General features: G+C 69.6%; 57 protein-coding genes (1 of these 57 cut by a window edge). 38 read left to right on the top strand and 19 right to left on the bottom strand.

What is annotated here, in order from left to right; all coding sequences use genetic code 11:
• The 7 genes from FFS15_RS16090 to FFS15_RS16060 all read left to right on the top strand — a co-directional run.
• Positions 1-263: the 3' portion of a hypothetical protein gene (locus tag FFS15_RS16090; protein ID WP_137846061.1), read on the top strand. The gene continues 106 nt to the left of window position 1, outside the view; only the last 263 of its 369 coding nucleotides appear in the window; its start codon lies beyond the left edge, outside the window; it ends in the stop codon at positions 261-263.
• A gap of 74 nt (positions 264-337) precedes the next feature.
• Complete coding sequence (locus FFS15_RS16085; protein ID WP_137846060.1) at positions 338-781, top strand: hypothetical protein; 444 nt, start codon at positions 338-340, stop codon at positions 779-781.
• Entirely contained in the window at positions 778-1,752 is a 975-nt protein-coding gene (locus tag FFS15_RS16080; RefSeq protein WP_137846059.1) for a bifunctional riboflavin kinase/FAD synthetase, read from the top strand. Before FFS15_RS16085 ends, FFS15_RS16080 begins: the two co-directional genes overlap by 4 nt.
• A gap of 53 nt (positions 1,753-1,805) precedes the next feature.
• Complete coding sequence (locus tag FFS15_RS16075; RefSeq protein ID WP_137846058.1) at positions 1,806-2,183, top strand: hypothetical protein; 378 nt, start codon at positions 1,806-1,808, stop codon at positions 2,181-2,183.
• Positions 2,180-3,187, top strand: coding sequence for a deoxyribose-phosphate aldolase (gene deoC / locus FFS15_RS16070; protein WP_137846057.1), 1,008 nt, complete (start codon positions 2,180-2,182; stop codon positions 3,185-3,187). Before FFS15_RS16075 ends, deoC begins: the two co-directional genes overlap by 4 nt.
• A gap of 7 nt (positions 3,188-3,194) precedes the next feature.
• Positions 3,195-4,634, top strand: coding sequence for an aldehyde dehydrogenase family protein (locus FFS15_RS16065; RefSeq protein WP_137846056.1), 1,440 nt, complete (start codon positions 3,195-3,197; stop codon positions 4,632-4,634).
• Entirely contained in the window at positions 4,631-5,494 is an 864-nt protein-coding gene (locus tag FFS15_RS16060) for an aldehyde dehydrogenase family protein (RefSeq protein ID WP_137846055.1), read from the top strand. Before FFS15_RS16065 ends, FFS15_RS16060 begins: the two co-directional genes overlap by 4 nt.
• A gap of 8 nt (positions 5,495-5,502) precedes the next feature.
• On the opposite strand, the gene FFS15_RS16055 is transcribed toward FFS15_RS16060, so the two are convergent.
• The gene (locus tag FFS15_RS16055) at positions 5,503-6,219 is read right to left on the bottom strand and encodes an NRDE family protein (RefSeq protein ID WP_137846054.1); all 717 of its coding nucleotides are present in this window, start codon (positions 6,217-6,219) and stop codon (positions 5,503-5,505) included.
• Positions 6,220-6,266: 47 nt separating this feature from the next.
• Between FFS15_RS16055 and coaBC the strand changes: the two genes are divergently transcribed.
• From coaBC to FFS15_RS16030, 5 genes are all read left to right on the top strand, one after another.
• Positions 6,267-7,484 carry a bifunctional phosphopantothenoylcysteine decarboxylase/phosphopantothenate--cysteine ligase CoaBC gene (gene coaBC / locus FFS15_RS16050; RefSeq protein WP_137846070.1) on the top strand — a complete coding sequence of 406 codons (1,218 nt, stop codon included), beginning with the start codon at positions 6,267-6,269 and terminating at the stop codon, positions 7,482-7,484.
• A 112-nt stretch (positions 7,485-7,596) separates the two neighbouring features.
• Positions 7,597-8,493 carry a glycerophosphodiester phosphodiesterase family protein gene (locus tag FFS15_RS16045; protein WP_137846053.1) on the top strand — a complete coding sequence of 299 codons (897 nt, stop codon included), beginning with the start codon at positions 7,597-7,599 and terminating at the stop codon, positions 8,491-8,493.
• 83 nt (positions 8,494-8,576) lie between these two features.
• Positions 8,577-9,227 (top strand): hypothetical protein, encoded by a 651-nt coding sequence (locus FFS15_RS16040; protein ID WP_137846052.1) that lies wholly within the window; start codon positions 8,577-8,579, stop codon positions 9,225-9,227.
• Positions 9,228-9,429: 202 nt separating this feature from the next.
• A complete protein-coding gene (locus FFS15_RS16035) occupies positions 9,430-11,586 on the top strand; it encodes a DEAD/DEAH box helicase (RefSeq protein WP_137846051.1) in 2,157 nt (718 codons plus the stop codon).
• A gap of 118 nt (positions 11,587-11,704) precedes the next feature.
• The gene (locus FFS15_RS16030) at positions 11,705-12,733 is read left to right on the top strand and encodes an ATP-dependent 6-phosphofructokinase (RefSeq protein WP_137846050.1); all 1,029 of its coding nucleotides are present in this window, start codon (positions 11,705-11,707) and stop codon (positions 12,731-12,733) included.
• A gap of 95 nt (positions 12,734-12,828) precedes the next feature.
• Here the strand turns inward: FFS15_RS16030 and FFS15_RS16025 are convergent, their stop codons facing one another.
• Positions 12,829-13,722 carry a DUF559 domain-containing protein gene (locus tag FFS15_RS16025; RefSeq protein WP_137846049.1) on the bottom strand — a complete coding sequence of 298 codons (894 nt, stop codon included), beginning with the start codon at positions 13,720-13,722 and terminating at the stop codon, positions 12,829-12,831.
• Positions 13,723-13,959: 237 nt separating this feature from the next.
• Positions 13,960-16,083, bottom strand: coding sequence for a S9 family peptidase (locus FFS15_RS16020; RefSeq protein ID WP_137846048.1), 2,124 nt, complete (start codon positions 16,081-16,083; stop codon positions 13,960-13,962).
• 209 nt (positions 16,084-16,292) lie between these two features.
• Between FFS15_RS16020 and FFS15_RS16015 the strand changes: the two genes are divergently transcribed.
• Together FFS15_RS16015 and FFS15_RS16010 are read left to right on the top strand one after the other, a co-directional pair.
• Positions 16,293-17,549, top strand: a complete 1,257-nt coding sequence (locus FFS15_RS16015) for an inorganic phosphate transporter (protein ID WP_137846047.1) — start codon at positions 16,293-16,295, stop codon at positions 17,547-17,549.
• Entirely contained in the window at positions 17,546-17,878 is a 333-nt protein-coding gene (locus FFS15_RS16010) for a peptidase (protein WP_137846046.1), read from the top strand. Before FFS15_RS16015 ends, FFS15_RS16010 begins: the two co-directional genes overlap by 4 nt.
• A 16-nt stretch (positions 17,879-17,894) precedes the next feature.
• Here the strand turns inward: FFS15_RS16010 and FFS15_RS16005 are convergent, their stop codons facing one another.
• Positions 17,895-18,368 carry a PD40 domain-containing protein gene (locus FFS15_RS16005; protein WP_171013237.1) on the bottom strand — a complete coding sequence of 158 codons (474 nt, stop codon included), beginning with the start codon at positions 18,366-18,368 and terminating at the stop codon, positions 17,895-17,897.
• A gap of 87 nt (positions 18,369-18,455) precedes the next feature.
• On the opposite strand from FFS15_RS16005, the gene FFS15_RS16000 reads away from it, so the two are divergent.
• The 3 genes from FFS15_RS16000 (at position 18,456) to FFS15_RS18915 (ending at position 21,599) form a co-directional block, all read left to right on the top strand.
• A complete protein-coding gene (locus FFS15_RS16000) occupies positions 18,456-19,385 on the top strand; it encodes a phosphodiesterase (protein ID WP_137846044.1) in 930 nt (309 codons plus the stop codon).
• Between the two features lie 126 nt (positions 19,386-19,511).
• Entirely contained in the window at positions 19,512-20,984 is a 1,473-nt protein-coding gene (locus tag FFS15_RS15995; protein ID WP_137846043.1) for an aspartate ammonia-lyase, read from the top strand.
• A gap of 75 nt (positions 20,985-21,059) precedes the next feature.
• Positions 21,060-21,599 (top strand): DUF4190 domain-containing protein, encoded by a 540-nt coding sequence (locus FFS15_RS18915; protein WP_249354128.1) that lies wholly within the window; start codon positions 21,060-21,062, stop codon positions 21,597-21,599.
• A gap of 86 nt (positions 21,600-21,685) precedes the next feature.
• On the opposite strand, the gene FFS15_RS15985 is transcribed toward FFS15_RS18915, so the two are convergent.
• Positions 21,686-22,552, bottom strand: a complete 867-nt coding sequence (locus FFS15_RS15985; protein WP_137846042.1) for a fumarylacetoacetate hydrolase family protein — start codon at positions 22,550-22,552, stop codon at positions 21,686-21,688.
• A 65-nt stretch (positions 22,553-22,617) separates the two neighbouring features.
• Between FFS15_RS15985 and FFS15_RS15980 the strand changes: the two genes are divergently transcribed.
• From FFS15_RS15980 to FFS15_RS15970, 3 genes are all read left to right on the top strand, one after another.
• The gene (locus tag FFS15_RS15980; protein ID WP_137846041.1) at positions 22,618-23,832 is read left to right on the top strand and encodes a PrsW family intramembrane metalloprotease; all 1,215 of its coding nucleotides are present in this window, start codon (positions 22,618-22,620) and stop codon (positions 23,830-23,832) included.
• 103 nt (positions 23,833-23,935) lie between these two features.
• Positions 23,936-24,118 carry a hypothetical protein gene (locus FFS15_RS15975; protein WP_137846040.1) on the top strand — a complete coding sequence of 61 codons (183 nt, stop codon included), beginning with the start codon at positions 23,936-23,938 and terminating at the stop codon, positions 24,116-24,118.
• A gap of 209 nt (positions 24,119-24,327) precedes the next feature.
• Positions 24,328-24,696: an FKBP-type peptidyl-prolyl cis-trans isomerase gene (locus FFS15_RS15970; protein WP_137846039.1), complete on the top strand. Its 369-nt coding sequence runs from the start codon at positions 24,328-24,330 to the stop codon at positions 24,694-24,696.
• A 67-nt stretch (positions 24,697-24,763) separates the two neighbouring features.
• Here FFS15_RS15970 and FFS15_RS15965 read toward each other — a convergent pair whose 3' ends face one another.
• Positions 24,764-25,411 (bottom strand): NAD(P)-binding oxidoreductase, encoded by a 648-nt coding sequence (locus tag FFS15_RS15965; RefSeq protein ID WP_137846038.1) that lies wholly within the window; start codon positions 25,409-25,411, stop codon positions 24,764-24,766.
• A 99-nt stretch (positions 25,412-25,510) separates the two neighbouring features.
• Between FFS15_RS15965 and FFS15_RS15960 the strand changes: the two genes are divergently transcribed.
• Both FFS15_RS15960 and FFS15_RS15955 read left to right on the top strand, forming a co-directional pair.
• Positions 25,511-26,461 carry an AraC family transcriptional regulator gene (locus tag FFS15_RS15960; RefSeq protein WP_137846037.1) on the top strand — a complete coding sequence of 317 codons (951 nt, stop codon included), beginning with the start codon at positions 25,511-25,513 and terminating at the stop codon, positions 26,459-26,461.
• 119 nt (positions 26,462-26,580) lie between these two features.
• Positions 26,581-27,144, top strand: coding sequence for a YceI family protein (locus FFS15_RS15955; protein WP_137846036.1), 564 nt, complete (start codon positions 26,581-26,583; stop codon positions 27,142-27,144).
• A gap of 51 nt (positions 27,145-27,195) precedes the next feature.
• On the opposite strand, the gene FFS15_RS15950 is transcribed toward FFS15_RS15955, so the two are convergent.
• The gene (locus tag FFS15_RS15950; protein ID WP_283205757.1) at positions 27,196-28,074 is read right to left on the bottom strand and encodes a DMT family transporter; all 879 of its coding nucleotides are present in this window, start codon (positions 28,072-28,074) and stop codon (positions 27,196-27,198) included.
• Between the two features lie 331 nt (positions 28,075-28,405).
• Here FFS15_RS15950 and rpsO point away from each other — a divergent pair, with 331 nt between their 5' ends.
• Entirely contained in the window at positions 28,406-28,675 is a 270-nt protein-coding gene (rpsO, locus tag FFS15_RS15945; protein WP_056121136.1) for a 30S ribosomal protein S15, read from the top strand.
• Positions 28,676-28,763: 88 nt separating this feature from the next.
• On the opposite strand, the gene FFS15_RS15940 is transcribed toward rpsO, so the two are convergent.
• Positions 28,764-29,786, bottom strand: a complete 1,023-nt coding sequence (locus FFS15_RS15940) for a 2-oxoglutarate and iron-dependent oxygenase domain-containing protein (RefSeq protein WP_137846034.1) — start codon at positions 29,784-29,786, stop codon at positions 28,764-28,766.
• Between the two features lie 113 nt (positions 29,787-29,899).
• On the opposite strand from FFS15_RS15940, the gene FFS15_RS15935 reads away from it, so the two are divergent.
• Complete coding sequence (locus FFS15_RS15935; RefSeq protein ID WP_137846033.1) at positions 29,900-30,754, top strand: SDR family oxidoreductase; 855 nt, start codon at positions 29,900-29,902, stop codon at positions 30,752-30,754.
• Positions 30,755-30,764: 10 nt separating this feature from the next.
• Here FFS15_RS15935 and FFS15_RS15930 read toward each other — a convergent pair whose 3' ends face one another.
• Positions 30,765-31,973 (bottom strand): acyltransferase family protein, encoded by a 1,209-nt coding sequence (locus FFS15_RS15930; RefSeq protein WP_137846032.1) that lies wholly within the window; start codon positions 31,971-31,973, stop codon positions 30,765-30,767.
• Between the two features lie 79 nt (positions 31,974-32,052).
• Here FFS15_RS15930 and FFS15_RS15925 point away from each other — a divergent pair, with 79 nt between their 5' ends.
• Positions 32,053-33,510 carry a carboxylesterase family protein gene (locus tag FFS15_RS15925; RefSeq protein WP_137846031.1) on the top strand — a complete coding sequence of 486 codons (1,458 nt, stop codon included), beginning with the start codon at positions 32,053-32,055 and terminating at the stop codon, positions 33,508-33,510.
• A 6-nt stretch (positions 33,511-33,516) separates the two neighbouring features.
• Here FFS15_RS15925 and FFS15_RS15920 read toward each other — a convergent pair whose 3' ends face one another.
• Positions 33,517-33,987, bottom strand: coding sequence for a hypothetical protein (locus FFS15_RS15920; protein WP_137846030.1), 471 nt, complete (start codon positions 33,985-33,987; stop codon positions 33,517-33,519).
• 165 nt (positions 33,988-34,152) lie between these two features.
• On the opposite strand from FFS15_RS15920, the gene FFS15_RS15915 reads away from it, so the two are divergent.
• The 3 genes from FFS15_RS15915 to FFS15_RS15905 all read left to right on the top strand — a co-directional run bounded on the left by FFS15_RS15915 (position 34,153) and on the right by FFS15_RS15905 (position 37,236).
• On the top strand, positions 34,153-35,349 hold the full coding sequence (locus FFS15_RS15915) for an LLM class flavin-dependent oxidoreductase (protein ID WP_137846069.1): 1,197 nt from the start codon (positions 34,153-34,155) through the stop codon (positions 35,347-35,349).
• A gap of 1 nt (position 35,350) precedes the next feature.
• Positions 35,351-36,004, top strand: coding sequence for an FMN reductase (locus FFS15_RS15910; RefSeq protein ID WP_137846029.1), 654 nt, complete (start codon positions 35,351-35,353; stop codon positions 36,002-36,004).
• An 80-nt stretch (positions 36,005-36,084) separates the two neighbouring features.
• Positions 36,085-37,236: a N(5)-(carboxyethyl)ornithine synthase gene (locus tag FFS15_RS15905; protein WP_137846028.1), complete on the top strand. Its 1,152-nt coding sequence runs from the start codon at positions 36,085-36,087 to the stop codon at positions 37,234-37,236.
• Here FFS15_RS15905 and FFS15_RS18980 read toward each other — a convergent pair.
• Complete coding sequence (locus FFS15_RS18980) at positions 37,233-38,765, bottom strand: DNA/RNA non-specific endonuclease (RefSeq protein WP_349290467.1); 1,533 nt, start codon at positions 38,763-38,765, stop codon at positions 37,233-37,235. The genes FFS15_RS15905 and FFS15_RS18980 overlap by 4 nt on opposite strands.
• A gap of 139 nt (positions 38,766-38,904) precedes the next feature.
• Between FFS15_RS18980 and FFS15_RS15890 the strand changes: the two genes are divergently transcribed.
• Complete coding sequence (locus FFS15_RS15890) at positions 38,905-40,878, top strand: GDSL-type esterase/lipase family protein (protein ID WP_137846027.1); 1,974 nt, start codon at positions 38,905-38,907, stop codon at positions 40,876-40,878.
• A gap of 4 nt (positions 40,879-40,882) precedes the next feature.
• Here FFS15_RS15890 and FFS15_RS15885 read toward each other — a convergent pair whose 3' ends face one another.
• Together FFS15_RS15885 and FFS15_RS15880 are read right to left on the bottom strand one after the other, a co-directional pair.
• Positions 40,883-41,566 carry a response regulator gene (locus FFS15_RS15885; RefSeq protein ID WP_137846026.1) on the bottom strand — a complete coding sequence of 228 codons (684 nt, stop codon included), beginning with the start codon at positions 41,564-41,566 and terminating at the stop codon, positions 40,883-40,885.
• On the bottom strand, positions 41,563-42,825 hold the full coding sequence (locus tag FFS15_RS15880) for an ATP-binding protein (protein ID WP_137846025.1): 1,263 nt from the start codon (positions 42,823-42,825) through the stop codon (positions 41,563-41,565). Before FFS15_RS15880 ends, FFS15_RS15885 begins: the two co-directional genes overlap by 4 nt.
• 150 nt (positions 42,826-42,975) lie before the next feature.
• Here FFS15_RS15880 and FFS15_RS15875 point away from each other — a divergent pair, with 150 nt between their 5' ends.
• Positions 42,976-44,427, top strand: a complete 1,452-nt coding sequence (locus FFS15_RS15875; RefSeq protein WP_137846024.1) for a cation:dicarboxylase symporter family transporter — start codon at positions 42,976-42,978, stop codon at positions 44,425-44,427.
• A gap of 47 nt (positions 44,428-44,474) precedes the next feature.
• On the opposite strand, the gene FFS15_RS15870 is transcribed toward FFS15_RS15875, so the two are convergent.
• The gene (locus FFS15_RS15870; protein ID WP_055967939.1) at positions 44,475-44,657 is read right to left on the bottom strand and encodes a DUF5302 domain-containing protein; all 183 of its coding nucleotides are present in this window, start codon (positions 44,655-44,657) and stop codon (positions 44,475-44,477) included.
• A 313-nt stretch (positions 44,658-44,970) separates the two neighbouring features.
• On the opposite strand from FFS15_RS15870, the gene FFS15_RS15865 reads away from it, so the two are divergent.
• The 3 genes from FFS15_RS15865 to FFS15_RS15855 all read left to right on the top strand — a co-directional run bounded on the left by FFS15_RS15865 (position 44,971) and on the right by FFS15_RS15855 (position 49,281).
• Entirely contained in the window at positions 44,971-47,262 is a 2,292-nt protein-coding gene (locus FFS15_RS15865; RefSeq protein WP_137846023.1) for a polyribonucleotide nucleotidyltransferase, read from the top strand.
• Positions 47,263-47,552: 290 nt separating this feature from the next.
• Complete coding sequence (locus FFS15_RS15860) at positions 47,553-48,593, top strand: aldo/keto reductase (protein ID WP_137846022.1); 1,041 nt, start codon at positions 47,553-47,555, stop codon at positions 48,591-48,593.
• Positions 48,594-48,678: 85 nt separating this feature from the next.
• Positions 48,679-49,281 carry a histidine phosphatase family protein gene (locus tag FFS15_RS15855; RefSeq protein WP_137846021.1) on the top strand — a complete coding sequence of 201 codons (603 nt, stop codon included), beginning with the start codon at positions 48,679-48,681 and terminating at the stop codon, positions 49,279-49,281.
• Here the strand turns inward: FFS15_RS15855 and FFS15_RS15850 are convergent.
• Positions 49,269-49,802: a GNAT family N-acetyltransferase gene (locus FFS15_RS15850; protein WP_137846020.1), complete on the bottom strand. Its 534-nt coding sequence runs from the start codon at positions 49,800-49,802 to the stop codon at positions 49,269-49,271. The genes FFS15_RS15855 and FFS15_RS15850 overlap by 13 nt on opposite strands.
• Between FFS15_RS15850 and FFS15_RS15845 the strand changes: the two genes are divergently transcribed.
• Together FFS15_RS15845 and FFS15_RS15840 are read left to right on the top strand one after the other, a co-directional pair.
• The gene (locus tag FFS15_RS15845) at positions 49,801-50,619 is read left to right on the top strand and encodes a dihydrodipicolinate reductase C-terminal domain-containing protein (RefSeq protein ID WP_137846019.1); all 819 of its coding nucleotides are present in this window, start codon (positions 49,801-49,803) and stop codon (positions 50,617-50,619) included. The genes FFS15_RS15850 and FFS15_RS15845 overlap by 2 nt on opposite strands.
• The gene (locus FFS15_RS15840; protein WP_137846018.1) at positions 50,616-51,062 is read left to right on the top strand and encodes a hypothetical protein; all 447 of its coding nucleotides are present in this window, start codon (positions 50,616-50,618) and stop codon (positions 51,060-51,062) included. Before FFS15_RS15845 ends, FFS15_RS15840 begins: the two co-directional genes overlap by 4 nt.
• Here the strand turns inward: FFS15_RS15840 and FFS15_RS15835 are convergent.
• The 4 genes from FFS15_RS15835 to FFS15_RS15820 form a co-directional block, all read right to left on the bottom strand.
• Positions 51,059-51,997: a TIGR01777 family oxidoreductase gene (locus tag FFS15_RS15835; protein ID WP_249354126.1), complete on the bottom strand. Its 939-nt coding sequence runs from the start codon at positions 51,995-51,997 to the stop codon at positions 51,059-51,061. The two genes, FFS15_RS15840 and FFS15_RS15835, sit on opposite strands and share 4 nt — an antisense overlap.
• A complete protein-coding gene (locus FFS15_RS15830) occupies positions 51,990-52,415 on the bottom strand; it encodes an OsmC family protein (protein ID WP_137846017.1) in 426 nt (141 codons plus the stop codon). The genes FFS15_RS15835 and FFS15_RS15830 overlap by 8 nt, the downstream gene beginning before the upstream one ends.
• Positions 52,416-52,523: 108 nt before the next feature.
• Positions 52,524-53,063 carry a DUF4395 domain-containing protein gene (locus tag FFS15_RS15825; protein WP_137846016.1) on the bottom strand — a complete coding sequence of 180 codons (540 nt, stop codon included), beginning with the start codon at positions 53,061-53,063 and terminating at the stop codon, positions 52,524-52,526.
• The gene (locus tag FFS15_RS15820; protein WP_137846015.1) at positions 53,056-53,493 is read right to left on the bottom strand and encodes a thioredoxin family protein; all 438 of its coding nucleotides are present in this window, start codon (positions 53,491-53,493) and stop codon (positions 53,056-53,058) included. Before FFS15_RS15820 ends, FFS15_RS15825 begins: the two co-directional genes overlap by 8 nt.
• Before the next feature lie 107 nt (positions 53,494-53,600).
• On the opposite strand from FFS15_RS15820, the gene FFS15_RS15815 reads away from it, so the two are divergent.
• The 3 genes from FFS15_RS15815 to FFS15_RS15805 all read left to right on the top strand — a co-directional run.
• On the top strand, positions 53,601-54,410 hold the full coding sequence (locus FFS15_RS15815; protein WP_137846014.1) for a thymidylate synthase: 810 nt from the start codon (positions 53,601-53,603) through the stop codon (positions 54,408-54,410).
• A complete protein-coding gene (locus tag FFS15_RS15810) occupies positions 54,407-54,913 on the top strand; it encodes a dihydrofolate reductase (protein WP_137846013.1) in 507 nt (168 codons plus the stop codon). Before FFS15_RS15815 ends, FFS15_RS15810 begins: the two co-directional genes overlap by 4 nt.
• Positions 54,914-54,923: 10 nt before the next feature.
• A partial coding sequence (locus FFS15_RS15805) for an SDR family oxidoreductase (RefSeq protein ID WP_137846012.1) occupies positions 54,924-55,639 on the top strand: 716 nt, incomplete at its 3' end.

Raw genomic sequence — 55,639 nt, 5'->3', positions numbered from 1 at the left:
GCGGGATGGCGCTGATCGAACTGCTGCTGATCGCCCAGATCGTCGTGGCGATCATCGCGCCGCTCGCGGGCAATGCTCCGACCGGCAGTGCGCTGGAGTTCTGGGTGTATCTGATCTCGGCGGCGCTCCTGCCGATCGCCGCCGTCGGCTGGGCGCTCGTCGAACGGAGCCGCTGGAGCACCGTGATCATGGGGATCGCGGCACTCGCGGTCGCCGTCATGGTGTGGCGCATGCACGCGATCTGGACGATCCAGATCGCGTGACGGCACGTGCTGCGGCGCTGCTCGGGCCGCGGGCGGCGCCGCGGGCGCGGCATCCGATCTAAGCTTGACGGGTCATGTCGTCGCCCGCCCGCCCCCGCATGACCGGCATCGGTCGCGTCCTCGTCATCGTGTACGCGATCATGGCGCTCGCCGCCACCGGTCGCTCGTTCGTCCAGATCGTCCAGGACTACGACGAGGCGCCGCTCGCGTATACGCTCTCGGCCCTCGCTGCCGTCGTGTACATCGTCGCGACCCTCGCCCTGGTCTTCGCCGGGTCGCGCACCTGGTACCGGGTGGCGTGGATCGCGATCGTCTTCGAACTCGTCGGCGTGCTCGTCATCGGCACGCTCACCTTCGTGCTGCCCGACCTCTTCGCCCACGCCACGGTGTGGTCGTGGTTCGGTATGGGATATCTCTTCGTGCCGCTCGTGCTGCCGTTCTTCGGCATCTGGTGGCTGCGCACGCACCGCCCGGCCGACCAGGTCGTGGAGGCGTCGGCGCCGGCGGTGGCGTCGTGATCGTCTTCCGCTCGCCCGACGAGGTTCCCGACGGTTTCGGCCCGTCGATCGTCGCCATCGGCAAGTTCGACGGCGTGCACACCGGCCACCGCGCGGTCATCGACCGCGCCCGGGTCGATGCGGTCGAGTCCGACGCCCGCGTGGTCGCCGTGACCTTCGATCGCAACCCCCTGGCACTGCTGCGACCGGATCTCTGCCCCGAGAGCCTCATCGGCGTCGGGCAGAAGCTGCAGCTGCTGGCCGAGACCGGCGTCGATGCGACGCTGCTGCTCACCTTCGATCGCGCCCTGGCGGATCTGCCGGCACGCGAGTTCGTCGAGCACGTCCTCGTCGGCGCCCTCGACGTGCGCATCTTGCTCGTCGGCCGCGACTTCCGCTTCGGTCGTGGGGGAGCAGGCGACCCCGAACTGCTGCGCGAACTCGGGCGCGAATTCGGATTCGACGTCGACGTCGTCGACGACGTGCGCTCGATGGATGCCGGACGCCGCGTCTCCTCGACGTGGGTGCGCGAGGCACTGGCCGCCGGCGACGTCGAAACCGCATCGCGCATCCTCGGCCGACCCCACGCGGTGCGGGGCGAGGTCGTACACGGGCTCAAGCGCGGTCGCGAGCTGGGCTTCCCGACGGCGAACCTCTCGGCCGACCTCGAGGGCTTCGTGCCGGCTGAAGGCGTCTATGCGGGCTGGCTCGTCGACGAGGGCTCGCAGGACGCCGGTCGCCACGGCGACCCCCGGCGCAGCATCCGCTATCCCGCCGCCATCAGCATCGGCACCAACCCGACGTTCGACGATGTCGAGCATCGTCAGGTCGAGGCCTACGTGCTGGATGAGACCGACCTCGACCTGTACGGCCACATCGTCGAGGTGCAGTTCACCGCGCGGATCCGCGAGATGACGGCGTTCGCCGGCATCGAGGCGCTCGTCGTGCAGATCGCCGACGATGTCGAGCGCGTGCGCGCGGCGCTGACCTGAATCGCGCCCTCGCACCGTAGACCCGTACACCCCCGCGCGCCTACGATCGAGGCGTGCAGGCCCTCGACCTCGTCATCGCCGCCGTGGCGGCCGCGTCCAACTCCGTCAACCTGTGGGGCGCGCTCGGATGCGCCGTCGCCTACTCGGCTTCTCTTCTGGCGACCCTCGACGCCTTCGCCGACCTGATCCTGGCGAGAGGTGACTCGCCCGCGGGCGGACTGACGGCCGGGGTAGGCTTGAAGTTCGCATCGAAGCTCGCGGCCGCCGCGATCGCAGTGATCGCCGCCGGGATCGTGCTGGCGCTCGACGACAACTGGTTCGCGTTCGCCTCACTCACGATCGCCTTCGTGGTAGTGGTCGGAATCGGCGTCCTCGTGCTGATGCGTCACTCCGGCGTGTTCCGCGCGCATATGACAAAGGGAGAACAATGAGCCGAACCGATGTGCAGACGCTCCCCGAGCGCGCCGTCGAACTCCTCGGCGGCGAGCCCGACGACACGACGCTGCGTCGCTATCTGCACGGACTCCCCGGCGTCGACGCCGTGGGGCTCGAGCAGCGCGCGGCCTCGCTCGGCACGCGATCGATCAAGACGACGTCCAAGGCATGGGCGCTCGACAAGATCATCGACCTCATCGACCTCACGACGCTCGAGGGTGCCGACACCCCCGGCAAGGTGCGCTCGCTCGTCGCGAAGGCGCTGAATCCGGATGCCTCCGACCCGTCGTGCCCGCGCGTGGCCGCGGTGTGCGTCTACGGCGACATGGTGCCCTACGCCGTGGAGGCGCTCGGCAGCGCCCACGGCGACCCCGATGACGGCGGCGTGAGCGTGGCCGCCGTGGCGACCGCGTTCCCGAGCGGGCGCGCCTCGCTCGAGATCAAGCTGGCCGACACGGCGGAGGCGGTGGCGCACGGCGCCGACGAGATCGACATGGTGATCGACCGCGGGGCGTTCCTCGCGGGTCGCTACGGGCTCGTCTTCGACCAGATCGCGCGCGTCAAGCAGGCGTGCCGTCGGGAAGACGGCACGTACGCCTCTCTCAAGGTGATCCTCGAGACGGGCGAACTCACGACCTACGACAACGTCAAGCGCGCGTCGTGGCTGTCGATCCTCGCCGGCGGCGACTTCATCAAGACCTCCACGGGCAAGGTGCAGCCGGCGGCGACGCTGCCGGTCACCCTCCTCATGCTCGAGGTCGTGCGCGACTGGCACCGGGCCACCGGCGAGAAGGTCGGCGTGAAGCCCGCGGGCGGCATCCGCACCTCGAAGGACGCCATCAAGTACCTCGTCACGGTCGCGGAGACGGTGGGCGAGGAGTGGCTGCAGCCGCACCTGTTCCGCTACGGCGCGTCGAGCCTGCTCAACGACGTGCTGCTGCAGCGCCAGAAGCTGAAGACCGGCCACTACACCGGCACCGACTACGTCACGATCGACTAGGACCGACATGAGTTTCCTCGAGTACGCCCCCGCACCCGAATCGCGGGCGATCCTGAACCTGCGCGACGAGTACGGGCTCTTCATCGACGGTGAGTTCCGTGCCGGCAGCGGTGAAAGCTTCGCCACGATCTCGCCGGCCGACGAGAAGCACATCGCCACGATCGCCGCCGCGAGCGAGGCCGATGTCGACGCCGCCGTCGCCGCAGCCCGCCGCGCGTACGACAAGACCTGGTCGAAGATGTCGGGGCGCGACCGCGGCAAATACCTGTTTCGCATCGCGCGCCTCGTGCAGGAGCGCGCTCGCGAGCTCGCCGTCGCCGAGAGCCTCGACAACGGCAAGCCCATCAAGGAGAGCCGCGACGTCGACGTGCCCCTGGTGGCCGCCTGGTTCTTCTACTACGCCGGCTGGGCCGACAAGCTCGACTACGCCGGCCTCGGTGCCGACCCGCGCTCGCTCGGGGTCGCCGGCCAGGTGATCCCGTGGAACTTCCCGCTGCTCATGCTCGCGTGGAAGATCGCGCCCGCGCTGGCGGCCGGCAACACGGTCGTCATCAAGCCCGCCGAGACGACGCCGCTGTCGGCGCTCATCTTCGCCGAGATCCTGCAGCAGGCCGACCTCCCGCCGGGCGTCGTGAACATCATCACGGGAGCCGGGGCGACCGGGTCGGCGCTCGTGCGGCATCCCGATGTCAACAAGGTGGCCTTCACCGGCTCGACCGGCGTCGGCCGTGAGATCGCGAAGGCGGTCGCGGGGTCGGGCAAGAGCCTCACCCTCGAGCTCGGCGGCAAGGCCGCCAACATCGTGTTCGAGGACGCGCCGATCGACCAGGCCATCGAGGGCATCGTCAACGGCATCTTCTTCAACCAGGGGCACGTCTGCTGCGCCGGCAGCCGTCTGCTCGTGCAGGAGTCGATCCACGACGAGGTCGTCGAGCGCCTGAAGTCCCGCCTGTCGACGCTTCGCCTGGGCGACCCGCTCGACAAGAACACCGACATCGGCGCGATCAACTCGCGCGCGCAGCTCGACCGCATCCGCGAACTCAGCCAGATCGGCGAGGACGAGGGCGCCGAGCGCTGGAGCGCGCCGTGCGTGATCCCCGAGAACGGGTTCTGGTTCGCCCCGACGATCTTCACGAACGTGCAGGCGAGCCATCGCATCGCTCGCGACGAGATCTTCGGGCCGGTGCTCTCGGTGCTCACCTTCCGCACGCCCGGTGAGGCCATCGAGAAGGCCAACAACACGCCCTACGGCCTGTCGGCGGGCATCTGGACAGACAAGGGATCGCGCATCCTCGCGGTCGCCGATCGACTGCGCGCCGGCGTCATCTGGGCGAACACCTTCAACCGCTTCGACCCGGCGAGCCCGTTCGGCGGCTACAAGGAGTCGGGCTACGGCCGTGAGGGCGGCAGGCACGGCCTGGCCGCGTACTTGAAGGGGGCAGCATGAGCAAGCGACTGAGCGTGCCGAAGACGTACAAGCTCTTCATCGGCGGCAAGTTCCCCCGCACCGAGTCGGGGCGCACCTACGAGGTGCTCTCGGCCAAGGGCGATTTCCTCGCCAATGCGGCCCTCGCCTCCCGCAAGGACGCCCGCGACGCCGTCACCGCGGCTCGTGGCGCCGTCAAGGGCTGGGCGGGAGCGACCGCGTACAACCGCGGCCAGGTGCTGTACCGCGTCGCCGAGATCCTCGAGGGCCGTCGCGCCCAGTTCGTCGACGAGATCGTGCAGCAGACGGGTGTGTCGGCATCCGTCGCCGGCGCCGAGGTCGACGAGGCGATCGATCGCTGGGTCTGGTACGCGGGCTGGTGCGACAAGTTCGGCCAGGTCGCCGGCAACGGCAACCCCGTCGCGGGTCCGTACTTCAACATCTCGGTGCCCGAGCCCACCGGCGTCGTCGGCGTCATCGCGCCGCAGGACACCGCGCTCGTGGGTCTCGTGTCGGCGATCGCGCCCGCGCTCGTGACCGGCAACGCGGTCGTCGTCGTCGCCTCGGAGCGCTTCCCGCTGTCTGCGATCAGCCTCGCCGAGGTCCTGGCGACCAGCGACGTTCCCGGAGGAGTCGTCAACGTCCTCACCGGTTCGCCCGCCGAGCTCGCACCCTGGATCGCCTCGCACCCCGACGTGCACGCCCTCGACCTCGTCGGTGCCGGCGAACTGGACTGGATCGACCTGCAGATCGCGGCGGCCGAGACGCTCACGCGCGTGTTGCTGCCGGAGGAGGGGACGGATGCCGCGGCCCCCAGCCTCGCGCGCATCGCGGCGTTCACCGAGACGAAGACGATCTGGCACACGAAGAGCCTCGTGTAGCCAACTGGTCAGGCGAGTTCGAGCCCGCCCCACTCGCCGGGTTCGGTGAGCTCGCCGTAGCTGAGTTCGACTCCGGATGCCGAGATCGATGCCACGCACGCCAGGAGCGACAGGGTCGGATAGCCGTGCGGGCGGTTGTCGCGGATGATCGCGCGGTCGTCGGTGCTCTCGAGCGCCGCCGAGCGCTCGAGCACCTCGACCCACGGCATCCACCACCGTTCGCCGTCTGCCGGCGGCGCGTCGCGGAAGTCGCCGAGCCATCGCGCGATGCGTGGCGTCGCAGGATCGTCGACGTCGTCGTGCGCGATCATGTGGGTACCCGGCTCGAGGTCGACCGAGCGCAGCGCGTCGCCGTCCCACGTGAGCACGCGGGCGGCCGTGCCCTGCACCTCGAGCAGGTTGAAGCCGTGCGTGGAAGGGGACCCTGCGGGGGAGTGGCCGGCGACCGAGTCGAGCACGAGGCCGCCGCGTGAGACCAGCTCCGACTCCGGTCGTTCTGACACGTCGGCGCGATTGAGGAGCACGGCGAACCTGCCGGCCCCGGGATCCGCCGCGAGCCACGCGCCACCTGCGCGCACGTCGCGCACACCCACCACTCCGTCATGCGCCTCGGGCCACCAGCGACCGAGCGGATTCCACGGTCGTGCGGGGTCTTCGTCGCGGATCGCGAGGACGAGCGTCGGCTCTTCCGGCGTTGCGGGGACGCGGATCACGACGGTGCACATCGATGCGCTCTCCTTCCTGCGGGGTCGGGTCGTGCCAAGATCGGATGGTGTTCGTCGTGGTGGGAGTCTCGGGCGGGATCGCCGCCTACAAGTCGGTGCATCTGGTGCGCCTCCTCGTCAAGGCCGGTCACGACGTCCATGTCGTCCCGACCGCGGATGCCGTGCGCTTCGTCGGCCTGCCGACGTGGGAGGCGATCAGCCGCAATCCGGTGACGACCTCGGTCCACGACGACGTCGCCCGCGTGCGACACGTCTCACTCGGCCAGTCCGCGGACCTCGTCATCGTGGCGCCGGCAACCGCCAACACCCTCGCGAAGATGGCCACCGGCCTCGCCGACGATCTCCTCGGGACGACCCTACTCGCCACCACGGCACCGGTCGTGGTGGCACCCGCGATGCACACCGAGATGTGGCGGCATCCCGCGACGGTGCACAACGTGGCCGTCTTGCGCGAGCGCGGCGTCGTGATGGTCGGACCCGCCGACGGTGAGCTCACCGGCGGCGACAGCGGCCCGGGCCGGATGTCGGAGCCCGAAGAGATCCTCGCCGCAGCGCTCGACGCCGCAGTGCCCCGCGCCGACCTCGCGGGGGTGCGCGCGGTCGTGAGCGCAGGCGGTACCCGCGAGCCCATCGATCCGGTGCGCTTCATCGGCAATCGCTCGAGCGGCCGGCAGGGCGTCGCCGTGGCCCTCGCGGCCGCCGATCGCGGAGCCGACGTCGTGCTCGTCACCGCTCACCTCGACGACGGCGTGCTGGCGACGGCATCCGCTCACCCCCGCGTTCGGGTCGTGCGCGCCGGAACCGCGGCAGATCTCGCAGCCGTCATGACCGAGCAGGCAGACGGTGCCGACGTCGTGGTGATGGCAGCGGCCGTCGCCGACTACCGCGTCGCCGACGTGTCTTCGATCAAGCTCGCGAAGGATGCCGCGCACGGGCCCGGGCTCACGCTCGAGCTCATCGAGAACGACGACATCCTCGCGGGCCTCGTGCGCGAGCGGCGCGCCGGCCAGATCATCGTCGGCTTCGCCGCCGAGACGCCGACCGGCGCCGAGACGCTGCTCGATCGCGGTCGGCGCAAGGCGGCGCGCAAGGGCGCGGACCTGCTTGCGGTGAACGAGGTCGGGTGGGCGCAGGGCTTCGAGAGCGAGGAGAACGCGGTCCTCCTCCTCGACGCGGGCGGTGACGTCGTCGCATCGCCGCAGGGGAGCAAGCGCGAGGTCGCCGATGCCCTGTGGGACGCGGTTCGTTCGCTCCGCGGCGCCTGACGGCCTGAGCGAAAACTGAGTGAATCTCAGGTAACGAAAAGGTAACGAAGCATGTAGGGTGAGTGCACCGCGTCGACGTGGACGCGGTGCAAGACCCCGGAGGACATGCCCGATGCCCCATACCGCGGACTCCGATCGCGCGCGCGACCGGATCCACGCGCTCCTTGTCGTGTGCGTGCTCGCCGTCGCGAGCCTCGTCATCGCCTTCCTCGGCGCGACCCCGGCGCGTGTCAGCGCCACCGAACTCCTCGGCGAGACGCGTACACCGGGTGAAGCGGCGTTCATCGCCAGTCATCGCGGTGGCGGCGCGAGCGCGCCCGAGAACACTCTTCCGGCGATCGAGGCGGCGCTCGCGGAGGGCTTCGACTACGTCGAGGTCGACGTCGCCCTCACCGCCGACGGGCACGCGGTGCTCATGCACGACGCCACCGTCGATCGCACCACCGACGGTCACGGCCCGCTCTCGTCGCTGACGCTCGCCGAAGTGCGCACCCTCGACGCCGGGTCGTGGTTCGCCCCCGCCTACGCCGGCACCCCGGTGCCGACCCTCGTCGAGTTCCTCGATCTGCTGGCCGGCACCAAGCATCGCGCGCTCATCGAGCTCAAAGGCGAATGGGATGCCGCGGCCGTCGGCGTCGCGGTCGGACACCTCGCCGGACGCGACCTCGATCGCCGCGTCGCCATCGCGAGCTTCGACGCGCGGACGCTGGCACGGGTTGCGGCGGCGTCCGAAGTGGTCTCGCGGATGCTCATCCTCAAGCATCTGCCCGACGACGTCGTCAGCGCCGCGGCAGAGGCGGGCGTGCGCGGCATCCTGGTCGATCGGAAGGCTGTGCTCAAGCGACCTGAGGTCGTGCAGGCCGTGCACGACGCGGGGGTGCGCATCGTGGTCTACACCCTGAACAGCGACACCCAGTGGGACGAGGTGACAGCCCTCGGCGTCGACGGGATCGTGACCGATGATCCCGAGACGCTGTCCGCCTGGCAGAACTCGGCGTCGGGTCGCTGAGGCACGCGCCCACGCGCGGCGCGTCCGGGGTGGACGGCCGGGTCGTCCGGCGTAGGGTCGGACGCGAGATCCTCGGAGGTGCCATGTCGAATCGTCTTCCGTCGACGCTCGCGCGCGCGATGGCGTGCGTGGCCGTGCTGGTCGGCGTCGCGCTCACGGCATCCTGTGCCCCCGAGCCCGACCCGGCCGCCACGGCGTCCGGGACTCCATCGGCGAGTCCGACCGCATCGCCTGCAAGCAGTCCGTCGCCCACCCCGATCGCCACGGATCTCCCCGATGCCGGCTTCGAACTGCCCCCTGCGTGCGAGAGCATCTACTCCGCCGCGATGTTCGATCAGCTCGAGACTGAGAACGCGCCGCTGAACGATCCCGGCGTGACGATGCTGTCGACGCAGAACGTCGACCTCATCGAGATCCTCGAATCGGGCGCGCCGACCATCCGCTGCTCGTGGGGGATGCCGAGCGAGTACGGCCTGGCCACCAACGTGACCGTCGTCGACGCGGCGCAGGCAGAGGCGGTCCGGGCGGCGCTCGCGAGTGCCGGAGTCGGCTGCGAGCAGCTGGCCGGGGGCACCGTGTGCGCCTTCGAGCAGCGCGGGATCACGCAGGACGACGAGGAGTACGCCAGCGGCGAGACGCACTACCTGCAGGACGGCGGCTGGGTCTCGACTGCGTGGATCAACTTCCACCCCGAGGGCTATACGGAAGACATCGCGGCGACGCTCTGGGGCTGAACGCTGCTGTTCGGCTAGACTTGCCCGAGGGAGACCCCCGCCGTCGATGTCGCAGCTCGCTGAAGCGAGTGCCCGCGGCCGTCGGCGAAGGCATCCCGTCCCGCGTTCGCGACGGCGCACGCGCCGCCCGCGGGAGCACGCAGATCCATCGGTCTCGACCGGTACCCGCCGGTCTTCACCGGCACACACGCTCAGGAGGAGCATGCCGCCCACGGCGCCCGCCCAGACGTCCTCGCGACGCCGCAAGCCCTCGTCGTCCGCGCGACGCGACGACGAGGCACCCATCATCCCGATCCTCGCCCGCAAGGTGCGCGAGGTCGAGGCCAAGGCCCAGCGCGGGAAGCTCGGGCCGACCAACCGCGTGAAGTTCCAGGTCATCGCGTTCCTGGTGCGCGAGGAGCGCGCCCGCGTCAAGGGCGACACGACCCTCGCCGACGGCGTGCGCTCCGAGCTGCTCAAGCGTCTCGACGGCGTTGCGACGATCCTCGCGAAGACCGCCGCGCGCGACACGTCGCTCATCCAGCTGCTCGAGGTCGATCAGGCCGCGTCGCCCGTCGCCAAGCGCATGCGCCGCGACTGGCTGCTCGAATCGGGTGCCGAACTCGCTCCCGACGAGCTCATCATCACCGACGTCGCTCCGGTGGCGACCCCCGTTGTTCCGGCGGCCCTCGCCGAGCGCCAGGTCGTGCCGGTGCAGGTCGAGGCACGACGCGAGTCGAATCCCTTCCTCGCGCCCGACCTCTCGGTCCGCGCTCCGAAGGAGACACCGCGTCGCCGCCTCGACGGATGGGAGCTCATGGGCCCCCTCTACAAGGCGTTCGAGATGGGCGCCGGCGGCGCTGCGGCGTCGATGGAGCTTCCCCCGGTGCCCGAGTTCGATCGCCTGTCCCCGAAGGGGCTCGAGATCATGCCGCACCAGTCGCGGTTCCTCGAGGCGGTGCGGGCCGGACACCGCTCGTTCCTGCTCGCCGATGAGCCCGGACTCGGCAAGACAGCGGAGTCGGTGCTCGCAGCATCCGTTGCCGGTGCCTACCCGCTGCTCGCGGTCGTCCCCAACGTCGTGAAGATGAACTGGGCCCGCGAGGTCGAGCGGTGGACGCCGCACCGCCGCGCGACAGTGATCCACGGCGACGGCGAGAACATCGACGCGTTCGCCGACGTCTTCATCGTCAACTACGAGATCCTCGACCGTCACCTGTCGTGGCTCGGGGCGCTCGGGCTCAAGGGCATGGTCGTCGACGAGGCCCACTTCATCAAGAATCTCACCTCGCAGCGCTCGCAGAACGTGCTGGCGCTCGGTGCCCGCATCCGCGAGCAGGTGCGGAACCCTCTCATGCTCGCTCTCACGGGCACGCCGCTGATCAACGACGTCGAGGACTTCGACGCGATCTGGCGCTTCCTCGGCTGGACGACGGGTGAGAAGCCCGGCCCCGACCTGATGGCGAAGCTCGACGAGACCGGCCTCACGCCCGCCGACAAGGCGTTCTACCCCGAAGCGCGCGAAGCGGTCATCTCGATGGGAATCGTGCGGCGCAAGAAGAAGGATGTCGCCGCAGACCTTCCCGACAAGCTCATCGCCGATCTCCCCGTGGAGCTCGACGACGAGTTCGGCCGGTCGATCCGTCAGGCCGAGCGCGAGCTCGGCGAGCGTCTGGCCGCACGCTACCGTCGCATCATCGACGCGCGCGGCGATCGCGGGCTCGCACCCGGCGAGGTGGACGACGACATCGTCCGGCTCGTGGCGCACAATGAGCTCGAGGAGTCCAAGGCGGCTGGCACCGGCTCGGAGAACGTCTTCACGATGGTCCGCAAGATCGGCCAGGCGAAGGCGCTGCTCGCGGCGGACTACGCGGTGCAGCTGCAGCGCTCGGTCGGCAAGGTCGTCTTCTTCGCGAAGCACATCGACGTCATGGATGCTGCGGAGGCGCACTTCGCGCACGCCGGCCTGCGCACCGTGTCGATCCGTGGCGATCAGACGACGCCCGCCCGCCAGGAGGCGATCGACGCGTTCAACGGCGACCCCGGTGTCGGAATCGCGGTCTGCTCGCTGACCGCAGCTGGAGTCGGTCTGAACATGCAGGCGGCATCGAACGTCGTGCTCGCCGAGCTCTCGTGGACGGCGGCCGAGCAGACGCAGGCAATCGACCGCGTGCACCGCATCGGTCAGGACGAGCCTGTGACGGCGTGGCGGATCATCGCCGCGCACACGATCGACACGAAGATCGCCGAGCTCATCGACTCGAAGCAGGGGCTCGCCGCCCGCGCTCTCGACGGTGAGGCCGTCGACCCGCAGTCCAGCGACTCCGTGCAGCTGTCGGCTCTCATACACCTGGTGAGGCGTGCTCTGGGCGCAGCCTGACGGCATCCGTCCTCTCGTCCGAAGCCCCGTCCCGCTCGTGTAGCAGGGCGGGGCTTCGGACGCTAATGTCGGGTGAGGCAGCGTCGCCGACTCGATTCCCGACAGCGAGGACCACAGCATGAAGATCGGCATCCTGACCAGCGGCGGCGACTGCCCCGGACTCAACGCGGTCATCCGCGGCGTCGTGCTCAAAGGCACGACGACCTACGGCCTCGAGTTCGTCGGGATTCGCGACGGCTGGCGCGGTGTCGTCGACGGCGACTTCTTCCCCCTCACCCGCCATGAGGTCAAGGGCCTCTCCAAGGTCGGCGGCACGATCCTCGGCACGAGCCGGACGAACCCGTACGAAGGCCCCCGCGGCGGCGCCGACAACATCTCCAAGACGATGTACGGCCACCGCCTCGACGGCATCATCGCGATCGGCGGCGAAGGCACCCTCGCTGCGGCGAACCGCCTCGCCAACGACGGCATCAACGTGCTCGGCGTCCCGAAGACGATCGACAACGACCTGCGTGCCACCGACTACTCGTTCGGCTTCGACACGGCGGTCAACATCGCCACCGACGCGATGGATCGCCTTCGCACGACCGGAGACTCGCACCAGCGGTGCATGGTCGCCGAGGTCATGGGCCGACACGTCGGCTGGATCGCCCTGCACGCGGGTATGGCTGCCGGAGCGCACGCGATCTGCATCCCCGAGGTGCCGATGTCGATCGACGAAATCTGCGAGCAGGTGACCAAGGCGCACGACCGGGGGCGCGCGCCGCTCGTCGTCGTCTCCGAGGGCTTCAAGGTGCAGGGCATGGAAGAGGCCTTCAGCGACAAGGGCCTCGACGCCTTCAACCGCCCGCGCCTCGGCGGCATCGGCGAGGTTCTCGCCCCCGAGATCGAGCGGCTCACCGGTATCGAGACGCGCGCGACGGTCCTCGGCCACATTCAGCGCGGCGGCTCGCCGTCGGGCTTCGACCGCGTTCTCGCGACGCGACTCGGCCTTCACGCGGCCGACGCCGTCGTCGACGGCGCGTGGGGTCAGATGGTCGCGATGCGCGGCACCGACATCGTGAGGGTGCCGTTCGCCGAGGCGCTCGGCGAGCTCAACACCGTGCCGATCCAGCGCTACGAAGAGGCCGCGGCGCTGTTCGGCTGACTCTCCGTCGTTCCGAGATCAGGGGATCTGGCGGAGTCAGGACGTTCTAGCGTGAAGCGTCCTGACTCGGCCAGATTTCCTGATCCGGAGAACTGTCAGATCGGGGCGACGACGCGCCGGTCTGCGCCCTGCGCGATCGCAAGCCGGATTGTGTCGAGTACCTGGTCCCATTGGAAGAGGATCTGGTAGTAGTCGAACCGCAGCACGACGTAGCCGAGGGCAACGAGTCGCGCGTCTGCGCGCAGGTCGCGGCGGCGATCGGCCGCACTACTGTGGTGGGCGAATCCATCGATCTGTACGGCGAGGGACGCGCCGATCAACCCGTCGACGGGATGGCCGTCGATCCAGACCTGTTGCTGCGCGGTGATCCCGGCGCGACGCATGCCATCGACGAAGAAGGACTCGAGTCCGGAATCCGAGAGGGAAGACGCCACCGAGGCAAGCGCGGCCGCCTGTGAACTGCGCCATGCGACCCGGGTCAGCATGCCACCGTCGACGGTTCTCCTGCGGATCGCCGATTCCCATACGGCCAGCGCGTCTCGCTGAGGAAGGCACTGCGCGATATGGAACAGCACGTTCACGACGGCATCCTCGTTCTCGTTCCGCCCGACCGGCGCCGGGCCGGCACCCCAATGGAGGTGCAGGCCATCGCTCGAGAATCGCGACGCGTTCCCCGGGACCGCCACATGGGTCCTCGCATCGGACGCGGAGTCCGGCAGCCACAAGCCACGCAACGCTGCGCTGCTGACACAGGTGACGCGGCCGCTCACGCGCGCAGCAGCGCGGCGTCGTTCGTCGCAGTCGGGGGTGACGAGCCACGAGCGACGAATGCGCTGTAGCTGTCCTCCCTCGACAGCGCCGGCGATGTCGTAGACCGTGAAGCCGGCGGCGCGCGCATCGGAACTGTGCGCGACGCCATGGCGCTTCTTCAGCCAGACGATCAGTTCGTCCTGACGGGCAACGGAACGGCGGGGGCGTGCGTTGGGCATGCCGATGATGGTGCGCCCTTGACCGGAGCCGCGAGTTGCGTTCTGCCTGATCTGTGGAAGGCCCGTCAGTACGGCCCGTTGGGGAGGAGCGCACATCTGCCGCTGAGATCAGGGGATCTGGCTCATTCAGGACGCTCTGCGCAGAAGTGCCCTGACTCCGCCAGATCCCCTGAATCGCGAGCGGTGATAGACCGCGGGCGCGTCGGTGCGGCGCGCTCTCGTGGCAGGTGCCCGGCGTCAGGCGTCGGCGGCGCCCACCACGTCCAGCAGCCACGCGAGTTCGAACGCGCGCTCGCGCCACGCGTTGTAGCGGCCGCTGACGCCGCCGTGCCCGGCGACCATCTCGCACTTCAGCAGCGCGTCCGCTCCGACTTCGCGCAGGCGCGCGACCCACTTCGCGGGCTCGACGTACAGCACGCGGGTGTCGTTGAGTGATGTCACCGCCAGGATGCGGGGGTAGGCGGCATCCGTTCGCACGTTCTCGTAGGGCGAGTACGACTTCATGTACGCGTACACGTCGGGATCGTGCAGCGGGTCGCCCCACTCGTCCCACTCGATGACCGTGAGCGGGAGCGACGGATCGAGGATCGTGGTGAGCGCATCGACGAACGGCACATCGGCGAGGATGCCGGCGAAGAGCTCCGGGGCGAGATTCGCCACCGCTCCCATCAGCAGACCGCCGGCCGAGCCGCCCTCGGCCACCATCTGCGACGGCGTCGTGTACCCGTTGTCGACGAGGTGGCGGGCGCAGTCGACGAAGTCGGTGAACGTGTTGCGCTTCGCGAGCAGCTTGCCGTCCTCGTACCACTGCCGGCCCATCTCGCCGCCGCCCCGGACGTGGGCGACCGCGAAGATGACGCCGCGGTCGAGTTCTGACAGCCGCGGCACCGAGAGGCCGGGCTCGATGGAGTGCTCGTACGAGCCGTAGCCGTACAGGTGCACCGGTCGCGGAGCGGCGCCGGCCTCGCCGAACGAGCGCTTCCACACCAGCGAGATCGGAATCTGCACGCCGTCGTGCGCGGTCGCCCAGACGCGAGCCTGCGCGTAATCCTCGGGCGCGTATCCGCCGAGCACCGGCTGGCGCTTGCGCAGCAGCAGCTCTCCCGACGCGATGTCGAGGTCGTAGACGGTGCCGGGCGTCACGAACGATCCGTAGCCCAGGCGCAGCAGCGGCGGTGCCCACTCGGGGTTGCCGCCGGAGCCGACGGCGTAGAGCGGCTCGTCGAATTCGATCTCGCGCACGCCGCCGGTGGCGTAGTCGAGCATGCCGAGGCGGGGGAGGCCACCGCGGCGGTAGCCCACGACGCCCCAGTCGCGGAAGGTCGAGACACCCAGCAGGCGCTGACCCGGCTTGTGTGCGATGACGGTAGACCGAGGACCCGCGGGATCGGATGCCGAAACGCGGATCAGCTCGAAGTCGAGGGCGTCGTCGTTGTGGAGGATGAAGAGCACATCCTCGCCGTCGATGACGGCGTGCTCGCTCTCGTACTCGACGCCCTCGGTGCGCGGCCACACGACGCGAGGCTCGCCGCGGAGGTCGTCGGCGTCCAGCAGCCATTCCTCGCTCGTGATCGACGAGCCGAGCCCGATCACGAGGAAGCGGTCGCTGCGCGTGAACCCGGCGCCCACCCAGTACCGCTCGTCGGGCTCGTGGAAGAGGCGGGTGTCGCTGTCCACAGGCGTTCCGAGCTCGTGGAGCCATACGGTGTCGGGGCGCCAAGCGTCGTCGACCGTCGTGTAGACGATGAACCGGCCGTCGGGGGAGAAGGTGGCGCCGGCGAAGGTGTCGGGGATCTCGTCTGCCAGCTGCTCACCGGTCACCAGGTTGCGCACCCGAACCGTGTACCGCTCATCGCCGGCGACGTCGACGCCGAAGAGCATGAGTGTTCCGTCGGTGGAGACCTCGAAGCTGCCGAGCGAGAAGAACTCGTGACCCTCGGCCTCGAGGTTGCCGTCGAGCAGCACCTGCTCGCCGTGTACCTCGACGTCGGGCGACAGCTCGGGCGGCGTCCAGTCGTCGGGTGAGGCGAGCGGGGCACGGCACTGGATGCCGTACTGCTGGCCCTCGACGGTGCGCCCGTAGTACCACCATTCACCTCGCCGCGTCGGCACCGACAGGTCGGTCTCGAGCGTCCGCCCCTTGATCTCGGCGAAGATCTCGTCGCGGAGGCCGGCGAGATGCGCGGTGCGGGACTCGGTGTACCGGTTCTCCGCTTCGAGGTGGGCGATGACCTCGGCATCCTCCTTGGCGCGGAACCACTCGTAGCGGTCTTCGACGTCGTCGCCGTGATGGCTGCGGACGATCGGACGAGCGGCGGCGACGGGGACGGATGCTGGGACGGGCGTGTCGTTGACGGTCACCGCTCCACGCTAGCCCGCTCACCGGTCGCGCGGGGCCTGAGAGGGTGCCGGGAGGGTGCCGGAAGGCACGCTGTCGAGTTGACCGGACGCCTGGGCGGTGTAAGGATTCTTTCTGGCCGGTTGCCGGTTCCTGAACATCTGGTGAACTGTTCGTTCGCACGCCGATTCCGTCGGCACATTCTTCCCTTCCCTCTCACGGAAAGCGAACGGTGGAAACCGCAACCCTCATCGTCGTGCTGGTCATCGTGCTGGCGCTGTTCTTCGACTTCACGAACGGGTTCCACGATACGGCGAACGCGATGGCGACGCCCATCGCGACCGGTGCCCTCAAGCCCAAGACCGCTGTACTGCTCGCGGCGATCCTCAACCTGGTCGGAGCCTTCCTCTCGACGGAGGTCGCCAAGACCATCTCGGGCGGGATGATCCGCGAGGACGAGATATCGGCATCCGTCTTCCCCGCCGTCATCTTCGCGGGACTCATCGGCGCGATCACGTGGAACATGCTGACGTGGCTGCTCGGGCTGCCTTCGTCATCGTCGCACGCCCTCTTCGGCGGTCTGATCGGTGCGACGATCGTGGGCGTGAGCGCCGCGGCGATCGACTTCGGCGTGGTGATGTCGAAGGTCGTGCTGCCCGCGCTCATCGCGCCGCTCACGGCCGGGATCATCGCGTTCACCGTGACCAAGATCGCCTACGTGATGACCCGTCGGTACGACAGCAAGCCCGACGGCCGCGACGGGTTCCGCGTCGGCCAGATCTTCACGTCGTCGCTCGTCGCGCTCGCCCACGGCACCAACGACGCCCAGAAGACGATGGGCGTCATCACGCTGGCGCTGATCACCGTCGGCTGGCAGACCGAGTCCGACCCGCAGACGTGGGTCATCTTCGCTTGCGCCATCACGATCGCCCTCGGCACCTACATGGGCGGCTGGCGGATCATCCGCACACTCGGCAAGGGCCTCACCGACGTCAAGCCCGCGCAGGGGTTCTCGGCCGAGAGCTCGACCGCCGCCACCATCCTCGCCTCGAGCGCCCTCGGCTTCGCGCTGTCGACGACGCAGGTCGCCTCAGGCTCGGTCATCGGCTCGGGGCTCGGCCGTCGCGGCTCGACGGTGCGCTGGCGCACAGTCGGTCGCATCATGATCGGCTGGATCCTGACCCTTCCCGCGGCCGGCGGTGTCGGCGCGCTCGCGGCAGCCGTCATCGTGTGGCTCGGCGGCTGGGGCATCATCATCGACACGATCATCGCCGTCGCGATCGTGACGGCGCTGTTCCTGCGGTCGCGGCGCAACGAGGTGAACGCCTCGAACGCGATGAGCGAGGTCGCCGATTCCGGCCTTGCGGTGAAGGTCAAGCGGAACCCGCCGCCCACGCGTCGTCAGCGCGCCATCGCGCGCGAGGAGGCCCGTCGGCTCAAGGCGGCGGAACGCGACGCGCGCGGCCCGAAGAACGGAGCACAGCGATGATCGTCATCGATTGGTGGGCGTTCGTGCAGGTCTTCCTCGCGGCGCTCGTGTCGGCCGTCACCGTCGTCACCTTCTACGCGCTCGGACTCCGCATGCTCGTGCGCGCGGGTCTGTCTCCGGTGGTCGCTCCCGCGGAGTTCACCGACGCGATCACCGTGATCTCCGAGAAGGAGGCGCGGCGCGCCGAGAAGGCGGCCGCGAAGGCCGCCAAGCGCAACCCCCTCACCGAGGGACAGAAGAAGGTCGCGCAGTTCGCCGCGTACGGCTGCTTCGCGGTGTGCGCGGCGGCCGTGATCGGCGGCATCCTGCTGATCGTCGTCAACCACTGACGCGCGCCCGCACCGCTCACCAGCGGGCGGACGTCCGCGCCGGGCACCCGAGATTGCGCGGCGGCGCCCACCCGTGATGCTCGCCGAGCCACACGGCGACGTAGGGGTCATCGGGTCCGCACGCGAAGGTGCCGTAGGCGTCGACGCCGCCGCGCGTGGAGAAGAAGAGCAGTGAGCCGTCGGGCAGCAGTACCGGACAGTAGTCGTCTGCCGGACCGTTGATCGGCGCCCCGAGGAGCGTCGGGAGAGCCAACGTCCCCGAGCCGTGCCGATCGGCGATCCAGATGTCGAGATCGCCCGCGGAACGCAACGAGACGAACGGCACGCGGTCGCCCCCGGACTGTTCGATCCCGCAGTCTCGCATCGGCGGGGGATCTGGCGACGGCGACGGCGACAACGACGGCAGGAGGCCGGTCGTCGGAGGCGCGCCGCCGGCGGCGAGCAGGCAGGCGACGGCGATGGCGACGACGGCGTGGAGATACGTGTTCATGGGTCCCCCAATCGATCTCATTGAACGCTCCATCGATATCGGGGCGGTATCGATGGCCCCGGGGGAGGCGGCGAATAGGCTGACGCCATGGTCCCCACGTCCCCGTCTGGCACCGCCGGCGCCGTGCAGTTCGGTCAGTACCCGCCCGCATGGCGCACTCTCGTCCACCTGAGCGACACTCACCTGCTGGCCGGGAACGCGCCGTTGGGCGGCCGGTTCGACACCGCAGGCAACCTCGAGCGCACCCTTGTCGCGGTCGAGCGTCTCGGCATCCGTCCCGACGCTCTCGTGTTCACCGGCGACCTCACCGATCTCGGCGAGCCGGAGGCATACCGGGCGCTTCGCGACGCGGTGGAGCCGCTGGCAGAGCGCCTCGGAGCACCCCTCATCTGGGTGGCGGGCAACCACGACGAACGACCGGCGATGCGCGCGCACCTCCTGGGCGTCGCCGCGACCGAGGAGCCGGTGACGGGCGTCTGGGATCTGGCGGGCCTTCGCCTCATCGTGCTCGACACGACGGTCCCCGGCTGGCACCACGGCGATCTCGACGAGGCCCAGCTCGAGAGGCTGCGAGGCGTTCTCGCCGAGCCCGCCCCGCTCGGGACGATCCTCGCGATGCATCACCCGCCCCTGCCGAGTCATGTGCCGCTCTTCGACATCCTCGAGCTCCGCGATCAAGGCCGCCTCGCGGCGGTGATCGAGGGGAGTGACGTGCGCGCGATCCTCGCCGGGCATCTGCACTACTCCACGAGCGGAATGTTCGCGGGCGTCCCCGTGAGCGTGGCCGCGGCGACCTGCTACACGATGGACCTCGCGAGACCCGCCGTCGAAGTCAACGGGATGGATGCCGGGCAGTCGTTCCATCTGGTTCACGTCTACGAAGACACGATCACCCATGCCGTGGTCCCGGTCGTCGAATCGCCGACCGGCGACTACTTCTCGGCGGAATGGGTGGAGCGGATGTCGCGGCTCACTCCCGCGGAACGGCTCGAGGCCTTCTCGCGCAAGCCGTCCTGATCACCGCCATCACGTACAGGTGAGAGTGGTCCGGTGTACGACGTGTACAGAGGGTCGAACCGGACGCGCGGGTAGGCTCGAAGCATCCCATCACACCGCCGTGATCGACCCACGAGGACACCACACATGGCTCTGGACGCACTGACGCGAACCCGCACCGAGACCGACTCCCTGGGATCCATGGAGATCCCCGCAGACGCGTATTGGGGGATCCACACCGCTCGGGCGCTGGAGAACTTCCCGATCTCGAAGCGCCCCATCTCGGTCTACAAGGACCTCGTGCGGGGTCTGGCGATGGTCAAGCAGGCCTCGGCACGTGCGAACAAGGAGATCGGCGCGCTCGATTCCGACAAGGCGGATCTGATTGATCGCGCGTCGCAGCTCGTGATCGACGGTGAGTTCCACGATCAGTTCGTCGTCGGGGTGATCCAGGGTGGTGCGGGGACCTCGACGAACATGAACGCGAACGAGGTCATCACCAACATCGCGCTCGAGCTCGCCGGTCGCGAGAAGGGCGACTATGAATTCCTGTCGCCGATCGACGACACGAACCGGTCTCAGTCGACCAACGACGTGTATCCCACGGCGATCAAGGTCGGGCTGAGCCTGGATCTGCTGACGCTGCTCGATGAGCTGGATCTCCTCCGCCGCGCGTTCCTGGCGAAGGCGGTCGAATTCCATGACGTCCTGAAGGTCGGGCGCACGCAGCTGCAGGATGCCGTGCCCATGACGCTCGGGCAGGAGTTCCACGGCTTCGCGACCACCCTCGGCTACGACCACCAGCGCCTCACCGAGAACGCGGTGCTGCTGTACGAGGTGAACATGGGTGCCACGGCGATCGGAACGGGCATCACTACCCACCCGTCCTATGCCGCCGCAGTGGTGAAGCATCTCCGCGAGATCACAGGCCTCGACCTGGTGACCGCCGACGACCTGGTCGAGTCGACCAGTGACACCGGGTCGTTCATGTCGTTCTCGGCGTCGCTGAAGCGCAACGCGATCAAGCTGTCGAAGATCTGCAACGACCTGCGGCTGCTGTCGTCGGGTCCGCAGGCCGGGTTCGGCGAGATCAACCTGCCCGCCCGGCAGGCGGGATCCTCGATCATGCCCGGCAAGGTCAATCCGGTCATCCCCGAGGTCGTCAATCAGATCGCGTTCGCCGTCGCCGGCGCCGACCTGACCGTGACGATGGCCGTCGAAGGCGGTCAGCTGCAGCTGAACGCGTTCGAGCCGGTCATCGCGCACTCGATCTTCCAGTCGATCACGTGGATGCGCCGCGGCATGCACACCCTGCGTGTCAACTGCGTCGACGGGATCACCGCGAACCACGACCGTCTCGGTGCGATGGTCGGGTCGTCGGTCGGCGTGATCACCGCGCTCACCCCGTTCATCGGCTACGCCGCTGCGGCAGCACTCGCCAAGACCGCACTGCTCACCGGTCACAGCGTCGCCGACCTCGTCGTCGAGGGCGGTCTCATGTCGCGCGAAGACGTCGCGAAGCAACTCTCACCCGCACGCCTCTCCGGACTGGAGACCATCACCGCCGCGATCCCGATCGTGCTCCCGCCCGAGGCGATGCCGGAGGCTCCAGAGGACTGAAGACGTCACGGGATTGCCCCGGCGGGCGCGCGACCGCTACCGTCGGGGCAAGAGTCTTCGGCGAGAGGAAGCCCCGTGACAGACCCCCAGACCCCTGCTGGATCGACGCCCGACGAGAACGTGCCGCCGGCGCCACCGGCGCCCGAGGCACCCGAGGCTGCGCCGGTCGCTGACACAGCCCCCGAGCCGCCCGCATATGCAGCACCGCCGGCCCCGCCGGCATACGAGGCTGCACCACCCGCGGCGGCCGCCTATGCGTCGGCACCGGCAGCGCCGGCCTACGCTTCGGCACCCCCGCCGGCGTACGGCGCACCGGCGACGGCGACCGTCCCCGGCAAGACGATGGGCATCGTCGCGTTCATCCTGTCGTTCTTCATCCAGGTGATCGCACTGATCCTCGGCATCGTCGCTCTCGTGCAGAGCAAGAAGGCCGGCCACAAGAACGGCTGGGCCGTCGCCGCCATCGTCATCAGCTCGGTCCTGATCGTCGTCGGGATCATCGTCGGCATCGCGATCGCGGTCGCCATCGCGTCCGGACTCGCGGTGGCATGCGCAGAGTACGGCCCCGGTGTCCATCAGCTCGAAGGCGGCGGAATTCTCCGCTGCGGCGAGTAGCGGCATCCATTCATCGAACGAACCGCTCGTTCCCGCTTCGGCGGGGCGGGCGGTTCGTTCGTTCTCGCGACCGGTGCCGCGCCCCGTCAGTCGGTGATGCGGCAGTGCGTGGTGAGCGCCCCGATGCCGTCGATGCCGACCGTCACGGTCGAGCGGTCCCGCAGGAACACCTGCGGGTCGCGCGAGTAGCCGGCGCCGCCGGGGCTTCCGGTCGAGATGAGGGTTCCCGGAAGCAGCGTCGCCGACTTCGACAGGTGCGAGATGAGCGACGACACCGGCCGCACCATCTGGTTCGTCGAGGCATCCTGCAGCGTGCGGCCGTCGAGGATCGTCCAGATGTGCAGGTCCTGCGGATCGGGCACCTCGTCGGCGGTGACGACGAAGGGTCCGGTCGGGGTGAAGCCGTCGAAGGACTTGCACCGCGACCACTGCGCCTCGGAGTACTGGATGTCGCGCGCGGTGATGTCGTTGACGACGGTGTAGCCCCACACGTGATCGAGCGCGTCCTCGGGCGAGACATCCTTCGCCGGTCGCCCGATGATGACGCCGAGCTCGGCTTCGTAGTCGATCGACTCGCTGAGCGCGCGCGGCCACGTGGTGGTGGAGTCGTGGCCCGAGAGAGAGTTGGGCCACAGCACGAAGACGGTCGGAGTCGAGTCGGTCTTCAACCCCAGCTCGCTGGAATGCGCGGCGTAGTTGAGGCCGATCGCGAGGATCACCGGGGGAGTGAGAACCGCAGAGGCATACCGCGCCTCGGCGAGCGGATGCCGCGCACCTCCGGCGGCTGCCGCCTCGCGTACTCGCGCAAGGAGGTCGTCTCCACCGGCGATGAGGTCTTCGAGCACGATCGGGGCTCCCGCGAACAGGCCGCCAACGTCGACGCAGCTGTCGTCTTCGACGAGCACCAGGCGCGGTGTGTCGGATCCGTCGGGGATCACGTGGGCGAAGCGCATCCCTCCAAACTACCCGGACGGCTCGGCCGCGCGCTCGGCACCCCGTGCACCCATATGCTGTGCGCATGACGCTTGACGACGGGCGCACCCGGCCCTCGCTCACTCCGCCCGACTTCGCTTCGGCGCTCGCTCAGCCCCGCATGGCCCCTCCCGCGGCGATCCCGCCCGCACCGGTGGCGGTGCCCGGGTCGGTGCCGGTGCCCGGCCGGCGGGGGCGCACCGCGCCCGTATGGGCCGTCGGGATCTTGGTCCTCGTCCTCATCGGACTGGTGGGGTACTTCCTCAACGCGATCGGCCCGGCCGCATCGATCATCGGGATGCTGCTCGCACTGCTTCCGCTGGCGGGCGTCCTCCTCGCGGTGAGGATCGTCGACCGGTGGGAGCCCGAGCCGCGCGGCCTGCTCATCTTCGCCGTCGCGTGGGGCGCGATCGCGTCGGTCGGCATCGCGCTCGCGGTCGATCTCGTGCTGTCGCTCATCATCGGCAACGACGGGTCGTCGGCCCGCGAGGCGTTCTCGGCCGTCGTGCAGGCGCCGATCGTCGAGGAGTTCGCGAAGGGGCTGGGCGTCTACATCATCTTCGTGTCGGCCAGACGGGCGTTCGACGGTCCTGTCGACGGGATCGTCTACGGGGCGCTGATCGGAGCCGGGTTCGCATTCACCGAGAACATCCAGTACTTCGCGATCAGCTTCATCGAAGGGGGAGTGGCCGACACGTCGTTGACGTTCTTCCTGCGCGGCATCCTCTCGCCCTTCGCCCATGTCATGTTCACGAGTGTCACCGGCTTCGCACTGGGGCTCGCGGCCCGCCGCGGCGCCAAGGCGGGCCGGGCGGTCGGCCCGTGGGTGCTCGGCATGATCGGCGCGACGGCGCTGCACGCGCTGTGGAACGGCTCGGCGGTGTTCGGCGACTTCTTCCTGCTCTACATGGTCTTGCAGGTGCCGCTGTTCGTGCTGTTCGTCCTCGGGGTGATCGCGCTGCGGCGCGAAGAGGCGCGGCTGACCCGCAATCGTCTCGGCGAGTACGCGAGTGCCGGCTGGTTCACGCCCCAGGAGGCCGACATGCTCGCCACCCCGGCGGGTCGCAAGGCGGGACTCGCATGGGCCAAGACGCTCCGGGGTGACCGCACCGCCCTCATGGAGGAGTTCATCACCGACGCCACCTCGCTCGCGGCGACACGCCAGCGGGCGATCACCGGTCGCGATCCGCACGCGGCCGACGACGAGCGGATGCTGCTGCAGAAGACCGCCGCCGCGCGCGCAGCGCTGTTCGCGCCGTGAGGCTGGGCGCACGGGGCGGGAATCTCAGAGGTATGGTCGAGGCATGAGCAGCAGCCAACGCTAGCCCCGTCCAGGGGCGGCGACCTTTGAGAGGACTACCTCCATGCGTGGCATGCTCTGCGACACCCTGTTCCGCCTGTTCGGCCACCGCATCTGCTGCGGCCGTATCCCCGGCTGGACCGCCCACGTCGGTCAGCGGTGGGACACCTACGACGTCGCGCCGTTCAACCTGTACAACGTGATCTGGTGCGTTCAGCATTGGGTGCGCTGCGGCATGGCCGACTGAGAAGCGGGTCGATCCGCTCGGGTCAGGACGGTGGGTGACGGTGCCCGTGCCGACATCGAGGCAAAGACTCAGCGCTCGGTGTCGCGGCGATGCCTGCGAACAACCGAGCGCTGAGTTGACCTGGTTTCAGCATGCCTGGGGGGCGGACGACCTGTCAAGGGCCGGGGCTCCGGGGTGCCGTGGAGCCCGGGTCGTGCTTGGATGGATGCATGACTGACGACCGCACCAAGCCTGAGTTCGACGCACCCGAGGGCCCCGCGCCCACCGACCTCGTCATCCGCGACATCATCGTGGGCGACGGCGCCGAGGCGAAGCCCGGCGACACCGTCACCGTTCACTATGCCGGCGTCGAGTACGAGTCGGGCGAGGAGTTCGACTCCTCGTGGAACCGCGGCGAGAGCATCCAGTTCCCGCTTCGCGGCCTCATCCAGGGGTGGCAGGACGGCATCCCGGGCATGAAGGTCGGCGGTCGTCGCGAACTCGTGATCCCGCCGCATCTGGCCTACGGCCCCGCAGGCGGACACTTCCTCGGCGGGAAGACCCTCGTCTTCATCATCGACCTCATCTCGGTCGGCTGATCCGCCGCACGAGACTCACGGAGGGGACGGATGCCGCGGCATCCGTCCCCTCACTCTTTCGTCTCACTCAGCCCGACACCGAGACGGTCTCGCCGATCATCGTCTGCTGCTCGACGAGGTCTGCGTGCACGCGTGCGACACCGCGCCGGGCGACCCGACGCTGCCGCGTGCTGCCGTCGGTGGAGATGAAGCGCTCATCCGACTCGTCGTCGGTGAGGTAGACCGGCTGCACGATCGTCCAATCGAGCTCAGACCCGCGTACGAGGCTCTCCTGCAGTTCCGAGTCGAAGATCTGGGGCTTGATCATGAGCGCGAACAGTGCGCGATCGATGACGCTCAGCAGATTGCGCGTCGGACCGACGCCGTAGGAGGACTGCACGATCACGCGCCGTACGCCGAATCGACGCGCCGCCCTGATGATCTCGGTGGTGGCACGGGATCGCACATCGTCGGGCGTGCCCTGCGCGCCGCGCAGCCGAACGCGCAGCGGCGGCTCTGAGATGCCGAGAGTGACGATGATCGCGTCGTGCCCGGGGATCACCGGGTCGAGCGTCGCGCGGTCGGTCGCATCGCCGTCGACGCGTTCGAGTCCGGTTCGCGGATCGAGCCGCGACGCTCGCCGGGCGAGAGCGGTGACGCGGTGTCCGCGTTCGAGCAGGGCGTCGCACACGGCACGGCCTGATCCGCCCGTGGCGCCGATCACGAGGATGTTCATGGGAGTCTCCGTTCGTTGGTGATCCCGACTCTGGCATCCGTGCTCTGGATGATCTATCGTCAGCGGTACGCAATCATTGATCGATCGTCCAGGAGTCCGATGAGCACCCCGATGCCGTGGGAGCACTCCGATGCGCTGACCGACGCCCTCTATCAGTTGCGCATGCGCGGCGCGTTCTACTCGTGGACCGAGGTCGCCGGCGACGCCGCGGTCGCGATGCCGCAGTTCGCCGACACGCTGAGCTTCCACATCGTCGCCCGAGGTACGGCCCATCTCGAGGTGGACGGGGAGGAGCCGCACCGGCTCGACGCCGGCGCGCTCGCTCTCGTGCCGCGCGGGATCGGCCACCGTGTCGCGACCGCACCCGGCGCCCGCCTGCTCGGCCGCGCCGACCTGCTGCCGCAGACGATGCTGGGCGAGGCGTTCTCGGTGCTGCGCCTCGGACCCATCGACGCGGAGGCGCCGCTGGCGATGCTGTGCGGCGTGGTCGCCTTCGATTCGCCCGCGGTGCACGACATGCTCGCGGTGCTTCCCCCGGTCGTGCATGTCGAGTCGGCCCGGCATCCCGTCATGGCGGCGCTCGTGCCGCTGCTCGCGGGCGAGCTGCGCGACCCTCGGCCGGGCGGCGAGGCGGTCGCGACTCGGCTCGCCGACGTCCTCGTGGTCGAAACCGTGCGCGCGTGGCTCGCGGATCAGCCCGAATCGGCGAGCGGCTGGCTCGCGGCGCTGCGGGATCCGCAGGTGGGTTCTGCGATCGCGGCGATCCACCGCGACCCCGGACACCCGTGGACGCTGGAAGGGCTCGCCCGCCGCGCTGCGATGTCGCGCTCGGGGTTCGCGGCGCGCTTCACGTCGGTCGTCGGCATGCCGGCGATGGCGTACGTCACGACGGCGCGCATGCGGTCGGCCCACGGGATGCTGACGCAGGGCCGCAGCGTCGCCGCGGTCGCCGCCGCCCACGGCTACGGGTCGGAAGCGGCCTTCAGTCGAGCGTTCGCGCGCACGACGGGCGAGACTCCCGGTCGGGTGCGTCGAACCATCGCCGCGTGAGTCATCGGCATCCGTGGTGAAGTATTTTCCATTCAAGGGAATAGACTCTGTCGCACCTCGTGTTGGACCCGGTATGCCACTCGCCGTCCGCGGCGAGACCACCGACACGAAGGATGAGCATGACCGACACCACGACGATCGACGTTCCGGGCTACAAGGCGGGGACCTGGATTCTCGACCCCTCGCACAGCGAGGTCACGTTCAGCGTCCGCCACATGATGATCTCGAAGGTGCGCGGCACGTTCGGCATGAAGAGTGCGACGCTGGTCGCCCCCGAGAACCCGCTCGACGCGACCGTCGAGGCTTCGGTCGACGTCGCCTCGGTCGACACCAAGGACGAGGGGCGCGACACCCACCTGCGCTCGGGTGATTTCTTCGACGTCGAGAACCACCCGACCATGGAGTTCCGCTCGACCGGCGCGCGCGTCGAGAACGGCGACTTCCTCGTCGACGGCGACCTCACGATCCGCGGCATCACCAAGCCCGTGACCTTCGACTTCGAGTTCGGCGGCTTCGGCGTCGACCCGTGGGGCAACTACAAGGCCGGCGCGACCGCGAAGACCGTCGTGAACCGCGAAGAGTTCGGGCTCACGTGGAACGCGGCGCTCGAGACCGGCGGCGTGCTCGTGGGCAAGGACATCACCATCACCCTGGACCTCCAGGGCGCGCTGCAGCAGGACTGACAGCACGACGAGGGGACGGATGCCGCTTCACCGCGGCATCCGTCCCCTTCGTCATTCCCGCGGTCGACGCGACAACCGCAGCCGATCCTGCGCGAGGAGGATGCCGAGGAAGACGACGAGTGCGCCGACCGGCTCATTCCAGCTGACGTGCTCGCCGAGGATCAGGACGCCGAGCGCGACTCCGACGACCGGGGTGATGTAGGTCACCGTCGATGCACGCGTCGGCCCCCATGCGCGAACGGTGTTCTGGTTCCAGATGTAGGCGACCCCGGTGCCGAGGCAGCCGAGCAGCAGGACGGCGCCGATGATCCACGGGTCGAGCGAGACGGGGCTCCACGCCACAACGGGCGTCAGCACGATCATGATCGCCGCGGCGATGCCGATGTTGAGGAACGAGAACACCAGTGCGCTCATGCCCGTGTCTGACACGAACCTGCGCATGTACGCGAGGCTGAAGCCGTAGCAGGCTGTCGCGCCGAGGATCGCGAACTGCGCGACCAGGCTCTGGCTGAGATCGAGCCCCTGCCACGGGCCGATGATCACGACGACGCCGAGAATGCCGACGAGCACCCCCGCGATCTGCAGCGACTTGAGCTTCTCGACGCGGAAGAGGAGTCCCGCCATCACCGCCGTCATGATCGGCGTCGTGGCGTTGTAGATGCTCGCGAGGCCCGAGGTCACGTGCTGCTGAGCCCATGAGAACAGCAGGAACGGCAGCACGCAGAACGACACCGCGAGCACCGTCATGTGCGCCCATACCGCGAGGCTTCGCGGCAGGTGATCCCGCCGGAGCGCGACGAAGAGGCCGAGGGTGAGGGCGCCGAGGACCAGGCGCGACCAGGCCACCTGGCCGGGGGAGATGCCCTCGAGGGCGACCTTCATGAAGAGGAAGCTCGAGCCCCACACCACGCCCGCCAGCACGAACTGCACGGCGACCGACGCGTTCGACGGCGTCGGCGAGGGTGTGCGGCGCGCGGCCTCGACGGCGGGCGCAGAGGCGGTGACGGATGGTTCGGTAGGCACGCGGCGACTCTAGCCCCGGCATCCGACCCGCGAGGCCCGAGGGCGATGCGACGGCCGAAATCCGCCGATGCTCGGCCGTCGGGCTACGGTTCGGGATGCTGCGCGGATCAGACCGGATTATCCAACGCTCCGGACCACTGGTAGACTCTGGAGGTTGCCGTTTGATCGGCCGCGGATAAAGAGAGCTCGCACATCAGGTGCCGGGCGCCGCGCAATGACCAGGAAGGGGATCCCATCTATGCCACTCGAGTCTGACGCTAAGAAGGCGATCATCGAAGAGTACGCGACGCACCCCGGTGACACCGGATCCCCCGAGGTGCAGGTCGCGATGCTGACGCAGCGCATCAAGGACCTCACCGAGCACCTGAAGGAGCACAAGCACGACCACCACTCGCGTCGTGGTCTGTTCCTCATGGTCGGTCAGCGTCGTCGCCTGCTGGGTTACCTGCAGGACATCGACATCAACCGCTACCGCTCGCTCATCGAGCGCCTTGGGCTTCGCCGCTAAGCAGCGACCCAGCGTTCAATCGCGCAGAGAACTTCTTGAGAAGGCCTCCCCACGGTGTGGGGAGGCCTTCTCCCATTCCTGCGTCGAGTCAGGCGGATGCCGACGCCCGCGCCGCCAGCAGGTCGGCGTGCCAGATCTCGGCGACGTCGGGGTGCGCGCGCAGGCGCGACTTCAGCGCGTTCTCGCCGTGAAGTGCGTGGATCGGGTTCGAAGGGTCCTGCGTGACTCCGCGAGCGCCCGCGGCGAGCTCGGCCGGCAGATCGATCGTCGGGAACTGCGCATCGAGCGCGGGGTTGAAGAAGAACGGGATCGAGATGCGGTCCCCGGGTGCCTGTGGCGACACCACACGGTGGTTGGTGGCCGTCAGGTAGCCCTGGGTCGCGTGCTCGAGGAGCTCGCCGATGTTGACGACGAAGGCGCCCGGCACCGGGGGAGCATCGACCCACGTGCCGTCGCGCTGCACCTGGAGCCCACCCTTGCCGGGTTCCACCCACAGCAGCGTCAGCACGCCGGAATCCTTGTGCGCCCCCACGCCCTGCTGCGGGGTCGGATCGTCTTTGCCGGGGTAGCGCACGATCTTCAGCAGCGTCTGCGGTTCGCCGAAGTGCTCGTCGAAGTACGACTCGGGCGCGCCGAGGGCGAGCGCCCACGCCCGCAGCAGCTTGCGCGAGACTCCCGACAGATGCTCGACCCACTCCTCGGCCACCTCGCGCAGCTCGGGCTGGGCCGAAGGCCACAGGTTCGGTCCGATCAGTCGAGCCCAGTCGGGTGCGGCGGCGTCGTCGATCGCAGCCCGCTCGGGGCCGATGTCGATCTGCTCGCGCCAGTCGATCCGGCCCTGCGTGCGCTCGCCGCCGACACGCGTGTAGCCGCGGAAGTGCGGGCTCTTGACGTTCTCGATCTCGAGCTTGTCGGCCTCGGGCAGCGCGAAGAAGTCGCGGGCGGCTCGATGCAGCCGTGCCTCGAGCTCGGGCGGGACACCCGTGCCGGTGAGGTAGAAGAACCCGACCTCGTGGGTCGCCGCTCGCAGGTCGTCGCGGAAGCCGGCGGCGGCGGCGGGGCCGTCATCGAGCCGGGACAGGTCGAGGATCGGCAGGTTCAGGTCGGTCATGACCCGACGATAGGCGGATGCCGCGGCATCCCACCCGTTTGTTGCATCGGGTTACCGGCGCGCTCGAGGCGCCTGCCGTTGCGCCGGGGGCGCCTGCCCGGTACAGGTAGTCCATGACGCGTATATCCCGAGCAGTGCTTGTGACGGGGTGCTCGACGGGCATCGGCCGCGAGACGGCGAGGCTCTTCGCCCGTCGAGGCTGGACCGTCTACGCGACGGCCCGGCGGGTCGAGGCGATCGCCGACCTCGAGGCGAGCGGATGCCGAACGCTCGCGCTCGATGTGACGGACGAGTCCTCGCGCGTCGCCGCGGTCGAGACCGTGGTGCGGTCGGAAGGTGCAGTCGGGGTGCTCGTCAACAACGCCGGTGTCAGCGAGCTCGGTGCCACTGCGACTCTTCCCGTCGACCACGTCGCGCGGATGTTCGAGACGAACGTCTTCGCGATGCTGAGCATGACGCAGCTCGCGCTCCCCGGCATGCGGGCGCAGCGCTGGGGGCGGATCGTGAGCATGGGGTCGATGAACGGGCGCTGGATGATGCCCGGCATGGGCTCGTATGCCGCGACCAAGCATGCGATGGAGGCGCTCACCGACGCCCTGCGGTATGAGCTCCGCCCCCTCGGCATCGGGGTGTCGCTCATCGCGCCGGGAATGGTGACGACGGGATTCGGCCATACCGCGGCGGGACGCAGTGATGCGGCCTCGGCCGACGGCGCGCTCGCCGACTTCAACGAGCGCATCGCCGAGATGACGCGGAATTGGGACACGAGTCCGCAGGCACGGCTGGCGTGCTCGCCCAGCGACGTCGCCGAGCGTGTCGTACGGGCGGCGGAGGCCCGCCGACCGCGTGCCCGCTACCGGGTCGCGCCGTCGGCGGCGCTCATGCTGTCGCTCCGGCGCGTGCTGCCCGAGCGGGCGTTCGAGCTCGTCCTGCGCACCCAGTTCCCCTCGCCGCGGCAGGGGCGCTGACTCTGCAGCGTCAGCCGTTCTGGCGCGGGTCGGGCGGGCGAGGTGTGCGCGGCATCCGCTGGGCTTCGCGCGGGCGACGTGACCCGGTCGGGTCGCTGCGTCGGCCCTCGCGCTCGGCGAGCGTCGGGTCGGCGAAGAGCCACCGCGGGCGTGGCTCGACGAGCGGGCGGAACAGCCACCGCACGGGCTTGGTCGCAAGTCCGAGCGCAATCAGCACGGATGCGACGACGACGATCGGCAGCCACAGCCAGGTGGGGTCGAGGTCGCGCAGTACACCCGACTCGCGGAACGGGTAGAGCACGAACGAGTGCAGCAGGTACACGTACATCGTGTACTGGCCGAAGTGGGTCCAGAAATGCGTGCGGCGGGGGACGAGGGCGAAGAACGCGAGGCTGAGCACGATGGCTGTGCCCATGAGCACCAGGCGCACGCCGCCTGCCCACCACTGCGTGCCGCCGAGCGCCGCGTAATTGTCGTCGTAGAAGAGCCATTCGCGCAGGTTCATGTCGCGCCAGCCGTCGACGAAGAACCAGGCGGCCCAGCCGGCGACCGCGAAGACGCCGAGCGCGCCCGCGAACACCCACCATGCGCGATCGCGGAGGAGCCCGATCCGCGCCACGACGTCGTGCTCGTTCAGCCACCAGCCGAGAGCGAAGAAGGGCAGGAGTCCGAGCGTCCGCGAGAGCGAGAACGTCGAGTCGATGTTGGGCAGGTATCCCGCCCCGACCGAGATGGCGACGGTCCACAGCAGCGGCCAGCGCAGCAGGGCGAGATAGGGGAGCACGAGTCGGAAGATGCCCAGGGCGAGCAGGAACCACAGCGTCCACGAGGGCTCGGTGAGATTAGGGTTCGCCTGTCCCTCCACGAGCAGCTTCGTGAGGGTCCACAGTCCCTCGAATATCACGTACGGCACCAGGATGTCGGTGATGACGCGGGCCATCTGCCGGCGGTTCGGCGAATCCGACTTCGAGAAGTAGCCCGAGATGATCGCGAACGCCGGCATGTGGAACGCGTACACGAGCAGGTACAGGCCGAGCGCGATGTCGGAGTCGTACGTGAGCCGCTGCACCGAGTGTCCCAGGACGACGAGCACAATGCAGGCGAAGCGCGCGTTGTCCCAGAACGGCACGCGCCGCTTCGTGCGCACCGTTGCGGTGGAGGCGGTCACCGGCGCGTCGGCGGAGGCCGCATCCGCGGTGGGTTTCGCTGGATCGGTCATGGCGCCAGCCACCCTATCCTGGGTGTCTCGACACGCGCCCGCATGGGCGAAGACACGCGACGACGCGCGAGGAGACCGCATGTCCGCTGGCCCTGTCCTTTCCCTCTCGACGGGAGCTGTGCGCGGTGTGAGCGAGGCGGGCATCGACCGCTTCCTCGGCATCCCGTACGCGGCCCCGCCCGTCGGTGAGCGGCGCTTACTGCCACCGGCCCCGGTGGAGGGGTGGGAGGGGGAGAGGGATGCCGCAGCCTTCGGCGCTACCGCGCCGCAGGCGCCGTACCCGCCGGCGATGGCGGTGTACCTGCCGACGGTCGAGATCCCGGGCGACGACTTCCTGACGGCGAACGTGTGGGCGCCCGCCGACCGCGCAGACGACGCGTCGTTGCCGGTGCTGGTGTTCGTGCACGGCGGCGCGCTCACTCGTGGTGCCGCGGCGCTCGCGGCCTACGACGGGGTCTCGTTCGCACGCCACGGCATCGTCTACGTGTCGATCCAGTACCGCCTGGGGCAGGAGGGCTTCGCGGTGATCGACGGCGTGCCGCAGAACCTCGGCGTGCTCGACCAGGAGGCGGCGCTGCGCTGGGTGCGGCGGGAGATCGCCGCGTTCGGCGGTGACGCCGAGCGTGTCACGGTGATGGGGCACTCTGCCGGTGCGAACAGTCTGACCGCTCTGCTGGCACTCCCGCACGCGAAGGAGCTGTTCGACCGGGCGATCCTCCAGAGCGGACCCCTGGTCGCCCAGCCGCCGAAGAAGGCGGGCCGCATGAGCCGCGCGATCGCGAAGCGGCTCGGTATCCCGCCGACCCGCGGCGCATTCGCTGCCGCGCCGGCAGCCGACCTCGTCGCCGCGCACGCCGCGATCGCGGCGGCGGGATCACCCCTCGGCACCGGACCCTCGGTCGCCCTCGCGATCGGGGGCGACGCGGTGCCCCGCAATCCGCTCGACGCACTGCGGGAGGGCGAGGGGCGCGGCATCCCGGTGCTCATCGGGTCCACGAGTGAGGAGTACCGCCTCTGGTTCGTGCCCACGCGCGCGCTCGACCGCATTTCGAACATCACGCTCACCGGAGCCCGCCTCGCGGCCGGCGTGCCCGCCCGGATCGTCACGGCGCACCGCGCGCGGCGGCCCGGTGCGGCACCCGGCGAGATCCTCGGCGAAATCGTGACCGATCTGCTCCTGCGCGCTCCGATCACGCGGTTCGCCGACAGCCGCGCGTCCGACGGCGGCTCTCCGACGTGGGTGTACGAGTTCCGGTGGCAGAGCCCGGTGGGCGGGCTCGGCGCCGCGCACGGCATGGAGCTCGGCTTCGTCTTCGACCACCTCGACTCGCCCGACGCGATCGCGCTCGGCGGCAATGAGGCGCCGCAGTCGCTCGCCGCAGCCATGCACCGGGCTTGGGTGGCGTTCGTCGTGGACGGCGACCCCGGCTGGGAGCGCTGGACGGCCCGCCGGCCGGTGCAGGCCTTCGACGCCGACGGCGGCCGGATCGACTATGCGCCGCGGCAGGACGAGCTGGACGGGCTGCCCGACCGGTAGCGGTGCTCAGCCGGCGACGCGGATCTGGAAGCCCGCCTCGCCCCACGTCGCCTCGAGCGTGCCCGACGCGGGCAGCTCGATGGCATCGCAGCCGGTGATTCGGGTGCCGACGTCGCCCGGCCAGTAGCAGACGGCATACTCGGCCGGCGCGACCTGAAGGCGGAAGCCGCCGTCGCCGTCGATCGGGGACGCCGTGCCGCCGAGCTCGGTCACGTCGTCTTCGCTCAGCTGCAGGGCCATGTGGAACCACTCCTGCGGATCGGCGATCGGATGCTCCGCGGCGAGGTCCCAGAACGGGCCATTCATCGCGGCGATCGGGATGACCGCCAGCCCGCCGCCGCCGACTGCGGCGTCACCCGGCTGGCCCGCGACATCCGACGTCGCGGACATCTGTCCGACGAGTCCGGCCGGGGCGCCTGCGCAGCCGGCCATGAGGGTGACCGTGCCGAGCACGGTGACGGCCAGGGCGCGGCGCATGCCCGCGACGGTAGCAGTTTCCGACGGCGGGGCAGTGCGGGAATAACCTGGAGGTGCCCACGTTGCATGAGATACATTCATTTGCATAGATTCGTCCGATGTGGAGAACCCACGACGACGCAGAAGCGGAGAAGGATCGTGAGCGAGAGCACCACGTGGCCCGGGATGCAGTTCGGAATCTTCACGGTGAGCGACATCACCGAAGACCCGACGACAGGGACCACCCCCAGCGAGGCGGAGAAGATCCGCAACACCATCACGGTGGCCAAGCACGCCGAAGAGGTCGGCCTCGACGTCTTCGCCCTGGGCGAGCACCACAACCCGCCGTTCTGGTCGTCCTCGCCCACCACGACGCTCGCCTACATCGCCGCGCAGACCGAGCGCCTCGTGCTCTCGACCGCAACCACCCTCATCACGACGAACGACCCGGTGAAGATCGCCGAGGACTTCGCGATGCTCCAGCACGTTTCGGGGGGCCGTGTCGACCTCATGCTCGGGCGCGGCAACACCGGCCCGGTGTACCCGTGGTTCGGCAAGGACATCCGCCAGGGACTCCCGCTCGCCATCGAGAGCTACAACCTGCTCCACCGTCTGTGGCGTGAAGACGTCGTCGACTGGGAAGGCCAGTTCCGCACCGCGCTGCAGGGCTTCACCTCCACGCCTCGCCCGCTCGACGGAGTCGCACCCTTCGTGTGGCACGGCTCGATCCGCACCCCCGAGATCGCCGAGCAGGCTGCGTACTACGGGGACGGGTTCTTCGCGAACAACATCTTCTGGCCCAAGGAGCACTACCAGCGCCTGATCGCGCTCTACCGCCAGCGCTACGCGCACTACGGTCACGGCACGCCCGAGCAGGCGATCGTCGGTCTCGGCGGCCAGGTGTTCATGGCGGCGAAGTCGCAGGACGCGGTGCGCGAGTTCCGCCCGTACTTCGACAACGCCCCGGTCTACGGTCACGGGCCGTCGCTCGAGGACTTCAGCGAGATGACCCCGCTCACTGTCGGTTCGCCGCAGCAGGTCATCGACCGCTACGCCTCGATGCGCGACTACTACGGCGACTACCAGCGCCAGCTGTTCCTCATCGATCACGCGGGCCTTCCGCTGAAGACGGTGCTCGAGCAGCTCGACATCCTGGGCGGCGAGGTCGTCCCGGTGCTCCGCAAGGAGCTCGCGCAGAACCGCCCCGCCGACGTGCCCGACGCGCCCACCCACGCGAACCTCGTGGCGGCGGCAGGCGGAGCGCGCGATGCGCGCCCCAACGCGAACCGCGGCGACAACCTCACCGGCGGATCGCCGTACCAGGACACCGCGGCTGCGGCCGGCTCGGCCTTCGGCGCAGCGGCGACGCGGACGGGGGCTTGAAATGGCCACGGCATCCGCTCGTCGTATCGCCGTCATCTCGGCGGGGCTCTCCAATCCCTCGTCGACGCGTCTGCTCGCCGACCGACTCGCCGCGGCGACCGCGAAGCAGCTCGCCGAACGCGAGATCGAGGTCGAGGTCGACGTGTTCGAGCTGCGCGACTACGCGCACGACATCACGAACAACCTGCTCACCGGGTTCGCACCGCCCGCTCTCGAGTCGATGGTCAACGCCGTCGTCTCCGCCGACGCCGTGATCGCGGTGACCCCGATCTTCTCGACGAGCTACTCAGGGCTGTTCAAGTCCTTCATCGACGTGCTCGACCCCGATGCCCTCACGGGCAAGCCCGTGCTCATCGGCGCGAACGCCGGCACCGCACGCCACTCGCTCGCGATCGACTACGCGATCCGGCCGCTGTTCACCTACCTCCACGCCGAGCCGGTCTCGACCGGCGTGTTCGCGGCGTCGAGCGACTGGGGCGGCGCGGGCGACCAGGTCGCTCCTCTCGGCGAGCGCGTCGAGCGCGGCGCCCGCGAACTCGCAGAGGCGATCGCGCGGCGCGAGCCCGCGAAGAGCGACGACCCCTTCGATCCTGCGAACTATCTCGGCGACGGGCGCTCGTTCGGGCACCTGCTGGGCGGTCTCGCGGGGGAGTAGGCGTGAGCCCCGGATCACCGCCCTGATAGCGTCGGGACCACGGAGTCGCTTCGGCCCCCGATGAGGGAAGAAGGCGTTCCATGGCTTCTCAGGTTCCGCTGGTGCTGGGCGTGGTCGGTGCATCGCGCAAGCCCGACGAGCGACGCGTGCCGCTGCATCCGGGTCACCTCGACCGGATCCCCGACGCGCTTCGCCCGCACGTGCTCCTCGAGACCGGGTACGGCGAGCGGTTCGGGGCTTCCGATGAAGAACTGCGTCCCCTCGTCGGCGGCATCCTGGACCGCCCCGAGCTGATCGCCGCCGCAGACGTGCTGCTGCTGCCCAAGCCCCAGCACGAGGACCTGCGCGAGATGCGCGACGGTCAGACGCTGTGGGGGTGGCCGCACCTCGTGCAGGACGCCGAGATGACCCAGATCGCCCTCGACAAGCGACTGAGCGTCATCGCATTCGAGGCGATGAACCACTGGGGCAGCGACGGCGCCTTCGGGCTGCACGTCTTCCACATGAACAACGAGATCGCGGGATACTGCTCGGTGCTTCACGCACTGCAGCTGTGCGGATCGACCGGCGACTACGGACGCCGGCTCACTGCCGTCGTGATCGGGTTCGGAGCCACCGCCCGCGGCGCCGTCACCGCGCTGCGAGCGCACGGTGTGCATGAGGTGCGCGTCCTCACGAACCGCAGAACCGCATCGGTGGCGTCCCCGATTCACGCCGTGCAGATGATCCAGTTCGACCACGACGGGCCGTATCTGAGCGAAGTCATCACCGACGACGGGCGGGTGCCTCTCGCGCCCTTCCTCGCCGAGAGCGACATCGTCGTGAACTGCACCCTTCAGGACCCCAATCGGCCGCTGCTCTACCTCAAGACCGGCGACCTCTCCGCCTTTCGTCCGGGAAGCCTGATCGTGGACGTGTCATGCGACGAGGGAATGGGGTTCGACTGGGCGCGCCCGACGAGCTTCGCCGACCCGATGTTCACGGTCGGCGGCAGCATCAACTACTACGCGGTCGACCACAGTCCGTCGTACCTGTGGAACTCCGCGAGCTGGGAGATCAGCGAGGCGCTGCTCGGCTTCCTTCCGACCGTCATGGCGGGGTCGGACGCCTGGGCGGCCGACGAAACCCTCGCGCGCGCGATCGAAGTCGCAGGCGGCGAGGTGCGCAACCCTGCGATCCTCGAGTTCCAGGACCGGCTGCCCGAGAGTCCGTACCTGATCGTCGCCCGCTAGAGACGGATGTCGGAGGGGCCGTCGAGCTCATTCCATTCGCCGGCGAGGGCTCGTTCGGCCGACATGACGTCGGCGTCGGCGAGAGCGCCGAAGTCCACTCCCGCGAGCAGCTCGATGTCGGCGATCGGCACCTGGAACGTCCGGTAGGTGCCCAGGGGCGGAGTCGCGAACGCTCCGTCGGTCGTGTCGAGAAGGTCGGACTGGTCGAGCACGAACCCGGCGGCCGCGAGGTCCGGCATCCCGTCGTCTGGGGTCGTCACCCAAGCGACGACCTTGAAGAAGCGACGAGGGATGCCGATGCCGCGGTACTGGGGATCGCCGCTGTCCAGCACCGGTGCCGTGAAGACGCTCACGCGCTGGTCTGTGGCGTCGGCGTAGGCGAGCACGTGGTCTTCGAGGCCGAGCCACAGATCCTTCGACTGGTTGAAGACGTTCACCTGCGGCGCGGCATTCGTGTAGAAGAACGTCGCCTCGGTCGCCGCGCGAGCTTCCGCCTCGGTGCCCCAGCCCGGATCGCGGCGCCGAACGAGATGCCCGCGGTCGAGGTCGTTGCGAGCGTAGATCGCGGCGCCTGTCTGCTCGTCGGCCGGGATGCGCGGATCCAGGTCCCAGTCGCCGGTGCGCGGCAGGTCCTGAAGCGCCCCGCCGTCGATGTTCACGCCTGTCATCGCGGCGAGGCGGCGAGTCGCATCGAGCAGCACCGTGAAACGCGGGTAGGGCAACTCGCGCAGCTGCGCGCCGCCGACCGGTCGTGGAAGGGGGAGGGGGATGCTGAGGAAGCCTGCGTCGTACCCGGTCCAGTTCTCGTCTGCCACGGGTCCATCCTGGCGTGCCCCGCCGACGGTGCGGGGCGGGTGTGCGCGTTCCACGCAGGAGATGTGGCCTTGCACAGGAGGAATCCGGCCCCCAGGCTCCTGCAGGGGCTCAGGGCTCCTGTCGAGGACTCGCCCAGCCCGCCGAGCGAGGACGGTGTCGATCGCGAGGCCGGACCCCACCGCGAGCACCACCGAAACGACCACGGCGACGACCGGCCCGCCTGGAAGGATGGCCGCCACCGCCGCGCCGATGAGCGCCTGATAAGCCGCCCACGCGAGTGCGGCGAGGCAGGCGATCGCGAGATAGCGCGGCGCGCGGATCCCCGTGGCCCCGGCTGTGAGATTCACCGCGAGGCGCGCGAAGGGGATGAACCGCGCCGTGAACAGCACGACCGCGGCGCGGCGCTCGAGCCGCGCGCGCGACCACGCGAACGCGGTGCGAACGCGCGACGCGCGCATCCACCGCCACCGCTCGAGGCCGACCGTGCGGCCCACGAGGTAGCACGCGGCGTCGCCGGTCACTGCGGCGACGGCCGCGACCGCTATCACCGCGCCGACGGGGGGCTCGCCCTGCGTCACTGCGAGCGCGCCGTATGCCGTGACGGCCGCCTCGCCGGGAACGACGACGAGGAACGCGTCGCCCAGAACGAGGACGAACAACAGCGGCAGCGCCCACATGTTCCCCGACACGCCGATCAGCAGATCCTCGATCACCGCCCCCTTCTAGCCGTCCGCGATGAACGGCGACCGAACAGGGCACGTACGGTTACCTCGCGCAGTGCATCGGGTGAACACTTGCGTCAGAACGCCGGTTCACGGCATCCCGATCCGCGTATCGCATCACGCTGGAGCCGTGAGAATCGCATTGCTCGCCGAATCGTTCCTGCCCCACATGAACGGAGTGACGGGGTCGGTGCTCCAGGTCCTCCGACATCTCGCCGCACACGGTCACGACACGCTCGTCATCGCTCCCCGCACAGGCGGCGTCACGGCCGACCTCCCTGACGCACGAACCGAGCTCCTGACTTCGGTGCCGCTGCCCGGCTATCCCCAGGTGCGGGTCGTGTTCGCCCGAGCGGCGCGGATCGCCGCGATCCTGCGTGAATTCGATCCCGCGGTCGTCCACCTCGCCTCGCCGTTCGTGCTGGGCTGGCAGGGTGTGGCGGCTGCGGACGCGCTGCGGATTCCCTCCGTCGCCGTCTACCAGACCGACGTCGTCGCATACGCGCAGCGGTACGGGATGCCGCAGGCATCCGTCGCCGTGGGGCGCCACGTCGCACGCCTTCATCGCCGCGCCACTCTGACCCTCGCGCCGTCGACCGCCTCGATGCGCCAGCTGGAGGCGCTCGGAATCGACCGGCTGCGACGCTGGGGACGGGGGGTCGACGGCATCCGATTCACGCCGAGTCGTCGCAACGAGTACTGGCGGGCGCAGATCGCGCCGGGGGAGACCCTCATCGGCTACGTGGGGCGGCTCGCGCCCGAGAAGCAGGTCGAGGACCTCGTGGGAATCGCGGATCTCCCGGGCACGCGACTCGTGATCGTCGGCGACGGCCCCGCGCGGCACGACCTCGAGCGCATGCTGCCCGGAGCCGTCTTCACGGGCCACCTCGGTGGCATCGCGCTCGCCGAGACGCTCGCGAGCCTCGACGTGTTCGTGCATCCCGGCGAGAGCGAGACGTTCGGGCAGACGATCCAGGAGGCGCTCGCCAGCGGTGTCCCGGTCGTCGCGACCGGCATCGGCGGGCCGGTGGACCTGGTGCGGTCGAGCATCGACGGCTGGCTCTACCGGCCGGGCGATCTCCGCGAGATGCGCGAGCGCGTGATCGACCTCGTCGGCGACGAGAGCAAGCGACGAGCGTTTGCGGCATCCGCAGCCGAGTCCGTCCGAGGTCGGACGTGGGAGGCGCTGTGTCGTGAACTCGTCGGTCACTACGAGGATGCGCGCACTCTGCGCCCGATCGATGATGCGCTGCGCCACCGTGCCGCCATCCGACCGGGGGCGCCGTCCATGTCGCCCGCCGTGCGGCCTCGTTGGACGCGGTACGTCGCGCTCGGCGACTCGCTCACCGAGGGGCTCTGCGACACCTCCCGTATGCCGGCGGGGCAGTACCGGGGGTGGGCGGACCGCCTGGCGCAGCTGCTCGCACACGAGGCAGCCGCTTCGGAGCCGTTCCGCTACGCGAACCTGGCCCTGCGCAGCCGCCGAGTGAGTCACCTCGTCGAGCAGCAGCTTCCGCAGGCGGTTGCACTCCGCCCCGACCTCGTGTCGATCCTGATCGGGGCCAACGATCTCGTCGGCCGCCGCGTCGACATCGGCGCTGTCGCGGCAGAGCTCGAGGCAGCCGTCCGGGCGCTTCGCGCCGCTCGCATCGACGTGCTTCTGGTCACGCCGTTCCTGCCGCGGCGGCGCGCAGCCGTGCTGCTGCAGCGCAGATTCGCCGTGTTCGCATCTGAGCTGCGGCGGATCGCCGCCGACACGGGAGCGACCCTGCTCGACCTCGAGGCGCTCCCAGCGATCGGTGACGTCGAACTGTGGGCGCCCGACCGCGTTCACCTGCGATCGCGGGGGCACCGGTTTCTTGCCTATCGCGCCGCCGACGCGCTCGGCGTTCCCGACGCGGAGGCGCTGGGCGGACTGGATGCAGCACTCCACGCCGACGACGACCCCGATGCGACGGGCACGTGGCTCGGCCGCGACGTCCTGCCCTGGATCTGGCGTCGACTCCAGGGCCGCACCGCAGGTGACGGCCGGGCCCCGAAGCACAGCGGGTACGTCGTGATCGGCGGGCGCGGCGACGCAAACGTCGACGTGCGGACGCCGTAGGCGATCAGACCGTGTCGCGCCAGCTGTACTCCGACTCGGGTCGTCCCGGGCTCCCGTAGCGGGGCGCGCGGGCAGCTCTGCCCGATTCGACGAGGTGCTCGAGGTAGCGGCGCGCCGCTACCCGCGACATCCCGAGCCGCTGCGCGGCCTCGCCAGCCGACACGGGGGCGTGCGTGCGGACGTCATCGGTCACGCGTGCCAGCGTCTCGGCCGACAGGCCCTTGGGCAGCGCGACCGCGACGGCGGGACGCAGGGCGCCGAGCAGCGCATCGATCTCGGACTGCGTGGCCGATCCCGCCGACTCGGCGGCGCGTCGTCGATACTCGCGGTACTGCTCCATCCGCTCCGCGAACATCGAGTACGCGAACGGCTTCACGAGGTACTGGGCCACCCCGAGGCCCGCCATCTGACGCACGACGTCGGCGTCTCGAACGCCGGTGATGGCGATGACGTCGACCGTGGAGCCCCGCGCCCGCACGTGGCGGAGCACGTCGAGGCCCGTGCCGTCGGGCATCGTGATGTCCAGCAGCACCAGGTCGATGTCGCCGCCGCGTTCGATCACGGCCGAGATCGCGGCGCGCGCGCCGGTGCATTCGGCGATGACGCGAAAGCCCTCGAGCCGCTCGACGTACGTGCGGTGCAGTTCGAGGGTCAGCGCGTCGTCGTCGACGAGCAGCACGCCGATCACGGCCGCCTCGCCGGCAGGGTCGCGGCGAAAGTGGTCGGCGGTTGCGAGAAACGGATGCCGCCGCCGGTGCTCTGCACGATCGACCGCACGAGGGCGAGCCCCACGCCGCGGCCGTCCGCGTCGGCGGGCTTGGTCGAGAAGCCGTGCTCGAAGATCCGCTCGCGCAGCTCCTCCGCCACGCCGCCGCCGCTGTCGGCGACCTCGATCCGCAGCATCCCGTCGTCCGTCGGGGCGAAGGTCACCCGAACCCAGCGGGGCGCGTCGCCGGCCGCCGCAGCGTCGAGCGCATTGTCGATCAGGTTGCCGACGACCGAGACCGCATCGACGGGGGAGAGGATGCTGCGCGGTGCGGCCGGATCGATGTCGGCGGTCCAGTCGACCCCGCGCTCGCGGGCCTGAGCCGCCTTTCCGAGCAGCAGCGCACCCACCGTCGGGTCGCCGTCGCGGCGGGCGGCGACCTGGTCCACGAGCGCCTGGCTCTGCCGCGACGTCTCGGTCAGGATCTCGATCGCCTCGCGTGTACGGCCGAGTTCCAGCAGCGACACCGCCGTGTGCATGCGGTTGCCGTGCTCGTGGGTCTGCGCCCGCAGTGCCTCACCCAGAGTGCGGACGGACTCGTACGAGGCGACGGCATCGCGGATGCTGCCTGCCGGCAGGTCGCCCGCGACGAGGCGTGTGGTCCGGCGGGCCAGCATCGCGCCGATGAGGCCTGCCGTGAGCACCGCGAGGGCGATGGCGAGGATGAACGGCAGCCGCGGGACGATGTCGGAGGCGATGCTCCCGACGGTGACGCCGACCGACACCCACCCGACGAGGTCGCCGGAGGGGGCGTCGATCGGCACGATCGTCCGCACCGACGGCCCCAGCGTGCCGGTGAACTCCTCGGTCACGATGACGGCGTCGGCGGGGATCGTGCCGATGTAGGGCCGACCGATCTCGGCGGGGTCGCGGTGGGTGACCCGCACCCCGTCGGGCGTCATGATCGTCACGAAGTCGACGTTCGCACCGGCCATCACCTCCTCGGCGACGGGCTGCAGGCGATCGGACGCGCCCGCGCCCGAGAGCGATTCGGCCACCTCGGGCATCGCGGCGAGCGAGGACGCCACCGCGCGGGTCACCTCCTCTGCCTCGGTGCGGGCTGCGCGCTGAGCGTCGAGAACGAGCAATCCCGCCAGTACCGCGACGAGCGCGGCGACCGAGACCGCCACCACGACGAAGACACGCGACGCGGCGCTGGAGAGCCGGGTGCGCTCGGTCATGTGTCCTCCTCGACAGGATGCCGCGGCATCCACCTGCGACCAATACGACCACAACTCGCCCTCGGAGAGGCAGCACCGCACGCTGGGGATCGCACCGGGGTGAGTCCCGGCGGCATCGGACAACGACCGTTCACCCCCATGGAGGCGATGATGGCTCTCTCGACCCGGACGACTTCGTTCACACTTCCCGGCTTCAACAGGTTCCGCGGCAAGCAGGCCTGGGACAAGCACACGTGGCTCTACATGGCGGTGATCCTCGCCGTCGTGCTCGGGGCCGCCGTCGGCCTCATCTGGCCCGAGGTCGGCGTCGCGCTGAAGCCCCTCGGCGAGGCGTTCGTCGGACTCATCAAGATGATGATCGCGCCGATCATCTTCTGCACGATCGTGGTCGGCGTCGGCTCGATCGCAAAGGCGGCCACTGTCGGGAAGATCGGAGGGCTCGCGCTCCTGTATTTCATGGTGATGTCGACCTTCGCCCTCGCCATCGGTCTGGTCGTGGGCAACCTCCTCCACCCGGGCGAGGGGCTGAACATGGCGAACTCGACCTACGAGGCCACCGCCGAGGCGAAGACGACGCAGGAGTTCATCCTCGGGATCATCCCGACGACGTTCTTCTCGGCGTTCACGGGCGAGAGCGTGCTGCAGGTGCTGTTCATCGCGCTGCTCGTCGGGTTCGCGCTGCAGCAGATGGGCGACAAGGGCCAGCCGATCATGAACGCGGTGAAGCACCTGCAGGCGCTCGTCTTCCGCATCCTCGGCATGATCCTGTGGCTCGCGCCGATCGGCGCATTCGGCGCGATCGCCGCCGTCGTCGGCAACACCGGCGTCGCGGCCATCTGGGCGCTGGGCACGCTCATGATCGCGTTCTACATCACGTGCGTGATCTTCATGGTGGGGGTCCTCGGCACGCTGCTCTACGCCGTCACCCGCGTGAACATCTTCAGCCTCGTGAAGTACCTCGCCCGTGAGTACCTGCTGATCGTCGGCACGTCGTCCTCCGAGTCCGCCCTGCCCCGCCTGATCGCGAAGATGGAGCACCTCGGCGTCTCGAAGCCGGTCGTGGGCATCACCGTTCCCACCGGGTACTCGTTCAACCTCGACGGCACCGCGATCTATCTGACGATGGCGTCGCTGTTCATCGCGAGCGGCATGGGCGCTCCGATGGCGATCGGCGAGCAGATCGGGCTGCTCGTCTTCATGATCATCGCGTCGAAGGGCGCGGCCGGCGTGACCGGCGCTGGGCTGGCGACGCTCGCCGGAGGGCTGCAGGCCTACCGTCCCGATCTCGTCAACGGCGTCGGGGTGATCGTCGGCATCGACCGGTTCATGTCGGAGGGGCGAGCGCTCACGAACTTCACGGGCAACGCCGTCGCGACGGTGCTGATCGGCTCGTGGACCAAGGAGTTCGATGCCGCTCGCGCTCGCCGCGTGCTCGCGGGCGAGCTGCCGTTCGACGAGACGACGCTGTCGGGGCACGACCACGACGGCATGTCGGACTCGCCGGATGCCGTGGGCGTCGACGGGCTCGAAGAGGCCGCCGTCGCCGAGGCGGAGGCCAAGGAGACCCGCGCGCGGGAGCGCGCGGCTGTGCTGAGCCGCTGACCTCGGGGCGGTTGCAGAGGGGTCCGTCCGCTCGCGCGGACGGGCCCTCAGCCGCTCTTGCGGCGGAACTCCCGCTTGGTCACGGCGCCGTGGGTGCCGTGGACTGCGGAATCGCCGTCCAGGTGCGACTCGCCCTCGCGGTGCTGGGCGTTCTTCTTCTCGAGTGCTTCCTTGAACTTGCGCTTCATCTCATCGGACGCTGCGCCCGCCGGCTTCTCGTCGGTGCTCATTGGTCCAGCCTAGGCGCGAGATGCCCAACCCGCCAGCGATGGGCACTGTCCAGGCCTCGCTGGTAGGCTGGATCGGGTTGCCTTCGGGCATCCGCTCAAATTCAACATGAGCTCAACGGAGCAGGCCGGCAGGAAGCTGGTCTCCTGTGGTGGATTCCTCGTCGCGCAGCGCGCCGGGTGATCTTCTACTGGTGGCCAGCGCCGGTGTCATCGCGGGTGTTCCCGCGCGCCGAAACTGCCTGTTCCCTGCTCCTTCGAATGACCCTCGCCCGGCACACGGCCGGACGAGGCTAAACAAAGAAGGAGAGACCTCTTGGAAGGTCCTGAAATCACCGCCGCCGAAGCCGTCCTCGACAACGGACGCTTCGGCACCCGCACGATCCGGTTCGAGACCGGTCGTCTCGCGCAGCAGGCGCAGGGCGCCGTCGCCGCGTACCTCGACGAGGAGACGATGCTCCTCTCGGCCACCAGCGCCGGCAAGCACCCGCGCGAAGGCTTCGACTTCTTCCCGCTGACCGTCGACGTCGAAGAGCGCTCGTACGCCGCGGGCAAGATCCCCGGCTCGTTCTTCCGTCGCGAGGGCCGTCCCTCCACCGAGGCGATCCTCGTGTGCCGTCTCATCGACCGCCCGCTGCGCCCGTCGTTCGTCGACGGCCTCCGCAACGAGGTCCAGATCGTCGTCACCGTGCTGTCGATCGCACCCGGCGAGTTCTACGACGCGCTCGCGATCAACGCAGCATCCCTGTCGACCCAGATCTCGGGTCTGCCGTTCTCGGGTCCGATCGCCGGTGTCCGCCTCGCGCTCATCCCCGGCCACGGCGACAACGCCGACCAGTGGATCGCGTTCCCGACCGTCACGCAGCTCGAAGAGGCCGTGTTCGACCTCATCGTCGCCGGCCGCGTCATCACCGACGCCGACGGCAACGACGATGTCGCGATCATGATGGTCGAGGCCGAGGCCACCGAGGGTTCGTGGAACCTCATCAAGGGCGGCGCCGTCAAGCCCAACGAGCAGGTCGTGGCCGAAGGCCTCGAGGCCTCGAAGCCCTTCCTGAAGCAGCTCGTCGCCGCGCAGAACGTCGTCGCGAACTCCGCGGCGAAGGAGATCAAGGAGTTCCCGGTCTTCCTGCCCTACAGCCAGGAGACCTACGACTTCGTCGCGCACCGCGCGTACGACAAGCTCGTCCCGATCTACCAGATCGCCGACAAGCAGGCCCGCCAGAACGCCGACGACGAGCTGAAGGATGCCGTCAAGGCAGAGCTTCTGGCCGCCGTCGAGTCGGGCGAGCTGCAGGCTGTCGCGACGCTCGAGTTCTCTGCGGCGTACAAGTCGGTCACGAAGAAGATCGTGCGCGGTCGCATCCTCGCCGAGGGCGTCCGCATGGACGGCCGCGGCCTGGCCGACATCCGTCCGCTCGATGCCGAGGTGCAGGTCATCCCGCGCGTCCACGGCTCGGCGATCTTCCAGCGCGGCGAGACCCAGATCCTGGGCGTCACCACGCTGAACATGCTCAAGATGGAGCAGCAGATCGACTCGCTGTCGCCCGTCACGCACAAGCGGTACATGCACCACTACAACTTCCCGCCCTACTCGACCGGTGAGACCGGCCGTGTCGGCAGCCCGAAGCGTCGCGAGATCGGGCACGGCTTCCTCGCCGAGCGCGCGCTCGTGCCGGTGCTGCCCAGCCGCGAGGAGTTCCCGTACGCGATCCGCCAGGTGTCCGAGGCTCTCGGCTCCAACGGCTCGACGTCGATGGGCTCGGTGTGCGCCTCGACCCTGTCGCTCCTCAACGCCGGCGTGCCGCTGCGCGCTCCGGTCGCGGGCATCGCGATGGGCCTGGTCACCGACGAGGTCGACGGTCAGACCCGTTACGCCGCACTGACCGACATCCTGGGCGCTGAGGACGCGCTCGGCGATATGGACTTCAAGGTCGCCGGAACCAGCGAGTTCGTCACCGCGATCCAGCTCGACACGAAGCTCGACGGCATCCCGTCGTCGGTGCTGACCGCCGCGCTGCAGCAGGCGCACGAGGCGCGCCTCACGATCCTGAACGTGCTGACCTCGGCGATCGACGGTCCGGACGAGATGGCTCCGACCGCGCCGCGCGTGATCAGCGTCCAGATCCCCGTCGACAAGATCGGCGAGCTGATCGGCCCCAAGGGCAAGACGATCAACGCGATCCAGGACGAGACCGGAGCGCAGATCTCCATCGAGGAGGACGGCACCGTCTACATCGGGGCGACCGACGGCCCCGCGGCCGAGGCCGCCCGCGCCCAGGTCAACGCGATCGCGAACCCGACCAACCCCGAGGTCGGCGAGCAGTTCCTCGGCACCGTCGTGAAGATCGCGACGTTCGGCGCGTTCATCTCGCTGCTCCCCGGCAAGGACGGACTGCTGCACGTCAGCGAAGTCCGCAAGCTCGCCGGCGGCAAGCGGGTCGAGAACGTCGAGGACGTGCTCTCGGTCGGTCAGAAGATCCTCGTGAAGATCACGAAGATCGACGACCGCGGCAAGCTGTCGCTCGAGCCGGTGGTCGAAGAGGCCGCCGACCAGGAGGGTCGCGCCGCGGCCAGCGAAGGTCCTGAGGGCCCTGCTGAAGGCTGATCCCTCTCGGGTATGAGCCCGAAGCTTGTCCGGATGCCCGTCGACCTCCCGTGCGGAGGCGGCGGGCATCCGCCGTATCGCCCCATATTTCCGGCTCATGTCCCCCGAATGGGGGACATGGGAGCGCAACCGCGCCGTCCCGTGATGAAAGCGTTATGCAATGTTTACCGACAGGTTGCCGCAGTGAACGGTGCCGTGTCCGGTCTGCCATAACCTGTGAGTACGCGCCGGGGGGTGCGTAAAGGCGATCACGAAGATCTCTGAGAAGAGTCGTCGTGAGGGGGTGGCACATGGCTTTTTTCGGCGTTGACGCGACGCTTGCATCGGCGAGCGCGGATGCAGCGGCCGCCGCGCCGCGCCCGCCTCACCCGTCTGCTCCGATTCCCGTGCAGGGCCCGCCGATCGGCAAGGGCGTGCGCGTCCCGCTCGGCGACGGCGTTCCCGAGGTGTTCCCCCTGATCCTCGGCGGCGCGGAGTTCGGCTGGAACGTCGATCTCGAATCGAGCCACGAGATCCTCGACGCGTATGTCGAGCTCGGCGGAAACATCGTTCACACCGCCGACGGGTACTCCGGCGGCCGCAGCGAGCACATCATCGGCCAGTGGCTCACCTCGCGCGGGCTGCGCGACGACGTCGTGCTGGCCGATCGCATCGGCGCGAACGCCGACAACCCGGGTCTCGGCCCCGTCAATCTCGTCCGCGCCGTCGAGGCATCGCTCGCGCGCCTGCGCACCGATCGCATCGACGTCCTCTACCTCGATGCCGTCGCCGACTCCCTGACCGCACTCGAAGACACGCTCGCGACGGCGGAATGGCTCGTCGAAGCCGGCAAGGTGCGCGCGGTCGGCGCGGCCGGCTATACGGCTGCTCAGCTCGTCGAGGCTCGTATCTTCGCCTCGGCCGGCTTCCCGCGCATCACGGTGCTCGATGTGCCGTTCAATGTGCTCCGACGCCACGAGTTCGACGCCGACCTGCGCCTCGTCGCCGGTGCACAGGGCATCGCGGTGACGCCGTCGCACGCGCTCGAGCACGGCTTCCTCGCCGGGCGCCATCGCTCGCGGACCCGCGGCAGCCTCTCGGTGCGCGGCGCGCAGATCGCCGCGAACCTCAACCGTCGCGGCAGTCGCACCCTGCGGGCCCTCGATGCGGTCGGCGCCGAGCTCGGCGTGCCCGATGCCGCTGTCGCCGTCGCGTGGCTGCTCGCGCAGAAGCTCGTGGCCGCCCCGATCGTGAACGCCTACGCACCGCAGCATGTCGAAGAGCTCGTGCAGGGCGTCGGCGTGCGTCTCAGCCGTGCCCAGCTCGCAGACATCGCGCGCGCGTCGGAGTGACGGCGACCCCGGCAGCCGACGCTCGGTGACGTAGGGTGGATGGGTGCCCCGACGGGCACGTCAGACCCCCGACGGAGTGAGCTGCGTGACGCACTACATCTATCTCGTGCGGCACGGTGAGCATCAGGATGCCGAGCACGGTCTCGTCGACGGGCCGCTGTCACCGCGCGGTCGCCGGCAGGCCGCCCTTCTCGCCGATCGCCTGTCAGGCGTCCCGTTCGACAACGTGTGGCATTCGCCGCTCGAGCGGGCCAGCCAGACCGCGCGAGCCGTCGCCGAGCGCATGCCGTCGGTCTCGCCCGAGCCGTCGGCGCTGCTGTTCGACTGCGTGCCGACCGGCATGACGGAAGAGACCCCCGCCGTTTTCGAGCCGTTCTTCGGCTCGGTGACCGAGGCCGAGATCGAAGCCGGCAGCGCCCAGATGGCCGATGCCGTGAGCGAATTCCTCGTGCGCAAGCGCGGCGAGGTGCACGATCTGCTGATCACACACAACTTCGTGATCGCGTGGTTCGTGCGCGAGGTGCTGCAGGCCCCGGACTGGCGCTGGATGACGCTCAATCAGGCGCACTGCGGCCTCACCGTCATCGCCCAGAAGCAGGGCCGGCCGTGGACGTTGCTCTCGCACAACGACATGGCGCACCTTCCGGTCGAGCTGCGCACGGGCCTCCCCGAGACCTACCCGGTCTGACCCAGCGGCTTCGAGTACCACCGCGTCGCGTTCGCGTTGTCGTTGTACGGCTCGATGCCGACGAATCCCGAGCTGGCGTACAGCGCGCCGGCCGCCTCGAGCGAGTGATGCGTGTCGAGCACCAGCTCCTTCGCTCCCAGTGCTCGCGCACGGGCTTCGAGCTCGTCGAGCAGCATCCGTCCCCACCCCCTGCCCCGCGTCTCGGGGGCGAGGTAGAGATGCTTCACCTCATAGCGGATGCCGCGCGGCCCCGGCTCGATGAGCCGGATGCCGCCGCAGCCGACGGGAAGACCCTCATCGTCGTCGACGACGAGGAAGACACCGGCCGGCGGCACGAAGATCGACGGCTCGGGGAAGCGCGTCGTGTAGACGACGTTCTGATGCGCGAAGCCGAGTTCGCGCGAGTGGAAGTACGCGGTGAGGAGAGCGCGGGCGTCGGGGGCGTCGACGGGGGCTTCACGGAGGGCGACCACGAACACCAGCGTAGGCCGCGCGAGCGCCCCGCCTAGGATGGACGCCATGACGACGCGTGTGGCCATCGTGGGTGGGACGGGAAAGCTCGGGGGGATCATCCGCGACGTGGTGAACCACGAAGAGGGGTACATCGTCTCGGCGACCCTCTCGTCGCGTTCGGAGTTCTCCGAGCTCGACGGCGCCGACCTCGTGATCGACGCGTCGACGCCCGCGGTCTCGATCGACGTCGTCCGCGCCGCAGTGGAGCGCGGCATCAACGTGCTCGTCGGCACGTCGGGCTGGTCGGCCGAGCGCATCGCGCTCGTGCGCCCGCTCGTCGACGCCGCCGGAACCGGTGCCGTCTTCATCCCCAACTTCTCGCTCGGCTCTGTCCTCGGCTCGGCGCTCGCCGCCGTCGCCGCGCCGTTCTTCCCGTCGATCGAGATCGTCGAGGCTCACCGCGAGACGAAGATCGATTCGCCCAGCGGCACCGCCGTCCGCACCGCCGAGCTGATCGCGGCCGCCCGCGCCGAGGCGGGGCCGGTCGAGTCGCCGCATGTCGACCAGCGAGCGCGCGGCCAGCAGGTCGCGAGCGTGCCGATCCACTCCCTGCGCCGACCCGGAGTCGTCGCGCGGCAGGAGACCATCCTCGCGGGGGCGGGGGAGTCCCTCACGATCGTCCACGACACGATCGAGCCCGCACTGGCCTACGGGCCCGGCATCCGTCTCGCCCTCGCCGCCGCCCGAGACGCGCGGGGCGTCGTCGTCGGCCTCGACAGCTTCCTCGACATCGGCATCCGTCGCCCCGGTTCCCGCGCGGGCGAGTCCCGCCCGGTCGACGAGGGCGGAGTTCCCGGCCAGGTGGCGCGGACGACGGGGGCATGAGCGCACGCATCGGCGTCGCCGTCATGGCGGTCGCGCTCGCGCTGTACATCGTGCTCGTCGCGCAGCGCGCGTGGCTGCTGCTGACCAGCGGCGACCCGGTCGGGATCGCGATGGGTGTCGCGCTCGTCGTGCTCCCCGTCATCGCCGTGTGGGCCCTGGGGCGAGAGCTGTGGTTCGGCGTCCGCGCGCAGCGGCTCGGCAAGCGGCTCGAGGCGGACGGCGCGCTGCCCGAGGACGAGGTCGCGGTCCGGGTGAGCGGGCGCGTCGTGCGCGAGGATGCGGATGCCGTCTTCCCCGTCTACCGTGCGGACGTCGAAGCCCACCCTGACGACTGGCGGGCGTGGTACCGGCTCGGACTCGCGTACGACGCTGCCGGCGACCGCCGCCGGGCGCGTGAGGCGGTTCGCAACGCGATCCGCCTCGAGGGCGCGGACCCGGCCTAGGGGGCCTTGTCGCCGGCGGGCACGGCCGCAGCCACGGCATCCTCGACCGTCGGATGCTCGAACGAGAAGCCTGATTGCTCGAGCGCGTCGGGCACGACGTGCATGTCGGAGGTGAGAATCGCCTCGGTGGCATCCGAGCCGAGGGCGAGCTTCATGCCCCACACCGGTGCGCGCAACGCGAACGGCCGGTTCATCCGCACCGCGAGCGCGAACCCGAGGTCGTTCGCGGTGGCCCGGGTCGGGCCGGAGAGATTGACAGGTCCGGTCAGCCCCTGGTCGATGACGTGTCGGATCGCGCGGATCTCGTCCTCGAGCGATATCCACGGCCAGATCTGAGTGCCCCTTCCGATCGGTCCGCTCACGCCGAGCTTCGTCAGCAGCAGCAGGGGCTTGAGCACTCCGTCGCGATGGACGATCGGCGCGGTGCGCAGGAGCGCGACGCGCGCGTCGTCGCCGGCGCCGTGCGCGGCCGACTCCCACTCGCCGCAGAGATCGGCGAGGAACGAGTCGCCGCGCGGCGCGCCTTCGGTGAGCCGGGCACCCGGCGCCGAGCCGTAGTACCCGACGGCCGACGATGAGACGAAAACGGGGGCGTCTGCGCCGAGCGCCCGCACCGCACGCGCGATCGCCCGCGTCGGGGTGATGCGCGACCACAGCAGCGTCTCCTTGTACGACGCCGTCCAGGGGAAGCGGCCGATGCTCGCGCCGTTCAGCCCGACCACGGCATCGGCGCCGGCGAGAACGTCGGGATCGAGCGGTGCGGCATCCGTCAGCCATTCGACCTCGTCGGGCGCTTCCGCGGGGCGGCGCACGAGGGTCGTCACCGTGACGCCGTCGGCGCGCAGGCTGTCGGCGAGAGCGGACCCGATGAGTCCCGAGGCGCCTGCGATCACCACATGACGGATGCCGCCGGCCGAACCCTCGGGATCAGGCAAGCGTCGCCTCGAGGGTGATCTCGACTCCCGCGAGCGCCTGCGAGACCGGGCAGCCGGTCTTGGCGCCCTGGGCGAGACGCTCGAACTCCTCGGGGTCGAGCCCCGGCACGGTGGCGTTGACGTTGAGGTGGCTTCCGGTGATCCCGGTGCCCGGCTTGAACGTGACCGACGCGGTCGTGTCGATCGACTCCGGGGGAGTGCCGTTCTCTGCCAGGGCATGCGAGAGCGCCATGCTGAAGCACGACGCGTGGGCGGCCGCGATGAGCTCTTCCGGCGTCGTCACCGAGGTCGAGCCCTCGCTGCGGGCCTTCCAGTTGACCTCGAAGGTGCCCAGGCCCGACGAGACGAAAGTCACCTCACCGGATCCGTCGATGAGGCCGCCCTGCCAGACGGTGGTGGCTTCGCTCGTGACGGTCATGGGGGCCTCCCTTTCGGCGGGCGCCCGCGTGCCGGGCGCCTTCGCGGTCAGCCTAACGGCGACCGGCGCCGCGGCGCGACGGGTTGACAGCTCCGGGTCGGGACCGGATCAGGCTGCCGCGGGACGCTCGCGGCCGACGAGCCCGGCGCGTTGCAGCAGGAGGTACAGCTGGCACCCGAGGCACAGGCCGAAGGCGGCGTTGAGGAATGCCGCGATGAACGCCATCGCCGCGGCGATGGGCAGCGCCCACGGCACGCCCAGCAGGTGCAGGACGAGGCCGATCGCTGTCACGAAGAGTCCGACACCCTGCGCGAAGCGCGGCGGGCGCGGGTCTTCGAGCTCGGTCGGCAGGTCAAGGCGCGGCTGGACGAGCGTGCGGTAAAGCACGCCCCACGGCGCGGTGCGCGGCGAGAGGACGCTCCACAGGAACAGCAGGGCGAGCGCGAGCAGCAACAGGAACGCGGGGTCGAGGAAGCGCTCGACGATCGTCGCGGACGTCAGTGCCCAGCCGCCGGCGACCTGTGCGGTCGCAAGGCCCGTGAGGCCGAGGAACACGTCGACCAGCAGCAAGAGCGCTGTGATGCCCGCGGCGAAGCGGGGGCCGCGCGGGTCGATGCCGCGCGGGGGAGTGTGCGAACGATCAGACAACGGCGGTCTCCCCGGAGAGGCGATTCAGTTCGAGTTCGAGCACGTCTCTGCTCGGCGTGCCGCCGAACCGCGTCTGAACGACGCCGTTGCGGTCGAGCACGAGTGTCGTCGGCGTCTGGAGCACGTGGAAGTGCTTGGCGATGTCAGGTCGATAGGTGAGGTCGACGTCGAGGTGCCGCACCCCGTCGCGTCCGTCGGCGATGGCCGCGAGAGTGCGGTGGACGCCGGGGCAGCGAGAGCACAACTCGGTGCTGAACTGCAGGAGCGTGGCCACTTCGCCGAGCGAATCGGCACCCAGACGGTGGGGCTCGACGACCTCGTGAGGGATGTGTCGCTGCGGGCGGGATTGACGCCACCGCAGGTAAACGCCGACGCCGACGGTGACCGCGAGGAGCGCGGCCAGGGCGACGAGGGCTCCGACGAGGTTCACAACTGACCAGCGTATCCGCTTTCACCTGAATGGAACCCGGATGCGCCTTGTATGACGGCGGCCGCGTAACAATCCCGGTGTCGCCCGGCGCGGGTATCGTGGCAGCCGTGACCACGGCGATCCCCACCCCCTACGAGGACCTCCTGCGCGACGTTCTCGAGCACGGCACCCACAAGGACGATCGCACCGGCACCGGGACGACGAGCGCCTTCGGTCGCCAGATCCGCTTCGACCTGTCGCAGGGCTTCCCCCTCATCACGACGAAGCGCGTGCACTTCAAATCCATCGCCTATGAGCTCCTGTGGTTCCTTCGCGGCGAGTCGAATGTGCGATGGCTTCAGGAGCACGGCGTCACGATCTGGGACGAGTGGGCGGATGCAGACGGCGAGCTGGGCCCGGTCTACGGCGTGCAGTGGCGATCGTGGCCGACGCCCGACGGTGCTCACATCGACCAGATCTCCCAGGTCCTCGACCAGATCCGGGCGAACCCCGACTCGCGGCGCCTGCTGGTGTCGGCATGGAATCCGGCCGACATCCCCGACATGGCGCTGGCGCCGTGCCACGCGATGTTCCAGTTCTACGTCGCCGACGGCAGGCTCTCGTGCCAGCTCTACCAGCGCAGCGCCGATCTCTTCCTGGGCGTCCCCTTCAACATCGCGTCCTACGCGCTGCTGACCCTCATGGTCGCCCAGCAGGCGGGGCTCGAGCCGGGCGACTTCGTCTGGACGGGTGGTGACTGCCACATCTACGACAACCATGTCGAGCAGGTGCGCGAGCAGCTCACGCGCGACCCGTACCCGTACCCCACCTTCCGCTTCGCGCGGAAGCCCGCGTCGATCTTCGACTACGCCTACGAGGACTTCGTCATCGAGGACTACCAGCACCACCCCGCGATCCGCGGCGCGGTCGCGGTATGACGGCCCGCATCGGACTCGTCTGGGCCGAGGCGCACGGCGGTGTGATCGGCGCCGCGGGCGGCATGCCGTGGCACGTTCCCGAAGACCTCGCTCACTTCAAGCAGGTCACGAGCGGGTCGCCGGTGGTCATGGGGCGAAAGACATGGGAGTCCCTGCCCGAGCGGTTCCGCCCGCTGCCTGGGCGGCGCAACATCGTCGTGACCCGTTCGCAGCAGTGGTCGGCGGACGGCGCGGAGCGTGCGGGGTCGCTCGACAGTGCGCTTTCGGCCGCCGACGGGGATGCCGAGTGGGTCTGGGTGATCGGGGGCGGTGAGCTCTTCCGTGAGTCGATCGCCCTCGCCGATCGACTCGAGGTGACCGAGCTCGATACCGATGTCGACGGCGACGCCTTCGCCCCGCCCCGGGGTTCCTGGCAGGTCACGACAACCGACCCGGTCGAGGGCTGGCACACCTCGCGCAGCGGCATCCGCTATCGATTCCTGACCCTCGTCCCGTCGTCGTAGGCTGGCGCGCATGACCACGGCGCTGATCACCGGAGCGAGCTCAGGACTCGGAGCGGAGTACGCGCGGCAGCTGGCCGCGCGCGGGGCGGATCTGGTCCTCGTCGCGCGGGATCGCGATGCGCTCGAAGACCTCGCGACCACCCTGCGTGCGCGGTACCGCGTCGAGGTCGCGGTGCTCGCGGCGGACCTGCTCAAACCCCGGCACCGGGCGAGGGTCGAACGGCGCATCGCCGACCCCGACCAGCCGATCGAGGTCCTCGTCAACAACGCCGGGTTCGGGCTGCCGCTCGCGTTCGAGCGCAATGACATCGACGACGAGGTGCGCCACCTCGACCTCCACGTCGAGGTGCCGATGCGTCTGACGCATGCTGCGCTCCCCGGCATGCTCGCCCGCGGTCACGGGCGGATCGTCAACGTCGCCTCGGTCGCGGGCTTCATGCCGCGGTCGACGTACGGCGCGTGCAAGGGCTGGCTGATCAGCTTCAGTCGCTGGGCGAACGGGCGCTACGGACCGAAGGGTGTGACCGTGACGGCGGTGTGCCCGGGCTTCACCCACACGAACTTCCACGAGCGCGCGGGGCTGCCGCCCGGCCAGGAGGGTGTCGCCGACTGGATGTGGCTCGACGCCTCCGACGTCGTGCGCGAGTCGCTGCACGACGTCGCACGCGGCCGAGCGGTGTCGATCCCGTCGGGGAAGTACAAGCTGCTCGTCGCGTTCGCCCGCAT

Source organism: Microbacterium sp. 2FI (genome assembly GCF_005502885.1).
In the GTDB taxonomy this organism is placed as follows: Bacteria; Actinomycetota; Actinomycetes; order Actinomycetales; family Microbacteriaceae; genus Microbacterium.
Note: the sequence above shows the minus strand (reverse complement) of the source record. Positions and strands in the feature narration are given on the sequence as shown.

Excerpts from the sequence above, each read along its gene's own strand:
- FFS15_RS16085 (WP_137846060.1), top strand. The coding sequence starts at position 338 with ATGTCGTCGCCCGCCCGCCCCCGCATGACCGGCATCGGTCGCGTCCTC.
- deoC (WP_137846057.1), top strand. The coding sequence starts at position 2,180 with ATGAGCCGAACCGATGTGCAGACGCTCCCCGAGCGCGCCGTCGAACTC.
- FFS15_RS16065 (WP_137846056.1), top strand. The coding sequence starts at position 3,195 with ATGAGTTTCCTCGAGTACGCCCCCGCACCCGAATCGCGGGCGATCCTG.
- FFS15_RS16060 (WP_137846055.1), top strand. The coding sequence starts at position 4,631 with ATGAGCAAGCGACTGAGCGTGCCGAAGACGTACAAGCTCTTCATCGGC.
- FFS15_RS16055 (WP_137846054.1), bottom strand. The coding sequence starts at position 6,219 with ATGTGCACCGTCGTGATCCGCGTCCCCGCAACGCCGGAAGAGCCGACG.
- FFS15_RS16045 (WP_137846053.1), top strand. The coding sequence starts at position 7,597 with ATGCCCCATACCGCGGACTCCGATCGCGCGCGCGACCGGATCCACGCG.
- FFS15_RS16040 (WP_137846052.1), top strand. The coding sequence starts at position 8,577 with ATGTCGAATCGTCTTCCGTCGACGCTCGCGCGCGCGATGGCGTGCGTG.
- FFS15_RS16035 (WP_137846051.1), top strand. The coding sequence starts at position 9,430 with ATGCCGCCCACGGCGCCCGCCCAGACGTCCTCGCGACGCCGCAAGCCC.
- FFS15_RS16030 (WP_137846050.1), top strand. The coding sequence starts at position 11,705 with ATGAAGATCGGCATCCTGACCAGCGGCGGCGACTGCCCCGGACTCAAC.
- FFS15_RS16025 (WP_137846049.1), bottom strand. The coding sequence starts at position 13,722 with ATGCCCAACGCACGCCCCCGCCGTTCCGTTGCCCGTCAGGACGAACTG.
- FFS15_RS16010 (WP_137846046.1), top strand. The coding sequence starts at position 17,546 with ATGATCGTCATCGATTGGTGGGCGTTCGTGCAGGTCTTCCTCGCGGCG.
- FFS15_RS16005 (WP_171013237.1), bottom strand. The coding sequence starts at position 18,368 with ATGAACACGTATCTCCACGCCGTCGTCGCCATCGCCGTCGCCTGCCTG.
- FFS15_RS16000 (WP_137846044.1), top strand. The coding sequence starts at position 18,456 with ATGGTCCCCACGTCCCCGTCTGGCACCGCCGGCGCCGTGCAGTTCGGT.
- FFS15_RS15995 (WP_137846043.1), top strand. The coding sequence starts at position 19,512 with ATGGCTCTGGACGCACTGACGCGAACCCGCACCGAGACCGACTCCCTG.
- FFS15_RS15985 (WP_137846042.1), bottom strand. The coding sequence starts at position 22,552 with ATGCGCTTCGCCCACGTGATCCCCGACGGATCCGACACACCGCGCCTG.
- FFS15_RS15980 (WP_137846041.1), top strand. The coding sequence starts at position 22,618 with ATGACGCTTGACGACGGGCGCACCCGGCCCTCGCTCACTCCGCCCGAC.
- FFS15_RS15975 (WP_137846040.1), top strand. The coding sequence starts at position 23,936 with ATGCGTGGCATGCTCTGCGACACCCTGTTCCGCCTGTTCGGCCACCGC.
- FFS15_RS15970 (WP_137846039.1), top strand. The coding sequence starts at position 24,328 with ATGACTGACGACCGCACCAAGCCTGAGTTCGACGCACCCGAGGGCCCC.
- FFS15_RS15965 (WP_137846038.1), bottom strand. The coding sequence starts at position 25,411 with ATGAACATCCTCGTGATCGGCGCCACGGGCGGATCAGGCCGTGCCGTG.
- FFS15_RS15960 (WP_137846037.1), top strand. The coding sequence starts at position 25,511 with ATGAGCACCCCGATGCCGTGGGAGCACTCCGATGCGCTGACCGACGCC.
- FFS15_RS15955 (WP_137846036.1), top strand. The coding sequence starts at position 26,581 with ATGACCGACACCACGACGATCGACGTTCCGGGCTACAAGGCGGGGACC.
- rpsO (WP_056121136.1), top strand. The coding sequence starts at position 28,406 with ATGCCACTCGAGTCTGACGCTAAGAAGGCGATCATCGAAGAGTACGCG.
- FFS15_RS15940 (WP_137846034.1), bottom strand. The coding sequence starts at position 29,786 with ATGACCGACCTGAACCTGCCGATCCTCGACCTGTCCCGGCTCGATGAC.
- FFS15_RS15935 (WP_137846033.1), top strand. The coding sequence starts at position 29,900 with ATGACGCGTATATCCCGAGCAGTGCTTGTGACGGGGTGCTCGACGGGC.
- FFS15_RS15930 (WP_137846032.1), bottom strand. The coding sequence starts at position 31,973 with ATGACCGATCCAGCGAAACCCACCGCGGATGCGGCCTCCGCCGACGCG.
- FFS15_RS15925 (WP_137846031.1), top strand. The coding sequence starts at position 32,053 with ATGTCCGCTGGCCCTGTCCTTTCCCTCTCGACGGGAGCTGTGCGCGGT.
- FFS15_RS15920 (WP_137846030.1), bottom strand. The coding sequence starts at position 33,987 with ATGCGCCGCGCCCTGGCCGTCACCGTGCTCGGCACGGTCACCCTCATG.
- FFS15_RS15915 (WP_137846069.1), top strand. The coding sequence starts at position 34,153 with ATGCAGTTCGGAATCTTCACGGTGAGCGACATCACCGAAGACCCGACG.
- FFS15_RS15910 (WP_137846029.1), top strand. The coding sequence starts at position 35,351 with ATGGCCACGGCATCCGCTCGTCGTATCGCCGTCATCTCGGCGGGGCTC.
- FFS15_RS15905 (WP_137846028.1), top strand. The coding sequence starts at position 36,085 with ATGGCTTCTCAGGTTCCGCTGGTGCTGGGCGTGGTCGGTGCATCGCGC.
- FFS15_RS15880 (WP_137846025.1), bottom strand. The coding sequence starts at position 42,825 with ATGACCGAGCGCACCCGGCTCTCCAGCGCCGCGTCGCGTGTCTTCGTC.
- FFS15_RS15875 (WP_137846024.1), top strand. The coding sequence starts at position 42,976 with ATGGCTCTCTCGACCCGGACGACTTCGTTCACACTTCCCGGCTTCAAC.
- FFS15_RS15870 (WP_055967939.1), bottom strand. The coding sequence starts at position 44,657 with ATGAGCACCGACGAGAAGCCGGCGGGCGCAGCGTCCGATGAGATGAAG.
- FFS15_RS15860 (WP_137846022.1), top strand. The coding sequence starts at position 47,553 with ATGGCTTTTTTCGGCGTTGACGCGACGCTTGCATCGGCGAGCGCGGAT.
- FFS15_RS15845 (WP_137846019.1), top strand. The coding sequence starts at position 49,801 with ATGACGACGCGTGTGGCCATCGTGGGTGGGACGGGAAAGCTCGGGGGG.
- FFS15_RS15850 (WP_137846020.1), bottom strand. The coding sequence starts at position 49,802 with ATGGCGTCCATCCTAGGCGGGGCGCTCGCGCGGCCTACGCTGGTGTTC.
- FFS15_RS15840 (WP_137846018.1), top strand. The coding sequence starts at position 50,616 with ATGAGCGCACGCATCGGCGTCGCCGTCATGGCGGTCGCGCTCGCGCTG.
- FFS15_RS15830 (WP_137846017.1), bottom strand. The coding sequence starts at position 52,415 with ATGACCGTCACGAGCGAAGCCACCACCGTCTGGCAGGGCGGCCTCATC.
- FFS15_RS15810 (WP_137846013.1), top strand. The coding sequence starts at position 54,407 with ATGACGGCCCGCATCGGACTCGTCTGGGCCGAGGCGCACGGCGGTGTG.